The organism is Calothrix anomala FACHB-343, assembly GCF_014696435.1.
GTDB classification, from domain to species: domain Bacteria; phylum Cyanobacteriota; class Cyanobacteriia; order Cyanobacteriales; family Nostocaceae; genus Aulosira; species Aulosira anomala_A.
The window spans coordinates 57,672-115,342 of sequence record NZ_JACJQG010000017.1 but is presented as its reverse complement, the minus strand read 5'-3'; the positions used below and the strand labels follow the sequence as shown (position 1 = coordinate 115,342).

Sequence of the window (57,671 nt, the reverse complement as noted above, 5' to 3'; positions counted from 1 at the left end):
CTTCCAATCCTTGAAAGAAAATTACAGGCGAGGCTAGACGTTCGGTAAAATTAATTGGCGATCGCTCTTGATAAATCTGCTGCTGTTCGGGATACTTACCAATTAAGCGGTCTAAATATCTCGATTCAAATTTGTGGGTATCTCGCGCTAAAGCTTCCAAATCGCTGACGCCGTAGTGACTCGCACCTGCTTTAAACGTATCGCGGAAAGTTAAAGCACACAGCGTTGTATAACCACCCGCACTCCCACCAGAAATTGCTAGGCGATTACCGTCTACTGCTCCTTTTTCTACCAAATAACGCGCCCCATCAACGCAATCATCAACATCGACAATTCCCCATTGTCCATCTAATCTTTGACGGTATTCTCTGCCATAACCGGTACTACCACCATAATTAACATCTAAAACTGCAATACCGCGACTCGTCCAATATTGAATGCTCAAGTCTAAACTAGTCCCAGCTGCGGCTGTAGGGCCACCGTGGCTATTCACAATTAACGGTGGTTTTTCACCCACAGGTGCGGTGTAATCTTGATTTTGTGGTGGATAAAATAAGGCGTAAGCTGTCTTACCATCGCTTGTAGGGTAGGCAATAGCTTGGGGTAAGGAAAGATAACCAGCCTCTATTTTCACTTCACTGGCGCGGCGTAGCACTTCCAGCTGTTTACTAGCCAAGTCTAACTGCACAATAGCTGTTTGCTCAGTCGGAGAACCACCGATAAAAATGACTTTACCAGGGGTTGTATGTAGTGAAGAAATTTCTGTGTCAGGATTTGGTAGTGGTTCTAGTTGCTTGGTTTTGGTATCGAGACTTGCTAAATGCCAAATACCTTCTTGAGTATAAGTGCAAATAATGCGATCGCTTGACTCAAAATCATAGGTGCGCATCCCTAACACCCACAGAGGTTTACCAAACTCTGCTGTTATCTCGGTTAAGGCTTCCACAGTCTGATTTTGCCAGCGATAAAGATTCCACCAGCCTGTGCGGTCAGAAATAAAGTATAGCGTACCGTCTGGCGACCATTGAGGTTGAAATATAGATTCTTCTCTACCCCCGGCAATTTTTTCGGCTTTGCCTAAAAATCCATCTGCTTGAACTTCTGCTATCCAAAGTTCCGTACCATCCCAAGGCATATTTGGATGGTTCCAACTTAGCCAAGCCAAGCGCGAACCATCAGGACTCAGGCGCGGTGCGGCGTAAAAATCGTTACCTGCGACTAATTGCTGCGGCGTACTATCTGCTGTCAATCCAATACTTACCACAGTATTGACAGCTTCTTGCCCAGTAACGCTATGATCCTCGCACACGCAAATAATCCGTTGGCGTTGATGGTCAAAGATAGCGTCTGCATAGCGTTTTGCTACTTCTGGTGTGATAGCTTGTGGTGCGCTATCAGCAGATTGACGATAAAGGCGCTGGTCGGCAAAGTTAACAAAGTACACTGTGCCATTTACTACTAAAAAAGAAGCACCGCCATATTCATGAACACGGGTACGGACGTTATAGCCAGCCGGGGTTACGTCGCTAACTTCACCATCTTTTAACCGAACAATTACGTTCCTTCCTTTTTCTGATGGTCGTAATTCGCTCCAGTATATATCCTCGCCATCAAGCCAAATTTGTCCTAAGCCGATGGTTTGGGAGGTAATTAAATCTGTAGTAATCGGCGATCGCCAAGCTCCATAAGCTGCTATCTCTGGTGTAGTCATGGTTTAGCTATCTTTTTGTCTAAAAAACATTACCACACCAAACACCACAAAAAACCTTTCCTGAGACACAATCTTCCTTGTGCATCAGCTTATTATTCTGTCACACGGAGAAAATAGCTAAGAACAAAGCAAATTGTAAGGATGGATACGATTTCTTAGTAAAAGTCAAGGTAAATTTGGTCAGTGCAATGGAGTGTCAAGGGTGCATTTACCAAAACTAAACATCCACAATTGTCAGAACAGTTAACTTCCGCACCTAAAACGACCACTCTGCATCTTAATTACGAATTACGAATTAGTAATTATTTTGTCATCATATCGGGGTTCTCAGAAAGAATTAGGTAGATGTCCTGAAGAGAATGACGATAAATACCCCGATTGCAGCAATTTTTAATCTGAAAATTTAAAACGCGATCGTAAATACTGGTAATTTAACTAAAGAATGCACCCCGAAATAGAAAAATCAATGATACACCTGATGATTTTCTAATTCGTGAAGGAGCCAAATTGTTAATTTAAGCTTGTTCCAACACCCCTGGAGGTATGGGTACTAGTTGAGGACTTGCCAAGCTGATTCCCTGTCTGTACCATATACCATCCACCTCAAAAGCCTCAAACTGCGTGGTGAGAATTGCCCAAGCTCTCTCATTCAATCCCGCAGAATAAGTCCAAGTAAATTGCCTATCATTGTGTAATCTGCGTTCTAGTTCGGCTAAATCCTCAGGTAGCCAAAACTGAGTCATGATCCTTTGAGTAGCAATTTCTGGTGGTGTCTGTAGCATTTCTGCCATTGGCTGGTTAACAATAATTTGCTTGCGAGTATCTTGTCTAACGATGCTCACCGGACGCTCATTTTCTGCAGCCGCAACCATACGGTACAACAATTGTGATGGTACGCGCAATTGGCTGCAAAATACTGCACCCTCATTTTGCAGAATTCCTTCGGCTGTTTCCGACGCTGTAGGCGGTTGTTCGCTAGCCATCCACCCAAAAAATTCAATTGGTTGCTTACAGCCTCGCCACTGAATTTTTACTTTGCCATTAAGTTTACATGCGGTTTCGCTAAAAGCCTCACCGTAACTGCGAGCTATATAAGTGGCATCACGCTTAGTTGGGGCAAAAATAGAGACCCCATCGTAAGACATTTTAAAGTTCCACCCTGGTAAGTTGAGGATTCTAAGAATACTCACACTCATCTTCTTTGACACCTCCAGAATTTCTATATACTTTTACACCCGGATAATCTTGATACACGGAAATTTTAAAAGTTTCTTGCCAAATTTTTTGTCTGTCTTCCTCAGAAATATCTAAAGCCGATGTAATAATTGCAAAGTCTCCTGGTGTTGGTAGCACTTCACCTTTGGCTAAGGCTGGCAAATTTTTTAACCCACAGCACTTAAGTTTTGCCATGTTAGCCCTTACTACATCGGCAATTGTCAGTGGAGCAGCTTTTCCAGATTTGAGAAAATGAGAACCTGTCTTTTTGGCTACCCACTCTTGCGCCATTTCTTCCATCGCGTCGCTTTGGGAAATGCCTAAGCGGGCACAAATGCTTTTAAACTCCAGGGCTAAATCCAGGGGAATGTAGCCACTGATTTGCTTGTAGTCATCAGAGCGTCTTTTATCAGTCATATGCTGAAATCCTCAAATATCATGCTTGTCTTATTTTCTCTCATGAAGTCTGAAATGCAAGACATTTTTTTATGTCATTTTTAAATGACAGCTTGACAAAAAAAAATGACAAGCTTAGTATGGGAAATGGAGCAGTAAACGGCTGAAGACAAAGACACGGTAGATTACGCCAGAAGCTAGCTGCTTTTTTGGTAGTTAGCTTCTCCCCTTTATTCAGAACTTTGAAAGTTTTTTTAACCCTCTTTTATTCAGTATATCTGCTTGTAAAAATTTTGCAACACCTTGCCCTGATTCCCTCAGATATTAAGCAATGATTAATATTCTGTATTGATTTTTCTGGAATCAGGTCATGTAATAATGTAGATTATTCCTTGTAGTATGTCGGGAGGAAGCAAGATGACTGAGTTTGTAACAGTCCGGGTGATATTAACCACTTCAACTCAACGGACACAAGGTACAGGGATTCTTGTTCAATCCTCTAACTTCCAGGAATGAAATCTAGAATTGACAGACACTTATCTAATTCGTAATTCGTAATTTGGGAAATTGAGAAGCGGCTCATCTCCCATAAATTAGGTAGTGTCTCCTCTGTGAGCCTTGTGCAGCGCAAGTAGCACACATTGAGGAAATATCAGTGAATTTAAATGATTTAGGCTGGAGTAGCTTTTTTGCTCGCAGCTTTGAACCATATCGCCAACAAGGATTTACTGTTGGTAGAGTTGCTGTTGAATACAAACATACCTACACTCTGATCGGCGAACAGGGTGAACTAACAGCTAAAATTGCAGGTAAACTCAGACATCAGGCGATTCAACCCCAAGACTTTCCTGCTGTGGGAGATTGGGTAATTATTCGGGTACAAGAGTCACAAAAACAAGCAACTATCCAGGGAATATTACCCAGGAAAAGTAAATTTTCTCGCAAGACTGTAGGTAATAAAACAGAGGAGCAAATTGTTGCCGCCAATGTTGATACAGTATTTCTGGTATCGGGTTTAGATGGTGACTTTAACCCCAGACGAATTGAGCGCTATTTGATTCTGGCTTGGGAAAGCGGTGCTAATCCAGTGATTGTGTTAAATAAGGCTGACTTGTGTGATTCTCTGGAATCTTGCTTGGCGGAAGTAGAAGCTGTTGCGATTGGTGTACCAATAGTAGTGTTAAGTGCTGCCAATAATCAAGGCTTGGATGCTTTAACATCTTACTTACAACCAGGACAGACAGTAGCTTTGTTAGGTTCATCTGGTGTGGGTAAATCTACCATTACCAATCAACTTAAAGGTGAAGCCCTACAAGCTGTACAATCAGTACGCCAAGGTGACGACCGAGGGAGACATACAACAACCCAGCGTCAGTTGATATTACTCCCCAATGGGGGCTTAATTATTGACACCCCTGGTATGAGAGAAATTCAAATTTGGGCGGGCGATGAAAGTTTGCAAGAAACTTTTGCAGACATTGAAACTTTAGCCCAAAATTGTCGCTTCCGCGATTGTCAGCATCAACAAGAACCTGGTTGTGCTGTACAACAGGCTTTGTCAGAACAGCTACTCGATTATTCTCGATTCCTCAGTTACCAAAAGTTACAAAAGGAACTAGAATACTCAGCCCGTAAACAAGACCAAAGGGCACAATTAGCTGAGAAAGAACGATGGAAGAAAATCCATAAGGCTATGCGACATCACCACAAACATTGAGTTGAATTAGTAGGTGCAGAGGTGTTTGTTCTGGGAATTAACTTGAGAACATCACCAAACTGCTACCATATTTGGCGCGGTTAATCTGCGCCTTAATTCTTTTTAATATCGCGAGCCATGTTGAGGTAATAGTCCATTTTGGCATTAGCGCGGCGCTTGCTGGCAGGGGTGAGAGTTGGGGTATCTTGTTTAGGTTCAGTTAACTGTGGAGTTTCGCTTCGCTTAATGGTTTGTGCTTGATCTGATTCTAAAAAATAACCAGATTCACTAAATCCAAACAGTTTGGCAAAAAAACCAAAGAAGCTTTGAAAAAAATTACCTACACTTCGGAAAATTACAGAAAAAACACCTTCTAGCCGAAGGTAGAAGTTCCGCATAATTTGAGTTAGACGAAACATAGCATCACCCTAATCGATTGCTGATGATTATTTTCGCTTACTAGACTGCTTTAAAGTCTCTGTCAGGAGATATGTTTTTGAGAATTTTCTTTTGATTATGTACCCTTGTGGAGATGAATTTTCCTGTTCTAGCACGTATGTATATTCAGTCGGGGATGCTGGAATAGGAAGAAATGCATGGATAAAATGCCGAAAATAGACCGTCAACGGGAGCATCAAGCAAATGAGCGTACTTTTTTGGCTTGGCTGCGGACTTCGATTGCTTTGATTGGCTTTGGTTTTGCGATCGCAAGATTCGGTCTATTTTTACATCAGCTTAATGCTGCAATATCACAAAAAGAGCCACAAGTCCATCCTCTATTTAATTCGCAGAATTTAGGAATTTTTTTAGTGATTATTGGCATTTTGACCATTGCCTTAGCCGCTTGGCAATACAATCAGGTATTCTGGCAAATTGAACGCGGTAATTATCAACCAAATCGCTTGTCAGTGTGGATAATTACGGCATTAGTGATGATTTTAGGCTTTCTCAGCATTCCTTTACTGCTGCTGCGCAATTCAGTATCACCTCGCCCATCTTCTATCATCACTCAACCCCAATCGCGGAATTTGCAGCATTATCTTGTTTCTCGCAAGAAAATAGGGGCTAGGAGCTAGGGATTAGGGACTTCCAACTAAAAAAATATACTATCACTGTGTAGGCAGAGGGGCAGGGGGCAGGGAGCAGGGGGAAAATCAAAATATCTTCTCTCGGAAATTGGATAATTTATTTTCTGGAAGTCCCTTAGGGATTAGTTAACGCCTAATTAGAAGATTCTGGGAATCTGGGATAATGGGGACGACAGGGACTACCCATACAAACTTGTCCCGATGGCATTGTACTGAAAACACTACTACGAGCGCCAATCACAGCATTTGCGCCAATTTCTACCCCCGGTGCAACAAAACAATCTGCTGCTACCCAGACGCCATTACCGATGGTAATAGTAGCTGTTTTTAACCCAAATGCAGGGTCATGAATATCATGGCTACCAGTACAAAGGTAAGATTTATGGGAAATTACGCAGTGTTGACCGATATAAATATAATCCAGGCTATATAAAACTACATCATCACCAATCCAGCTATAGTCGCCTATAGAAACCTTCCAAGGATAGGTGAAACGTGCTGTAGGGCGGATAAATACGCCTTTACCAATCTTTGCCCCAAACAGCCGCAGCAATGCACAACGGAGGTTATTCAACGGTTGGGGAGTCAGAGGAAATGCGATCGCTTGTACAAACCACCATAGCAAAATATACCAACCAGGACGACCGCGATCGAACCATGATTGGTCATACTTGCGTAAATCTACAAAAGGCTGGGCATTGGGCATTGGGTATTTGTCATTTGTCATTTGTCATTTGTCATTTGTCATTTGTCATTTGTCCTCCTTGTCTTCCTTGTCCTCCTTGTCTTCCTTGTCCCCCTTCTAGCCCCTAGCTCCTAGCCCTAAAGATGATGGTAATGGCGGAGATTTTTCGGTATTTAACGTACCGCCACAGTTGCGTAATTCGTAGAGTTTTACGCCAATTTGATATTCATATTGACTTAATAGTCGTCCATAAATATAGCCAGCTTTGCCATCTAAAAAACCAAGCTGAATAATATAGAATAATATGAATCTTAGTAATGGTTTAAATGGTAAATGTACCCATAATTTTTTTAAAAAGCGTTTGCGTTGTACAGCATCACCAAATAAATTTGCGCCAATAGTTCCACCTTCATCTCTATTCGTCAGCAGATTGTAATATACACGCGCTTCCCAATTAGAATAACGGTTATGTCTTTCTAACCAGTGATAAAGGTCGCGGAAATCTTCATGCAACATATCGTTTTTGAGATAACCGACTTTTCCATTTAAAACTACATGTTCGTGAACTTCATTATCGCCAGTGTTGGGAATATCTTCTGTATGGAGATTTTCGTAGCGACCTTGTTTATGCTTAAATAAACGCAGATTCCAATCGGGATATTTACCACCGTGACGAATCCATTTACCTAAGAAAAATACCCGACGGTTAAGATAATAACCTGCATATTCATTATTATTAATTACTTGGGCAATTTCTTGCCATAATTCTGGCGTAATTCTTTCGTCGCAATCAACAATTAATACCCATTCATTGCGAAATGGTAGATTATCTAAAGACCAATTTTTCTTTTTTGGCCAGCTACCATTAAATTTAAATTGCACAATTTTAGTACCGAAACTCTCTGCAATAGCGATGCTATTATCCTGACTTTGAGAATCTACTAAGAAAATTTCATCAGCCATCTGCAGGCTAGTTAGACAGGCTGGTAAATTTGCTTCTTCGTTTTTAGCGGGAATTAATACAGAAACGGGTATTTTAAATGGCATATAAAATTTTATATAGGCTACTCGTTATTGAAGAGTAGGTAGTTTAAATTCAAGAATTAATTAAATATCAGTAATCTTCCTTATTTCTTCTGCCTCCTGCCTTCTGCGTTATTCAATGAATTTAGAAAAAATTCCCTGAATCGCAGCATTTAAATAACCAATTTGACCGTAAGCGTAAACAAGTTTGTCAAAGCGTTCTGCTGGATCGCGGAAATGTTGTAATGCTTTATATAAACCCCTAAGAAATCGTTCGCCGCCCCGTTGCAATTGGCTGATACCTGCTTTACCAGTAAGCTGTTCGCGATAACATTCACTAATACCTTGCCACCAACCTCGGTTTAAAAACCAGGAACGATTTAAGCGTTCTGGTGCAACATTATGAGCTACTAGCGCCTCTGGTAGATAAGCAACTTGCCATCCTTTTTTGAGGGCGCATTCTGTCATTTGTAGTTCTTCATTTGATAATAAATTTTTCCCCACTCTGCCAAGATGGGTATCGAAACCGCCAATTTCTATCAAGAAGGAACGACGGATAGAATAGTTTAGTCCTCTAGGGGTTAAACCTGGTTGATGAATATAAATGATGTTCTCACCCAAATCGTATGCACCCAAGTTAGCAGCTAATCCAGGAGATAGCCATTTTGGTTGAGAAACATTTTGCGGCCAGATAAGGGTAACTTTACCACCCGCGATCGCTAATTTGGGATTATTTTGGTAGGCATGATATAACACTTGCAACCAGCGATCGCTCGCCACTGCATCATCATCTAGATAGGCGAGAATTTCACTACTAGCGACTTTTGCGCCGGTATTCCGAGCTACAGATAACCCTAAAATTGGTTCAAAGATATATTTAAGACGGGGATTGCTGGCTCTTTTGGCGACAACTTCACAAGTGCGATCGCTCGATCCATTGTCTACTACCACAACTTCAAACTCAGCCGGAAAATCCTGCGCCAATAGACTATCAATCGCTGCACCTAAATAGGTGTCTCGATTGTGAGTGCAAATAATGGCAGAGATTTGAGTATCTGGCATAGGTAGCGGTGGTTGTGATTTTTATTGCCCTTAACTTGTCAATTATCAGCGACGCAATTAATTACGTCTGTACAGTCGTTTTGCAGAAAGTTGAATAACTCTGTCTTGTTAAGGACAGATGAAAACCGCCTTTACTACTGACTACTGTACGGGCGGGTTCACAGATATCTTCGCCGATTAGAAATAATACAAATAAACCCGCCCCTACTGACAACATTAAATATTTACCTAGTGCCTGCCAATCTATCCCAAAAATTACAGACTCACCAACCGAGTTTTTTCGGAAATAATATGACGAACTTTACGCTTGTTGTATATGACTGTGCAAAATCACCAAAGTCTCAGCTAATTGACTGAGGCGGGTTTCCAAGTACTGCTTGCGCCCTAATAGTTGGCGTAATTTTTGGTAACGCGCGATCGCCATACTCACAGAAGCCACTTGATCGGGGGGACAGGGACGTGTCCAAACTTTACCCGTATCATCTACACCGCACAGACGGTAACCTGTGCGCCCAGATTGCGATAACTTGGCATTGGTAGCACAAATCTCTTCCACATAGTCCATCAGGCGATCGACTTCTGCATGGCGTAAGGTGGCTTTTCCTCCCTGTTCTGTTTCCTGGGGATTGGATTCTAGCCAACCATTAACAATCGGCCCTTCTAAATAAACATCTTGAATTTGCTTAAGAATATTTTTGAGTTCTTTCTCCCAACCTACAACCTGTTCTTCAATCTCCTTCAGCAGATTCATTGCCAATCCTGGATTAGCACCGTGGCGATGATTACTAAAAGTAGGGGTTTTAAATTTAGGTAGGCTAGGTGCTTTACCACCTGTTTCTTGTGTCGAAAAAGCCTGTACTGGGTTATGTTGAGAAAAGCCATTTTCGGCGTCAGAAAAATTACCCTGGGGATCTGCACTTAAATCGATTGTTGCTCCTTGTGTATTTAGCTCCTGGGATGATGAAGTGACATCACCATCTTTAGATTCAGTTGCCCCAACGCTGATTCTAAAAGAGAAAGGCCGCTTTGGCGAAGCCCCTGCTTCAGCATTGTCTGCGGCAGTTTTCGTCCCTAAATCGTGTAGAGTTGCCTCAATACGTTTCCAGCCTGCTTTCATAAAAATATCCTGAAATTTGCTGTCCCCAGTAGTGTTAAATAATTCAGAATGGGGTTGTTGGGATTTTTGGCTTATGCCAATTTTGCATCAATGATGCTGGTGCTAATTTTATCTCTTAAAAGATATTTAAAACCAACAATCTCATCCCTCAAGGTAAAAATTAAGTTTAGACATTGTAACCCAAATCAATTAAACAGAGTAAGGATAAGGCTTTGGGTAAAGTTATCTTAGTTACAGGGCCAGCTAGATCTGGTAAAAGTGAATGGGCAGAAAATCTGGCGATGCATTCACAAAAGGTGGTTGTGTATGTAGCCACAGCAGCAGAATATCCTGGCGATGAAGAATGGCAAAAACGCATTCAAGCACACCAAAATCGGCGTCCCCAAGATTGGTTAACTCTGAGTGTACCTATGGAATTATCTGCGACTTTAGCCGCAGCCACGCCAAACACCTGCCTTCTAGTTGATTCTTTGGGCACTTGGGTAGCTAATTTTTTAGAGGAAGACAAAATTAGTTGGGACAACAAGATAGCAGAATTGTTAGAAACTGTACAGCTCGTTGCGGCAGATATGATATTTGTTGCCGAGGAAGTTGGATGGGGTTTAGTTCCGGCTTATCCTAGCGGACGGCTATTCCGCGATCGCCTGGGTTCTTTGGTACGTCAATTAGCTATTCTTTGCGATACCGTATATCTAGTTACTGGGGGTCATGTTTTGAATCTCAGCACTCTTGGCACACCATTACCACCTCCCAGGGAATAAAGGAAGAGGTGTAAGGAAGAAAAAGGATACAAATGACCAATGACTAATGACTAATGACTAATGACTAATAACTAATGACCGATGTATCTCGCTTCTTAATAGTTTATTCAAGATTTAATGACCTAAAGTTCCCAGCTTAAATTTAGAATTAAAGGTATGGCAACTGAAAAAGACGTTAAAAGATATTTAGCCTACTGGTTTCAGCTAGGTAAAAAGGTAGTTGTAGGCAATGGTATGGCATCTTTGTTGCCGCAACCAGTGCTGAAAGGTGATAGCTATAGTTCAGAATTTGAAAACTGTTGGCAAGAAATTCGCGATCGCGCGGATGAATCGTATTTAGAAGGAACTAGTGAAACAATTGGCGAACTCCTGACACCTACATGGGAAATGTTACCCTGTAGTCGTTGCAATATGCCAGTAGCAATGCGCAATTTGGGGATGCCAGCCTTAAGTTGTCCCTGTCATAATTTACCAAGTTGGCCGAATACAGACTTACCATCGCCCCGTAGTCCTGTTAGTACTCAAGAGCAATTACAATTAATTCGCGATCGCCTTTGGCAAAAGCAATCATCATCAAATGTCAACTCTTAAGAAATAATTAGCAAGAGTTTTCAAGCTGAATTTTGTGATAAAGACAACTTGAAAATTACACGTTCTATTTTTACATAAGCCTGAGGGGCGAGGTAAATGATTGTTTATATCTCTCAACCCGCTCCTACTGCTGATGAAAAGTTTGTGCTGTCTAAATTAAAGCTGATAATCACAAAAAAATATTAACTTTTAATTCGTCACTGCGATCGCATTTCTTGCCTCTACACGAAAGAATGCGATCGCTGCTTTAGTTAAAAGAGGTCTTTTATCCTTTAAACTAATTTAAAGGCTGTAATTTTCATGCTTTCGTTAAGCGATCGCACCTCAAATTTTTTAACTGACAAGTACTCAAATTTAGATTTCGTAAAGATTAGACACATTTGTTGCATTCCATCTGCTGTAGTGAATGCAAAGTATAAGCATGTAAAAACGGCAATATTATTGGTTAAGCGAAATATTTCCAGATAAGTTTTTAATTACAAGTTTGAGGTTGAATGCGATTGTAGGGATTCTATGATTTAGCAAGAGGAACTCTTATGACCATCAAAAATGCCTTAAGAGCAACAGCATATCAATCCAGGCTAGGATTGGAAGTTCTGCCGGGATGTAACTTACTTAATCTCACAGATGCACAAAAACATGAGTTGAAACAATCTCTATGGAAACATGGTGTAGTTGTTGTCAAAAATCAAAACTTGACTGCATCTGAGTTAGAAGAATTTGCCAGAAAAACTTTTGGTAGCTTAATGTTTGGGCGTAATTCTTTTACTTTAGACCCCGATATCACTCCCGATATTCAGAGCCAATATACAGCAATTTTGGGTAATCCTAAAGGATTTGATCAAGAACCTGCGGAAAAGATTTATGGAGCTAGAGTGTGGCATCAGGATAAAGATGGCGTACCCAGAATAGAAGAATTGGATATGAATGCGCTGTATGTTGTCATGCTCTACAGTATAAAAGTTCCGGAAGAGGGAGAAAATGGGCAACCTCACACTACAGAGTATTTAGATTTAGTCGAAGCTTATAACAATCTCGATTCTAGCCAGCAACAAGAATTAGCAGAAATCTCAATGTACCAAATGTCCCCCATATTTGCGCGGCCAAATATTGCATGGGATGATGCTCCAAAAAAAGTTCATCCTATCGTTTCTACTCACAAGGTTACCGGACAAAAAGGGTTATATTTAGGTTCTTGGAATACAGCAATTCCTCTGGGAATGGAAAATCAGCGAGAAGCCGCACAAAAATATTGGCAAGATTTATTTGAGACGGTTTTAAAACGCACTCCTGTATATTCCCATGTTTGGGAACCAGGAGATGTGACTTTATGGGATAACTCACAAGTAATGCACAGAGGAACTTTTTATGACTCCACCCAATACCAGCGAATTGCATTGAGATTGGGAGTTGTGGATTGTTAATAAATTGGCAATCTTCTGAATAGAATTCAGGAGATTCTCAGTTCACAAATTCACCAAAAAAATTTAGGGACGCGCCCATATTTCGCCTATCAATTATTAATTGATTTTTCCTAGCTACCAGATTTAACCGCCGTCCCTAAAGAAATTACAGCGTTGGGAAACTGGCGCTTTAACGCCGGAAATACCGGACAAGGTGCTTGTTCTTGTAAATTCTCTGGTTTACTCCAAGTAAAAGGTGCTTTTTGCGCTGCTGACATCCACAATAAGCGCTTGGCGCGTGTCATCGCTACGTAGAGTAAACGGTATTCTTCAGCCGTTTTCAGGTGTTTGGCAATTTCCCACGCTTGGTTGACTTCTGGTATACGTGATTCATTGTGTAAAGCAGCACGCACTTGGGCGCGAGCTACTTCTGATAAGGTAAAGTCACCTAAAAACTGGCTTTGAGGTGGAACCCAAAACCTACCAGGTATTAAGTTTTCGTGGAGAAAGGGAAGAAAAACATAATCCCAATCTAGCCCTTTGGCTTTGTGCATGGTAATAATTGTCAGTTGACCATTACGGGTGTAACGCGCTTCTAAGTCTTCTGTTTCTACAGCTTCAAATCGTTCAGAACTGACAATTTCACTTAAAGCTGACAGCATCGATCCCATCGAACTATTACCAGCAGTTTGCTGATTTACTCGTTCTGCTAATTTGTCTGCCGTTGCTAGTTCGGCTTGGTCGTAATTTAAAGTTAAAGCCAAAAAGGAAATTAATTGGTATATGGGTAATTCTAACCGGGCACGCAGTAAACTCCGACACAAATGCGAGGCTTTGTGGACGTTTTCCGTTTGCGGTGCTGTTAAGGGGCCGGGGTATAAAAACTCTTCTGGTAAACTAGCAAGGGCGTTGAGGTCTTGGGTGGGAATTAGCTGACGTTCTACAAGTACTTCCAGGGCAGCTTTGAGATAATCTGGAGAATGGGGGCGATCGCAAAATTGCAATAAAGCTAAAATTTCTTGGGGAATCTGGGAACGGCGATCGCGTTCGCCCACATCATAAAGTGTAATTTTATGCTCTTTACATATCGGTTCTAAAGCCTCAGCTAACCAGCGTCCTTGGCGATTCTCCCGCACTAAAATTGCTGCACTTACCTTTGAGGGGTCTTCCGCAAATAATTCAATCACCCGCCCAGACAGTAATTCTACGGTGTGATGAATATCGCGAGGCGTGTAAAGTTCTAAGCCCATTCCTACTGCTGCGGGGTTAGCATCTTTTTGAGGATCGCCAGTATCAACAGAGCGTATTCTCTGGGGACGGAAGGGAAGAGACGCAATCGAGTCATGGGATGATTGCTGCATCTTAACGCCGTAAAAACTATTAATCCATTCCAAGGTAAAATTCGCCGCTTCCAGAATAATTCGCGTACTCCGCCCAGCTTGATCCATTGTCGCCAATCTCTGCAAGCGATCGCACTCTTCGCAAAATTGGCGAAAATAAATCGGATCGGCTGGGGTAAAAGTCGAGTTAATAGCTTGGTTCGGATCGCCAACTCGCACTAAATTAATCAACGATTGCTGATTACCATTATAAAAACCATCCCCCCTGTCTCCCTTGTCCCCCTTGTCCCCCATATTCCCCACATCACTCGCCAAAATCTCCAGTAACTTTGTCTGTAAAGGGCTAGAATCTTGAGCTTCGTCTTCAAAAACTGCGAAAACTTGATTTTGCTCAATGCGGCGGGCGCTATCGTTATCTAACACCCGCAATGCAGCTAAAATCATATCGTCGTAATCGATAAAATCACGCGATCGCATTAAATTCTCATATTCAGCATACAAACCAGCAGCTACATTTAAAATTGCGTATGGGTCTGTGGTTTGTTGACTCCAATTGCGTAAATCATCGGCTGATAAACCAGAACTTTTGGCTTCATGAATAACTGTAGTGGCTAAGTCTGGTAAAACTTCTGTTCTTAATACCGATTGACGCCGTAATCTTTCTGTCTCCTCCCCGTCAAATTGGCTACCTTCTAATAAACGCAAATAAGTACTTTGATTCTTGGTAATCCACTGCTCAACTGCGGTGCGGATGAAGCGGTGACTTTGATTTGGTGTAATTAAAGTGACATTTTCTAACTGTAAACCAGATAAATCGGGATGACGGCTAGCGATATTTAAAGCTAGACCGTGTAAAGTATAAACAACAAATCCCGTTTGCGGTAAAGATAAATCATCCCGTAAATATTTGCGGATTTTAGCTTTAATATTAGCAGCAGCAGAGCGGGTAAAAGTCACTACTACCAATTGACGACGGTAAGATTGACGCGCTTGGGCTGCAAGTTCATACTGACGCGCGATCGCGATCGCTGCCGCCGCCGCCATCCCCGTAGATTTACCAGCACCAGGAACGGCAGAAACAGCCAAAGGCCCCGTATACCAATCAGCCATTTGTTGTTGTCCGGGACGCAGACTATTGCGAATGCGGGCGATCGCTTCTTGACGCAAAGTAAAAACAGGCGATTGCTCCGATAATTCTGAGTAAACAGATTCTTGTGTCACTGTATCAATAAAATTAGCGTCTGACATTAGAGAATTTTCGGCTGGAGATGCAGACTTAACAATTTAATATAGTCAACAACTCTATCATGACGGAAAATTAATACAATTGTCCTACATTAGGATATTTGTTCATCCCAGTTTCAACCAAGATGCAAAAACTGACAAATGACCAATGACTAATGACAAATGACAGCCCTTGCCAATATTTTCATTACACCAACCTACTTATCTGTAGCGATCGCAATTTTTGTCACAAGAAAAGTTAAATTTTAGACTAGTTAAAGCTATCGTGGTATCGAACATTTCAAAAATACCCGTTGTCCAAAACTAGTAATTATGAGGCCATGTCACTCCTCAATCCCTATCTTGGCTTGTTTTCTCTACCTGGGTTTGTACCAAACACCCGCGAATCCAGCGATACGTAATTTACCACAACAAATTTTGATACTGCCTCAAATCAGTACCACAGAAGCTGTCCTCGCAACTATTCTCAGACCCGATAGTACAGGATCGGATGTAGAAACTTTGCAAACTCAATTAAAAGAGTTGGGATATTACAAAGATGTGGTAGATGGAAAGTACAAAGAAACTACAAAAACTGCTGTAGCTGAATTTCAGAAAGCACAGGGTTTAGAAGCAGACGGTATTTTTGGCAACACGACGAAGAAAAGTATCCAATCAGCAATTGCTGCCAAAAAATCATTTACCGCCTCACCTGTACCTACTTCCAAACCCAGTGAGCAAAATTCGCCTAAGCATAATGTCATTCGCTGGTCGTTACTCGGCTTAGGAATTCTCGGAAGTATTGGCGCAATTGTTTACTTTGTGAGAAAGTTCACACCATCTAAGCAATTGCTACATTTAGAAACTTCTGATACTCAAACAAGAACTGAAACTAATAACTCAACAATACCACTGTTACCAGAGTCAAAAGCTAGCCCAGAGGAACAGCAGGATGATGCAGCTATTGCTGATTCCCCAGACGCAGCATCGATGACGCCAAAACTTTTACCTCCAGCTAATACTTCCCGTTTAGCCAAAGTCAATATAGTTGATGAATTAATTAACGATTTATATAATCCCGATCCAGCGAAGCGACACAAAGCAATTTGGGATTTAGGGCAGCAAGGAGACTCAAGAGCGATTCAACCGTTGCTAGACTTGATGCTAGATGCAGATTCCCAACAACACAGCCTAATTTTGGCAGCTTTAAGCGAAATCGGCATTCGCACACTCAAACCCATGAATCGTGCATTAGCCATCTCCATCCAAAACGAAAGCCCACAAGTACGACAAAATGCCATTCGCGATTTAACCCGCGTTTATGACATGATGTCTCAAGTCAGCCAGATGCTACGCCATGCAGTAGAAGATCCCGATTTAGAAGTACAGTCAACAGCAAGGTATGCATTAAACCAGATTAATCGCATCCGTGTTGTATGCGATCGCGAAACTCTGCCAGAACATGAGGAGAATGATAATTAGCGTATGGGGAAGGGAGACAAGGGGGACAATTGTAGAGACGCGATTAATCGCGTCTCTACCCAATGCCCAATGCCCAATGCCCCATACCCAATGCCCCATGCCCTTATAAATATTTCAAATGCACTTGAATATTAGTATTTGGCCCTGCTAATAAAATAGCGGCTTCGCTGAATTTGGGTGCGCTCGTGCGAACTTCTGGATTTTTGGAAAATCCAAAGCCTTCTGTGGGCATACCTAAGCTATTACGATTGAGTTTTGAATCTTCATTTTTATCATGCATCACAGCCACGGCATAGCTACCGGCTGATAAATTCTCAAAAGTCAGCTTTACAGAACTGTCGGTTATCTTGGTACACTGCCTTTGAATGACGCGATCGCGATTATTAGGAAAACCTTGACTCTTGGCAAAGACACTGGCGCAGACTTGCCCTTGTTTATTTTTAAATCCATCAATTTCTACCGTCAGGTTGCCTTTAAAATTTGCCTTGGCACTATAGCACCATGTCAAATTTCCTAAAAATGCTAGCAGTGCTAGACTCACTTTCATTCCTTGGCGCATAAAATTTCTACTGAAATAAAAAAATAAATCACAGCTAAATCTTTACATTACATTGTTAACACGATCAATGTAGTATTTTTTCCTACTAGTAATTAATTTATGCCAGCAAAAATCTTACCCCCACCTCTCAAACCCGGCGATTTACTGCGAGTCATTGCCCCTAGTGGTGCTTTGCGAGAATTTGACAGCTTTTATCAGAGTATAGAAATTTGGCGATCGCGCGGTTATCAAATCGAAGTTCCCCCAGAAATTACAGACAAATGGGGCTATTTAGCAGGAAACGACCAAAACCGTCGCCAGCAGCTTGCAGCAGCCTGGAAAGACCCAAATTGCCGGGGTATTCTCTGCGCTAGAGGTGGTTTCGGTAGTACCCGCATCCTCGAAAATTGGCATTGGCAACCAGAATCATCGACAAGCGAAAATCCCAAATGGTTAATAGGTTTTTCTGATATTACCGCTTTATTGTGGAGCCTTTACAATGTCGGGATTTCCAGCGTTCACGGCCCTGTATTAACCACACTTGCTAATGAGCCAGATTGGTCATGTGAGCGATTATTTAATTTAGTCGAAGGTCGTACCCTTGAGCCACTGCAAGGTAAAGGTTGGGGTAATGGTGTCGCCACAGGAATTTTGCTCCCAGGTAACTTGACAGTAGCCACCCATCTGTTAGCCACACCATTTCAACCAGATTTTGCAGGTGTAATTTTAGCCTTTGAGGATGTATCAGAAGCACCCTATAGAATAGACAGAATGCTCACCCAGTGGCGATTAAGCGGTAATTTAGCCCAAATTAAGGGAATCGCTTTAGGTGGTTTTACTGCCTGTGAACCACCAGCCAATGTGCCCAGCTTTACAGTTGACGAAGTTTTGCGCGATCGCTTAGGCGACTTAGGTATTCCCGTTGTTGCTGACTTACCCTTTGGTCACGATAAATGTAATGCAGCATTACCAGTAGGTCAAGAAGTAACTTTAGATGGGGATAAAGGAACATTAATAATTCGTAATTCGTAATTCGTAATTCGTAATTAAAGAAAATAATACAGAGACACCTGTAGGGGTGGGGTCTCCCCACCCTTACCGATTTAATTAATACATGCCCAATGCCCAATGCCCAATGCCCAATGCCCAATTACATCCTCACGCTTCCTGCCTGACAATCCCGCAACCAAATATTAATCGCTTGAGCGATCGCGCTACGGCTACTATCTCGTGGCGGCGATAGCGGTTGTTGTCCCCCCGACGATCCAGTTGATGACCCACTTTGGGTAAACATCATCACCAAACGCCACCCGCTTTCAGTTTTCGTCAATAACAGCCAGTGGAATTCCTGTAATTCCACCACTTTTCCCCCTATATACTGCCTTTCTAAAGTAGTAAAGAAAACCTGCTCCACACCTGATGCCGCACTTTTGTCACTATCTACGCCGTTAATTCCAGGATTCAGAGGTAGGGGTGTAAACTCTGGTCTACCTGCTAATAGAAAGTAGCTATAAACTTCACTCTTCCGGCTGAGACGGCGGGCGCGTTGGGTCACGCGATTTGTGTAACTAGGTAAATCCCGCAACAAATAGGTAGTTAAACTGTCTATTTTTTGCTCAACACAAGTCAACCCCGCTTTATCCTTTGACACGGGGAGGCTTTGCGAAAATACGGGATTACCAATAGTACTAACTACCACAAAGTAGCCACAAACCATCAGCCACAAATTCCGAGGTAGTCCCAACGAAAAAGTTTTCATCACCATGTATCACAGAGGGCGTAGGAGAGCAGATTAGGCTAGAGGGTGACAAGGGGGACAAGGAGGACAAGGAGGACAAATGACAATTGTACAGACGCGATTCATCGCGTCTCTGACCATTGACTATTGACTATTTTCTGCTAATTCCTCACAAATTCTCTTCCAAGCTAACTCAGGTTCCGCCGCACTGGTAATCGGACGACCAATTACTAGGTAATCTGCGCCTGCTTGAATGGCTTGGGAGGGAGTTAGCGATCGCTTTTGATCGCCTTTATCTGCCCAAGTCGGGCGCACGCCAGGACAAACTAACAGAAAATTATCCCCGCAAGTTTGTCGTAGCTGTGCCACTTCTTGAGGCGAACAAACTGCCCCATCTAATCCGGTTTCTTGGGCGAGGAGTGCCATTGACAGGGCGTATTCTGGCAATTCTAAAGGAATTTTCAAATCAAACGCCAACTGTCGGGCAGAAATGCTTGTTAACAGGGTAATAGCAATTAATTTGGGCGGTTTAACACTTGTTTGTGCTGCCCCTGTTTGAATTGCCTCAGTTGCCGCTTTTAGGGCATCTTTGCCGGTTGTAGAGTGAATTGTCAATAAATCTACCCCGTAACGCGCCGCAGCCTGACAAGCACCAGCTACGGTATTCGGGATATCGTGAAATTTTAAATCGAGAAAAATCTGCTTTTGGCGAGATTTGAGAATTTCCAGAATACTTGGCCCGGTGCTGGTAAACAACTCCAAGCCAACTTTCCAGAAAGTAACTTGTGGTAGCCGCTCAACAAGAGCGATCGCGCTGGCGATATCTGGGACATCTAAAGGTACTATAATTCGCTGCTCAGGATTCATCGCTGGTTTCTATCCCAAATTAAGGTACTAAGCGCACAAACTTGTTTTTACCCACTTGCAGCACTTTGTCGGTTAATTCATCAGCTTGGGCAAAACTGGTATCTACATTAGTAATGCGATCGCCATCTATATACACCCCACCTTCTTGAATTTTCCGCTTACCTTCGCCGCTGCTTTTACACAAGCCGCTAGCATTGAGTAAATAAGCCAACTTGACGGGAAACTGCTCTATTCCAGCCACAGAAAATTCCGGAATCGCGCCTTTTTTCCCACCACTATCAGCAGCTTCCTTCGCTTGATTCGCTGCTTGTTCGCCATGATACTGCCTAACAATTTCCCATGCCAGAAGTAATTGGCGATCGCGGGGATTTTCCGGTAATTTATCCAAAGCGAAATCCGTCAACAGTTCAAAATACTGCTCTAGTAGTTGATCGGGAACGCCCTGCAATTTTTGGTATTTCTCCGATGGGTGTGCCGACAAGCCCACATAATTACCTAGAGATTTCGACATTTTTTGTACCCCATCTGTACCAATTAAAATTGGCAGCAGTAAGCCAAACTGGGGCTTTTGCCCAAACCTACGCTGTAAATCTCGCCCCACAGCAATGTTAAATTTTTGGTCAGTTCCGCCTAATTCCACATCCGCCTCCACAGCCACCGAATCATAGCCCTGCATCAACGGATAAAGGAACTCATGCAGGAAAATTGGATTCTCCTTCTTATAACGTTCGGCAAATCCTTCCTTGGCTAGCATCTGCCCCACAGTCATCGTTGAGAGTAACTCTAAAATTTTGCCTAAATCCAGGCGGGAGAGCCATTCCGAGTTGTAGCGTACCTCTAACCTGCCTGGTGTGTCAAAATCCAATATAGGACGTACTTGCTCAAGATAAGTCTGGGCGTTTTGCGCCACATCTGCTTCTGTCAGCTGGCGACGCACCTCAGATTTACCAGTCGGATCGCCAATCCGTGCCGTAAAATCACCAATAATTAGTACTGCGGTATGACCAGCATCTTGAAAAGCTCGCAGTTTTCTTACCGGTATGCTATGACCAAGATGAATATCAGCACCAGTTGGATCGATGCCCAATTTGACCCTTAAAGGTCGATTTGTACTTGCCAAACGCTGTTCTAAACTTTCAATTTCGCTGTCAGCATCAGTTGGTTGTGGGAAAATTTCTACTACACCACGACGCAACCAATTCATATCTTGCGCCATACTAGGAGATTCGCTATTAATTAAATTTTGACTGGGAGAAGTTAAGTTGGTTGTATTCACTGGCAATTTGTCCGTTGTCTTACCTGCCAAACTACTATAATTGCAAAAAATTAACCGCCTTGCTTCGCCAAATCAATTACATTTATATTTACCAGTGAGGAAGTGAAATCGCCGTGTCGTCTAGGACTTTTGAAGACAAGGAAGCCCAAAATAAGGCTTCATCCGGTTTTGAGTTTTTGAAAGGAGTAGGTCAGGTAGCTGGCGGAACTCTATTATCAATCACAATGCTTACAAGCTCAATTGTAGCGGGGGGATTGGTGGGTTTGGCTATTAGTTTTCGTAATTTGCCAGATGTCAGGCAATTGCGTAACTTCTTTCCTTCAGAAACGACTTATATTTACGATATAAAAGGAAAACTCTTAACCAGCGTTCATGGAGAAGCTAACCGAGAAGTTGTCCCTCTAGATAGAATTTCTCCCAATCTCAAACGCGCAGTATTAGCCAGTGAAGATGGACATTTCTACAACCATCACGGTATCAATCCTACAGGTGTAGGTCGGGCGATTATTGTCAACTCAGTAGCTGGTGGTGTCAAAGAAGGTGGTTCCACCATCACCATGCAGCTGGTGAAAAACTTATTTTTGTCTCATAAGCGAGCCTTTACCCGGAAGCTAGCAGAAGGAGTGCTAGCAATTCGCTTAGAACAAATTCTCACTAAAGACCAAATTTTAGAAATGTACCTCAATCAAGTTTATTGGGGTCATAATAACTATGGCGTGCAAACAGCAGCACGGAGTTACTTTAACAAATCATCAGAATATTTAACTTTGGGCGAATCAGCAATGATGGCTGGTTTGATTCAAGCACCAGAAGAATTCAGCCCCTTTGCCAGCATGAAATTGGCAAAGCAGAAGCAAAAAGAAGTTTTAGGGCGGATGCTGGATTTGAATTGGATCACCCAGAAAGAGTATGATGACGCTCTCAAGCAAGAAATTAAACTCGGTAAAATTCGCTCTTTCCAAGGTAGTGCCTTACCTTATGTAACTAATACAGTTGCCCAAGAATTAGCGAAAAAATTCGGGCGCGATGCTCTACTCAAAGGCGGTATGCGCGTCCAAACCACAGTTGATGCCGAATTCCAAAAAATGGCAGAGCAAACTGTTGTCAAATGGCATGAGAGACTAAAAGGTCAAGGCTTATCTAAGAATCAAATGGCCTTGGTAGCGATTGATCCCCGCACGCATTTTGTCAAAGCTTTGGTAGGTGGTGTTGATCCCAAAACTAGCGAATTTAACCGCGCCACCCAAGCCCAGCGTCAGCCAGGATCTTCTTTTAAGCCGTTTGTTTATTACGCGGGCTTTGCTTCTGGCAAATTTGCACCTGATAGTACAGTCATAGATGCTCCTGTCAGCTATCGCGATGGTGATGGTTGGTATTATCCGCGAAACTATGATGGTGGTTTTTCTGGTGCGATGTCGATTCGTACTGCTCTAGCACAGTCGCGCAACATTCCTGTAATTAAGGTGGGTAAAACTGTAGGGATGAATAAAGTTATTGAAATTTGCCGGACTTTGGGCATTATGAGTCCAATGGAACCGGTGACTTCTTTACCTTTAGGTGCTATTGGCGTGACACCATTGGAAATGGCTAGCGCTTATGCTACCTTTGCTAATTATGGCTGGCAGTCACCAGCAACGGTAATTGCCCGGATTACAGATAGTAGCGGTAACGTTTTACTGGATAACACACCAAAACCCCAATTGGTTCTCGATCCTTGGGCGTCGGCAGCAATTATTAACGTTATGCAATCCGTAATTACCGAGGGTACTGGTAAAAATGCAGCAATTGGCCGACCTGCTGCTGGTAAGACGGGGACGACATCTTCAGAAAAAGATATTTGGTTTGTCGGTACTGTACCCCAGTTAACAACTGCTGTTTGGGTAGGTAGAGACGATAACAGACAATTAGCCAGTGGTGCTACTGGTGGTGTGATGGTAGCTCCTATTTGGCGCGACTTTATGCAACAGGCGCTAAAAAACGTCCCTGTAGAAAGCTTTAAATCGCCCTCTCAGTTTCCTCGCCCCAAAGCGAATGAGAAGGATTAGAAGCTAGGGATTAGGGATTTAGAGACTAGAGACTGAGGTGACGAAAATTGAAAAAGCATTTGGTTAGTGCATAAATTACTAGCCCTTAACCTCTAGCCTCTGGCTCTTGATCCTAAGTTTGTTTTTCCAAATCAGTTTTCATCCTCTGTAGGGTGAGGTGCATTTGATCAAACATTTGTTGAGGAGTTACCCCAAACTGGCCTAGTTGCGTTTTCATCTGTTCCATAGTCATTTGCGCCATGAAATCTTCAGAAAGCTCGAAACGCTTCATAAAGATACGGTAACGATCCATCATGGCTTCCATTTGCTCAATGAACAGCTTTTTGCCTTCACGGTCAAATTTACCGTAATTATTACCAAGCTTGATTAGCGCTTGATAATCATCAAATAGCTGCTTTGCCTCTTGCTGAACTATTTCAGAATCAAAGAATCCCATTTTGTTTAACATTCCACTGAGTGTTAAAACTCAGTAAATTATGGTTTTGCTTATATTTTCATTCTAGTCTAGGGCAATCATCTAAGGAACAAGCTACGGTTGGATTACGGTTAGTTAGGGAAATTTCACCACTTGACTCAAGAACCTTGACGAGATGAAAACCTGCTTAAGACATTGGCGATGTTGAGAGACATGGGTACAGATTTAGGATTCGCGTTTTGAGACGAGCCATTCAGACCTAACTTCTCAGCGTATTTCAAAGCTAAAGAATGTTGAGGATTTAATTTTAATGCTTGGCGAATATAAACTGTTGCCATTCCCTGAAAATTTTGTTGAGCATAAGCAACGCCAAGTAATGCATGATAGTCACTATTTTTCGGTTCTAGCTTGATGGCTTCTCGTAGTTCTTGTACGCAACTAGGCCAATTTTTTTGGTTGGCGTACTGCGTAGCCCTCTGGTAGTGACGATCAGCGTATTGTTGTATGTTGGCTTGAGAATTATTTTCCTCTAGTCTCTGTTCCACTTGTTTAGCTCTTAGTTTTAGCATTATTTAGTCCCAGTGCGTTTAGCAACAATAGGTAAAGGTAGTGCAACAATTCAGATAACTCAAAACCGAGAAATTGATTTTTTGGCTAAAACTAGCTTGATTGAGAATCTTGACTGAAGTATTGTTGCTATGTGAAGAGTTCTCTGAAATAAGAGTAATGTAATGTATTGTATTACATAGTTCTTTTGAGTGAATACTAGTAAATCAAGGGTACTTGGACGTTTTCTTTGTGTATAAGTTCTTTGAATATAGCCTACTTATTTCCCATTGATAGCCCGTACTAGAAATCAATACAATAGATTCATATTCAGTAGGTTACTAGCCCTACAAATTTTAAAAAAGTTGTTTATCTGGATTAATTTATAGTTTGGGTTTGAGATGTTGTAGGATACATGAATTTGCCTGGTTGAGAACCTTGATTTTCAGAATATGTCTAAAAAGTGAGGAAATTCTGAGGATTGTTGCAATTATTACTGGCATAAACAGACTTAATTTGATTTTTTGTCGGTGTAGATCATGTAAAGTCTTGTAATTCAGTAATTTATAGCCAATGTTAGTATTAGCGCCATATTTAATTACAGTGAATATATGTAATTTGTCGGCAATATTTATCACAGGTATCGATAAAAATGAGCAAGCGACCAATATTTAAGCTAATCTCAATGACAATCGATCGTTGACTATTGAGAATCGACAACTAACAAATGACAAATGCTCAATTGGGGAATATGTTGACTAAGCGAAAAAGCCGCAGCGTAGCCGCTATTTTAGCTTTTTCTGGCACGCTGACTGTTTCAGGATTACATAAGTTTTATTTAGGACAGCCTTTCTGGGGCTTGTTGTATGTTTTGCTGTCTTGGACGCCTATCCCTAAAGTGGCTAGTGCGATTGAGGGGGTTTGGTATTTGGCGCAAGATGAAGAAGCGTTCGATCGCAATTTTAATTTTGGTAAGTCAGCAATTAAGAACTCACAGCAAGTAAGCAATAATGTAGGCGCAATGGCTGAAGCTTTGCGGGAGTTAGATGCTTTGCGTCAAGATGGACTGATTTCTGAGTACGAATTTGAACAAAAGCGTCGCCAGCTACTAGACCAGATTTCTTAACCCCTGCAACAATTATGAAAAACTGGCTACCTTTAAATCTGAGGTTGCAAAAACTCCGTACTAAGCTGCTCAACGATCCTTACTACAGATTACAATCTGGGGAAGAAGTGCAGCTAGCGATACAGTTGGGTATTCAGATTGATGCTAATCAAGCCACTGTCGATGATTGGTTACGTTTACCTGGTTTATCGATTCACCAGGCGCGATCGCTTGTAGAATTATCCCGTTCTGGTGTTAAATTCTACTGTATTGAAGATATTGCGGCGGCGTTAGCTATTCCTGTGCAGCGTTTACAACCAATCAAGCTGTTGCTGAATTTTGTTTACTATGACGAAGAATCTCTCGATTGTCTTGTGCCTTTAGTTAATCCTAATACAGCCACAGTTGAGAACCTAACAAAAATACCTTTTATTGATTTATCTCTCGCGCAAGCTGTGGTGCAAAATCGCCTATCTGCTGGGCCATACCGCAATTTGGTTGATTTTCAGCGACGTTTGGAGTTACCAGCAGATGCGATCGCGCAGTTAATGTATTATTTAAGATTTTGAATATAGGGGTTAGGGGTTAGGGAAGAGAGATTTTTATTTTTGGTTGTGGTTTTCCTATGAGGGATTAGCTGGATTATTTTCTAATGCCATCATTATCAATAGCGCTGTAGCTTTCACTACTCATTAACCCTAGCCACGGGTCAGCATTAGGGGTGAGAAATAATTCGCTGTAAACTTTATCATTCAATGCTTTGACATTATTTGTGGCGTTTTCTTGCATAAACCACTGGTGAATTTGGCTGTGCAAAGTATACTCATTTCTCACCGTATCTAATGCCATTGCTGCTTGAAAATTGCTGACAACGCGCTGTAAATTATCGCTTTTGCTGTCTTGAAAGCGCTTAGTCTGAATTAATGCCACACTATTATTATCTAATTTGGCATCTGCTGCGTAGCGTTGGGCTATTTTTTCCCATGTGGCTGCGTCAGTAATTTCTCTTAGGGCTTTTTGATTGTTATTGGCTGCGTTGATGTTGCGCAGTATCGGTGATTCTACGCGCATTTTGCTGACAGCAATTGTACCTGCGACGCTGGCGCTAGGTGCTTCGTTATTGTTGGGTGTAAATTCTACTAGACGGGGTGGGTTTTTGATGCCAAGATTGGCTAAATCTGCAAGCCATTGACGTTGAATTGATGCTAATTGTTGGCGGTGGTAATCGCGTAAAAAGTTGTAGCGGGCGATACCTTGGGATTTATTATATTCTTTGACTGCTTTTTCTCCAGCTACTAGCTGACGTAAAAAGGCTTGCGGCCCGTATAAACCGGGAATAGCATCTATAGGTACGCCGGAACTGTCTAAAATATAGTGAATGCTGTTACCTGTGAGGGTGCGTTCTAGTTTGCGTCCATCGCCAAAATCTACGGTAACTTTTGGTACTGGGCGTACAGATTCCCAGTGTAGTATATAGCGATCGCGCAGGAATTGAGAAATTTCGGCATTGGGATATAAAGCTACGCGGAAAAAGCGACTGTTAGCACAACTTAAATCTTGATCGAGATTTCCTAATAAACGTAATGAAAGAATGGGTTTATTACTAGCTTTAGCCGCAGCTTTAGCTTGTTCTATATCGGTGTACCAATAAAGTTTAGAAGCGTAGCAGTCTCGCTGTTGACAAAGTTTATCTAATGCTTGGCGTATTTCTGGGTTAGGGTTTTTGAGTTGTGAAGCATGATTATTTAAAAATTTTTCTAAACCACTAGGCCCCTGTGGGCGGAGTTGTGCTACTTCTTGATTTAATCGTGCTTGTTGGGCGGTGGGAGTTTGAGTATAAGCTATATGGGAAATTCCAATGCTGATCAGAGATAATGCGATCGCAGTTGGAATAGATTTAAGTTTCATATTAATAAGTAGAGTGGTGTAATTAAAGATAGTTGGAAAGGGCTGTCATTAGTCATTAGTCATTAGTCATTGGTAAGGGTTTCCAGCCTGTTTACCTTTTGTAACAGAGTTTGGTTTATTTTAATCAACTTACCTACAGGATATTTCAGGTAAATTAGGTACGCGCTTCAGGGCATGGCAGTGCCAATGCCCCTACAATCAATGATTATCTCTACCTCATCAACTTGCAATTCGCTGTCTTAACTAGGTAATTGATAAAGCATATCTTTATCTCAGTATGACTTTGTACTTGGTTATCAGTTCCATTTGTTAAGTAAAATTATCAAACTTTATTCAGACAACTTGATATTTGCTTGCAAGTTTTGATAATCATTAGGAGTATCGATATCAATTGCGCCTAAGGGGAAATTCACAGCTAATACTAAATCGCGATATTTCTTAATTAAATATTTTGCACCAGTATCTTCATTGAGAGTGAGTAATTCTGGAAAAAATTGGCGACTAAATAAAGCGGGTACGCCTAAAGTTTCTGCATATTGAGAGGCTATTATCGGTTTTTTTGTGGCAGAGTAGGCAGAGATTAAGTTATTAATAATTTCTGCGGAAATATATGGTTGATCGCAAACGGTAATTACTGCTGCTTCTATATTTTGGGAGTCATGATTGAGTGCAGAAATACCGCTACGAATTGACGTACTCATGCCTAAATTCCAGTGCGGATTTTCAACTATTTGCACTAAATCTTGATTAAATTGGGAACGGATTTGTTGTGCGTTAGCGCCTAAAACGACGATTACAGGGTTGCAGAATGAAGCGATCGCACTTTCAACTGTATGCTGAATTAGGCTGCGTCCTTGATAGGATAACAGTTGTTTTGGCTTACCCATACGGGTTGATGCACCGGCGGCGAGGATAATTAGGGGAATGGTCATTTGTCATTTGTCAATAGTCATTGGTCATTGGTCATTGGTCATTTGTCATTAGGATTTATTTAGGGCTTTTGTTTAATTATACCTAGTTGAAAAAAGAATGCGATAGATGGTAGGGGCATGGCAATGCCATGCCCTATAGAATAGATTGATGTGTCGCCAACATTATTTAAATTGGTATTAATACCAATTTTTTATGAAGCTGCATAGAATTCGATCCCCCCTAGCCCCCCTTGAAAAAGGGGGGAAATAGAATCAAAGTCCACGGCAGTTGCTTCAAGTCGGGAAACCCGCCCAACGCACTGCCTCCCCTTTTTAAGGGGGATTTAGGGGGATCTAGATATATGCAACTTCATATTAAATGGGTATAAGGTTATTCCACATTTAACTTGCATATATTGGGTGGGCGTCTCGCCCGCCCACAAGAAATCTACAATTTCAGATTATGCAAAATAGATGTGGTTTAGCTTAAATCATGAATTATAGTTGGATGAAATTAGGGGTTTAGCAATGCTAAACCCCTACAAAAATGTATTTTATTTTTCCTGGCATTCAAATGAAGAATTACAAATTTGATATCAAGATAAACCTGGATTATCGGAATCTTTGATTTTTTGCAAAATTTGTTCTACTTGATAAGCTTTTTCGGTTCTATTTTGCGATTTGAAGATATCTAAAGCTTTTGTCAAAGAAGCAATAGCCTCATCTTTTTTATTTATTTGCCAAAGTGCTAGTGCTAAATTAGTCAGACCATCTCCATAAGTTGGATTGATTTCTAAAGCTTTGCGATATTGACTAATAGCATCATCCCAGTGAGCTTGACTGGCGTGAACAATCCCGATTCCATTGTAGGCTAAGGCATATTTTGGTTTGAGACGAATGGCTTCTTGATATGCAGTTATAGCTTCATCAGATCTATTTTGGCGAAATAGGACATTTCCTAGTTGATAATATCCAAAGGCGTCATCGGGAAATCTTTTGAGGAATTTACGCAAGCTTTCCTCTGCACCTGTAAAATCGCCTTGACTCAATAAATTATTAGCTTGCTGAATAAATTGCGATCGCTCGCGAACAATGGTGTCTTCCTGAACCTGTGCTATTTTTAACTCTTGGCTATTAAACTTTGGCTGTGTGGTTAATTTGTCAGCCGCGAATTTCGGATTATGTAAAGAATCTTGTGCAGTTACAGCAAATACTGATGGTGAAATAGAAATTGCAGTTATGATGCTCAGTGTTATGTAACTAAGAGGTTGAACAAATACTGATTTAGATTGGTTGTTCAGCTTCATTGCCCTCAATTCCTCAACAGTGTTCTAATTCTCATAATAAATTGAGGTGCGTTAGCTCATCACAAACGCACCTCAATTAAAATTGACTGGGGATCGCGTATTAAATGTTCCACGGTCAGTAGTACAGACGCGATTAATCGCGTCTGTACAATTGTCAGTTGATGGTTGACGGTTGACTGTTGACTATTGACCGAGACAATTTTGGATTTTAGATTTTGGATTTTGGATTAAATCTAAATCTAGAATCCAAAAAATGGTTTCAAGCCTCTCCGTTTACGGAGAAAAACCAAAAAATTCAATATTTAAGCCTCTCCATTAATGGAGAGGTTAATCCAAAATCGTAAATCCAAAATCTAAAATTGATTGACTATTGACTATTGACTATTAAATTATGCTCCTTCGCGTAATTTATCTAGGACGCTGCGATCTTCTAGGGTTGAGGTGTCGCCGGATACTTCTTGACCGGCGGCGAGGTTTCGGAGTAAGCGGCGCATGATTTTACCCGATCGCGTTTTGGGTAAGGCGTCTGTAAAGCGGATTTCACCGGGACGGGCGATCGCCCCAATTTCTTGGACAACGTGGCGCTTGAGTTCTTTGCTTAAATCTTCACTGGCTTGATAAGTACCTTCTAAGGTGACGAAAGCTACAACTTCCTCTCCTTTAAGTTCGTCAGGTTTACCTACTACTGCTGCTTCGGCAACGGCGGGGTGAGATACTAAGGCTGATTCTACTTCCATTGTCCCCAGGCGGTGTCCGGATACGTTGAGTACGTCGTCTACTCTTCCCATTACCCAGAAGTAACCGTCTTCATCTTTTCTGGCTCCATCACCAGCAAAATATGTATAGTTACCATCTTTCGGGGGTATGTGTTCCCAGTAGGTACGGCGGAAGCGTTCTGGATCGCCGTAGACTGTACGCATCATTCCCGGCCAAGGATGGCGTATTGCTAAGTAACCGCCTTGGTTGTCGGCGACAGAATTACCATCTAAATCTACGATGTCTGCAAGAATTCCAGGGAAGGGAAGTGTGGCTGAACCGGGTTTTGTGGAAATTGCGCCTGGTAGGGGTGTAATCATAATCCCGCCTGTTTCTGTTTGCCACCATGTATCGACAATTGGGCAGCGTTCTCCACCAATAACTTTATGATACCACATCCAAGCTTCTGGGTTAATCGGTTCGCCTACGGTTCCCAATAAACGCAAGGATGATAAGTTGCGGGTGTTGGGATGTTGATCGCCCATTTTAATAAATGCCCGAATTGCTGTAGGTGCAGTATAAAAAATATTGACGCCATATTTTTCAATTACATCCCAGAAACAGCCGGGATTAGATGCACGGGGCGCACCTTCGTACATTAGGGTTGTAGCACCGTTGGAAAGAGGGCCGTAAACTATGTAGCTATGTCCCGTAATCCAACCGACATCGGCAGTACACCAATATACATCTGTGTCTTGTAAATCGAAGATCCATTTTGTGGTCATGTGAGTATATAAGTTATACCCAGCCGTTGTATGCACCACTCCCTTCGGTTTGCCTGTGCTGCCAGAAGTGTAGAGAATAAATAGTAAATCTTCGCTGTCCATTGGTTCGGCGGGACAATCAGCAGATATACCTTTTTGTAAATCGTGCCACCAATGGTCACGCCCAGCTTCCATGTGTGTTTCTTGCTTGGTACGCTGTACTACTAGGACGTTTTTGACGTTGGGGACAGCGTTATTTGCTAAAGCTTTGTCTACCTGTTCTTTAAGGGGAACGATCGCATCTTTACGCCAACCACCATCAGCTGTAATTACTAGCTTGGCTTCCGCATCAACTAAGCGATCGCGCAAAGCTTCTGCACTGAAACCACCAAATACGACACTGTGAGGCGCACCAATTCTAGCACAGGCTAACATAGCGATCGCGGCTTCGGGTATCATCGGCATATAAATACCGACGCGATCGCCTTTTTGAATTCCCAGTTGTTTTAAAGCATTGGCGAACTGACAAACTTCCCGATGTAATTGCGCGTAAGTCAACGTGCGAGAATCTCCCGGTTCACCTTCCCAAATTAGCGCGGCTTTATTTTTGCGCCAGGTGTTGAGGTGTCTATCTAAGCAGTTGTAAGAAATGTTAATTTTACCGCCGACAAACCATTTAGCAAAAGGTGGTTGCCAATCTAGCACCTTGTCCCATTTTTGGAACCAGTGCAACTCAGTTTCCGCTAATTCTGCCCAAAACGCTTGCGGATCTGCTTTAGCTTTATCGTAAAGGCGTTGGTAATCTTCCAGGCTTTTAATCTGCGCGTTTTGCGAGAATTCCGCAGATGGGGGAAATAAACGTGTTTCTTGTAGGATTGATTCTATGGTGGGTTGAGACATGATTTGTATTAAATTACTGCCTGAAAACTATTCTGTACTGCAAGTTACTCAGAAATGTTTTGCTTTTCGTTAAGAAATCAGAAGTTGGGCATGGGGCATTGGGCATGGGGCATAGGAGTATCTACATCATGGGTAATTTGCGCTAGTTTGCTATTTTTATGTATAAATTCTGAAAAAAAGTTGTTAATTTTACGGTCATATTAGCTAGATGTAGGTTGGGTTGAGGCTTTGCGAAACCCAACATTTACAAGTTTTTGTTGGGTTTACATCCGGTAAGCCCAAGCTTGTATCTGAGAAATAACTGATATATAGTCATTTTTAGATGAATTTGGCTATTAGCAAGGAAATTTGGTTCTTTGCGGGGCAAAATGCGCCAGCTTTATCATTTACATATATTCAGTAGTCATTTGTATATTTTGAGTAAACAAAAAAGGCGATCGCTTTCTCATTTATCTCAATCAAGTACCCATTTTCCTGTTTTAAGTAAGCAAAAAGCCATTTCACCTACTCATTAAGCCTTAACGCCTTCTCATTTTGGTGTTTTCCGCAAGCAAAATACCATTTCACCTACTCATTAAGCCTTAACGCTTTCTCATTTTGGTAAATCGCGCACAGGTTTTAGTGTTTTCCGCAGGTAAAAAGCCATATCACTTACCCATTTCGGTAAATCGCGCACTCATTTTGGTATTTTCTGCAGGTGAAAAAGTATATTGCTGGCTCAAAAATTTCCATGTTGAACAATAAGCAGCTGTGTAGCTATGCTTTGTTGTTTTTGGCGATGCCGAAGGCGGGCTACGCCTACGCACTTATTCTTAAGGGACATCCAATTTTTTAAATACCCAAAAAATTTGTAGTGCGAGCATCTTGCTCGCTGGTATTCAAAAGCGAGCAAGATGCTCGCACTACGAAATATGGGTAATTGAATGTAGACACCTAAAAGGTAGTGACACCCAAGTTTTTGCGGATTTGTTTAGGTTCTTAGGGACTTAGGGACTTCCAAGAAATAAATTATCCAATCTTGTGGGGTGGGCAGCGTTCGACTGAGCGCTCACGCCGAAGTCTTGCCCGCCTTTGACTATGGGCGGGCGAGACGCCCACCCCACAATAAATAGTTGTATATTTTTTTATTTGGAAGTCCCTTATTTCATTTAAATCAAAACATCGCTTATCCCGAAATCCCGCCGTCACCCTCAAGGGTGCGGCTAATCGTACAAAGTCCACCTACGTGGACTGAATTCTTTAGCCCACCTTTGTGGGCTTTGTAATGAGAGCCAGTGGCTTCCAGCCTGCGGGCGCTACATCGGGTAAGCGAGAGAATCTTGTTTCAAATTGAAATGACCTAGTGTTACCCATGCCCAATGCCCAATTTTGTATAAATTCTGAAAAAATAGCTGATAATTTTACTTAAAACTCAGATTAATCATAAAATCTAGTTTAAACACTCAGTAAGTCAGCCTCATAACCCAATTATGTAACAAAAAGACTTAAAACTCTCTCTCATTCTGCCCTCTGCCCTCTGCCATCTGCCTTATGAAACTAGATTTACAAAGATTTTTTGACAGTTGCAACCCCAGTAAAACTTTAGTCTTAGAAAATCCTGAGGAACGGCAATATTATATTGATTTTGCCTCGGTGCGGGGTGGAAAGGTGATTGAAGCACTGGGGCGCACGATTACCCGCCTTGCACCTAATAAGCCGACTTGTCAGTTGTTTACCGGACATATTGGTTGCGGAAAGTCTACGGAATTGCGGCGACTGGAAGCGGAGTTAAAGCAGCAAAACTTTCATGTGGTGTATTTTGAGTCTACCCAAGACTTAGATATGGCTGATGTGGATGTGACAGATATTATGCTGGCGATCGCGCGTCAGGTAACTGAAAGTTTAGAAGCTGTAAATATCAAAATTCGCCCTGGTTATTTTAATAATCTGCTGAATGAAGTTATCGATTTTTTGCAAACGCCGATAGAGTTAAAAGCTGAAGCAGAAATTTCTCTGCCGTTGAAAATTGCTAAAATTACGGCGAAAACGAAAGATAGCCCCAAATTACGCAGCCGCTTAAGGCAATACTTGGAACCGCGCACCAATAATATTTTAGAGTCGATTAATCAAGAAGTTCTCGAACGTGCCAAGCAGGAACTCAAAGCTAAGGGTAAAAATGGGCTGGTAGTAATTATTGATAACTTGGATCGGATAGATCCACGGGCGAAAACCAGCGAGCGATCGCAACCAGAATATTTGTTTGTCGATCGGGGCGAACAGTTACGCAAACTCAATTGTCATGTGGTTTACACGATTCCTTTGGTGTTGATGTTCTCTAATGAAATTGAGGCGCTGAAAAATCGCTTGGGGGGTGGGATGGCTCCTAAAATTTTACCAATGGTACCCGTACAGCTACGGGATGGGGGAGACTATGAGGAAGGTTTAGCACTGTTGCGTCAGATGGTGTTAGCCAGAGCTTTTCCAGAAGTAAACCCTGATGACAGGTTAGCTTTAATTACGGAAATATTTGATACACCAGAAACTTTAGATAGACTGTGCCGCATTAGTGGCGGTCACGTGCGCAACTTGTTAGGCATTCTCTATAGCTGCCTTCAGGTAGAAGACCCACCTTTATCGCGGGAATGTTTAGAAAATGCTATCCGCGAATACCGCGAAGGTTTGGTATTAGCGATTACTGATGATGAATGGGAAGTACTGCGGTTAGTAGTGCAAAAACAAAGCGTCAGTGGTGAAGGAGACTATCAACTTTTACTGCGCAGTTTGTTTGTTTTTGAATATCAGGATCGACAAGGGCGTTGGTTTGGGATAAATCCGGTATTAGCGGAAGCAAAGCAGTTTTGATGGGGCATGGGGCATGGGGCATTGGGCATGGGGACAAGGGAAGGAGGACAATTGTACAGACGCGATGAATCGCGTCTCTGACAAATGACAAATGACAAATGACAAACCCAGATGATATTAATGCTCAAAATGAGCGATCGCTCTCTACTTTAATTCGAGCTATTGCCAATGCTCAAGGGCGATTTTCGTTAATTTTATTGCGCTGCAATTATGCAGGGATTCAAGAACAGATATTAGCTCAAGTCCGAGAGCGTTCTCAGTTGGATATATTGGCAATTAATCTGCCAAAGTCTGCTAATAATCTTTATTCTGTGATGACAGCAGAAGTTGGTACGGCACAACCAAATGCTGTCATGGTATTTGGGATTGAGTCAGTACATAAGTTAGATGATTTTCTGGTTTGTATTAATCGGTTGCGCAATGATTTTTTGCATGACTTTCCTTTTCCCTTGGTGTTGTGGATTAATGATTTAGTGCTGCAAAAATTGATCAGATTAGCGCCTGATTTTTATACTTATGCTGCTGTACCGATTCGATTAGCGATCGCTACTGAAGAATTATTCAATTTTCTCCACCAAGAAGCAGAGGAAGCTTTCACAAAAATCTTAGCAGCCGGAGCGGATCAATTTCTCGATAATTCAGCGCTGCATTTAGAAATGGGAGCAGGGAAACGCTTTGAAATTGAATCTGCATTAGAGGAATTAAAAAAGCGTGGGTGCGAACAACCAGAAATAGCCGCCAGCCAGCATTTTATTTTAGGGCGTGATGCTTATGGCAAAAATGAGATGGAGCGATCGCGCCAACTTTATAAACAGAGTTTAGCATTTTGGTGGCAGCAATATATTGATGAAGTTCACAACCAGGAAGCAGCAGAGTTAATTCAAAGCAATTTAGAAAAGCAAGCCTGTATACTCTTTCATCTTGGGTTGTGGTGGCGTAGATATGCAGTTTTACATCGTGCAGAATATGACAAAGCTTGTCGCTGCGCCCGCAATTATTATCAGCGATGTATTAAAAGATTGCAAAAAGCCAATCGTCCCGATTTAGCAGCTAATTTTATCAATTCCTTGGGGGAAGTTCTGCAACAATTGGGAGAGTGGGATAGGCTAGAAAAACTGGCTAAGGATGCTATTGTCTTACACAGCAAATATTACCAACCGATTAGATTAGCTAATGCTTATGCTGTTTTGTCTGAGGTAGCGCTGGCTAAATTCCAATGGAAACAAGCCCAAGAATATGCAGAAATAGCTATTAATAAAATTGCCCAAGCTTCTCAACTAGAGAATAATTGGGCGAGTCAATATTATAGAAGTTGGCATTTATTATTATTAGCTCAAAGTAAACGCCATCTGGGACAAGTGCAAGCAGCACTCAATGATTTAGAAGTTGCGAAAAGTCAATGTAAGCCTGAGTATAATCCTAAATTATATATTCGCATATTAGAAGAAGTAAGAAAATTATATTTTGAACAACATCAATATTTAGCAGCATTTCATCTCAAACAAGAACAAAGTTCTATTGAACAGCAATATGGTTTACGGGCTTTTATTGGTGCGGGTAGATTGCAGTCTCAAAAACAAGTAATTCATCCGGCTTTAGTGAGCGCAGATGAATTAAATAACTCTGTTTTAGGGATAGAGTCTGAAGCCGGAACTATAGCCCAAGAAATAGTTGCTTCTGGGCGCAAATATGATGTTGATAAATTAATTGAACGCATTAGCCGCGATGACCAAAAATTGATTGTGATTCATGGACAATCTGGCGTTGGTAAAAGTTCTTTATTAACGGCGGGATTATTACCAGCATTGCATCAAATTACTGTATTTGATGGGCGGAATATTTTGCCTGTGGTGGTGCAGGTTTATACGGATTGGGTGGGAGAGTTGGGGAGGTTGTTGTACCCCACCCCCAGCCCCTCCCCGCAAGCAGGGAGGGGGGTAAGAGAAGGGGGACAGGGGGGGATTATTGAGGAATTGCGGGGAAATGTTGAGCGTAATTTGGTGACTGTTTTAATTTTTGACCAGTTTGAAGAATTTTTCTTTAATTGTCCTAACCCTGTTGAGCGCAAAAAGTTTTGGGATTTTTTACATTCTTGTTTAGATGATTTTCATTTACCTTATGTGAAGGTAATATTATCACTGCGGGAAGATTATTTACATTATTTATTAGAGTGCGATCGCCTGACGAACCTGGGAGTTACGGAACAGGATATTCTTAATAAAAAATTTCGCTATGCTTTTGGTAATTTCACACCCTCAGCAGCTAAAGTAGTTATTCAAGATTTAACAGAAAGGTCTTTTTATTTAGAGCCAGTACTAATAGATGAATTAGTTAGGGATTTAGCAGGGGAATTGCAGGAAGTCCGCCCAATTGAGTTGCAAGTTGTTGGGGCACAATTGCAAGCAGAAAATATCATAACATTGGAGAAATATCAGCAAAGTGGCCCGAAAGATAAATTAGTTGAGCGATTTTTAGATGCAATAGTTAAAGACTGTGGTGCAGAAAATGAACGTGCAGCCCAGTTAGTTTTGTATTTGCTGACAGATGAAAACAATACGCGCCCTTTAAAAACTAAAGCTGAATTAGCGGCAGCTTTAGCAGCCGAAGCAGATAAATTAGATTTAGTATTAGAGATTTTAGTTACATCAGGGGTAGTATTTTTAATTCCCCAATCGCCTGCTGACCGCTATCAGCTAGTTCATGATTATCTTGTGGCTTTTATTCGCCAACAAAGGGATGCTGAATTACTGGCAGAATTTGAAAGCTTATTAAAAAGTCTAAACGAACAGAACAAATTAGTAGAAGCGAAACTCAACCAAGTTTTAAAACGGCGATTGCGCGAAGCTTATATAGGAGGTTTGGGCTTGACAACATTAACAATTTTAACAGGGATATTCGGCTTGCAATCATTTATTGCTAATATCAATTCCCAAATTAACGTTCTCAGTACCTCTAGTGAAGCATTGTTTGCTTCAGAACAAGATACAGACGCTTTAATTGCAAGTTTAAAAGCAGCAGGGAAACTGCAACAAACACCAAAATTTTTACTACCACCAGATACCAAAACTCAAGTTATAGTGGCATTGCAGCAAGCAGTATATGGGGTAAGAGGTATAGGAATCAAAACCTTTAAAGGTCATAGGGCTGATGTTTATAGCGTCAGCTTCTCCCCCGATGGTAAAACCATTGCTTCTGCTAGTGGTGACGGGACTATCAAACTCTGGAGTTTGGAAGGCAAAGAACTCAAAACATTCAAAGGGCATAGCGCTTCTGTTTATAGCGTCAGCTTCTCCCCCGATGGCAAAACCATTGCTTCTGCTAGTGGTGACAAGACTATCAAACTCTGGAATTTGGAAGGCAAAGAACTCAAAACATTCAAAGGGCATAGCGATTCAGTTTTTAGCGTCAGCTTCTCCCCAGACGGTAAGGCCATCGCTTCCGCCAGCCGTGACAACACGGTTATTCTCTGGAATTTGGTAGGCAAAGAACTTAAAACTTTTAGAGGGCATAGCGATTGGGTTTCTAGCGTAAAATTCTCTCCTGACAGCAAGACTATTGTTTCTGCTAGTGGTGACAACACCATCAAACTCTGGAATTTGGAAGGCAAAGAACTCAAAACCTTCAAAGGGCATAGCACTTCTGTTTATAGCGTCAGCTTTTCTCCCGACGGCAAGACTATTGTTTCTGCTAGTGGTGACAACACCATCAAACTCTGGAATTTGGAAGGCAAAGAACTCAAAACCTTCAAAGGTCATAGGCGTGGGGTTGATAGCGTCAACTTCTCTCCCGACGGCAAAACTATTGTTTCCTCCAGTGGTGACAACACCATCAAACTCTGGAATTTGGAAGGCAAAGAACTCAAAACCTTCAAAGGTCATAGTGATAGGGTTAATAGCATCAGCTACCGCAAGACTATTATTTCCTCCAGTGGTGACAACACCATCAAACTCTGGAATTTGGAAGGCAAAGAACTCAAAACCTTTAAAGGTCATAGTGATAGGGTTAATAGCGTCAGCTTCTCCCCCGACGGTAAAACCATCGCTTCTGCTAGTGCTGACAAAACGATAATTCTGTGGGATTTGGATTTAGATAATCTTGTGGTTTTGGGGTGCAATTGGTTGCAAGATAATCTAACTAATCATTCTGAGACTTTAGCAGAATTACAACTATGCCGAAATAAATCTATACCTAATGGCAGCAGCACCAACTTTAGTTACCCAAGGTGAGAAGTTAGCCAGCGTCAGTAAATTTGATAAAGCAGTTGCCAAATTCAAACAGGCTAAGGAATGGAACCTTCAATTAGACATTAATCCAGAGGCAAAAGCAAAAGAATATTTTGTGAAGCAGAATAACTAGCCAGCATAGTAGTTATAAAGCAATATGGTTCAGTTAGCCTCAAAAAACTGATTTGGTGTAGGTTGGGTTGAGGGACGAAACCCAACATTTTCGGCGCTTTGTTGGGTTGAACGAAGTGAAACCCAACCTATAGGAATCCTTAACTGAACCGTATTGAGTTATAAAGAGCTATTTCAGCCTATAGATGTTTTAGGTAAAAGACAAGGCTGATTGCTTAGTCAAAAAGCGCCAGCTTTATCATTTACACATATTCAGTAGTCATTTTTATATTTTGTGTAAACAAAAAAGGCGATCGCTTTCTCATTTATCTCAATCAAGTACCCATTTTCCTATTTTAAGTAAGCAAAAAGCCATTTCACCTACTCATTAAGCCTTTTCGCTTTCTCATTATTGTGTTTTCCGCAAGTAAAATACCATTTCACCTACTCATTAAGCCATATCGCTTACTCATTTCGGTAAATCGCGCACTCATTTTAGTGTTTTCCGCAAGTAAAAAGCCATATCACTTACTCATTTCGGTAAATCACGCACTCATTTTGGTGTTTTCCGCAAGTGAAAAAGTATATTGCTGGCGCAAAAATTGCCATGTCTGACAATCAACTGCTATGTAACTACGCTTTTTCGTTTTTTGCGATCGCCCAATCTCGCGAAGCAGAAAGCGTAACAGCAAAGCAGCTTGTCGTTAGACATCGCCTTTATGTAACAGCCTATTCTGAAAACAACGTCTCTAAATCACGGTAGCCACTTACTACCCGCACAACTTCAATTCCTTCTGGAATCTGACGATAAAATATCAAATAATCATCAACAGGAAAACTGCGCAGAGAAGGGAAAAGTTCATCTCTTTTACGCCCCATACTGGGAAAATTTGCTAAATTTTTACACTTATCATTTATTTTTTTGAGAAAGCGCTCTGCTGCATCGAAACTACTGTTATCAGCAATTAAGTCAATAATACTCTCAATATCTCGACTCCCTGGAGCCGTAAACTTGCAAATATTACTCATTCACCTGCCTGTTGACGACGCTGCTGTAGCTTTTCGCTAATATGCCTAAAAACTGTTTCTCCATCAACAACCTCTCCACGCTCAGAGGCTTCAATCCCAATCATAATTTCTCTTTGCAGTTCCTCAAACCGACCTTTGTAAATGCGTTCTCGTTCTTCTAAAAGTCTGATACCAGCAAGAATCACTTCCTCAGATGAGGCGTATTTACCAGTTGCAACCTGACTTTGAATGAACTGCTCAAGCTCGGTTGTTAAGGAAATATTCATAGACTATTACCATATTTTCGGCTCATTTTCCCATTTTAAAAGCAATCTGTAACGCTAAAGAAAGAATAGCGATCGCTCTCATTACCCAAAATTTTCAAAACCCATCAAAGCCTATTTGTCAAGAGACTTGAGATACATTTAGGTATTTTTCTCCTTGATTTATGAGGAGTTTTTTTAAGAAAATGTTAAGACTGCTAATGTGTCATGCTACACTCAACAGACCCTACCTGACCTGTAATGGCGTCAATGCTAGAGTCTTTTGAATCGACTACAGCCAAGTTAAGCTGAATATAAGGTAGCAAATTGTTGCGCTTTTGAAGATGAAATTCGCACTTTGCTGTTAATTTTTAATTTTCCCTGCTTGAGATACTTGGAATGCTAGACAAAATTTTTGATTATCTTCATTTTCACTTTAGCGTTGAAGCTCCCATAGTTTTGCTAATCCTGGTTTTTCTAGAAGCGGTGCTATCTGCTGATAATGCGATCGCCCTCGCTGCGATCGCCCAAGGATTAGAAGATAAAAAGCTTGAGCGTCAAGCCCTAAATTTTGGTTTGGTAGTTGCCTATGTGCTACGGATTACATTAATCCTCACCGCTACTTGGGTACAAGATTTCTGGCAATTTGAACTACTGGGTGCGGCTTACCTACTGTGGCTAGTATTCCAACATTTCACATCCCAAGAAACAGATGAAGAAAATCACCATCACGGGCCGCGGTTTAATTCCTTGTGGCAAGCAATACCAGTAATTGCCTTTACAGATTTAGCATTTTCTTTAGATAGCGTTACAACTGCGATCGCCGTTTCCCAAGAAAGATGGTTAGTCCTCACCGGCGCAACTATAGGCATTATTACCCTGCGCTTCATGGCCGAGTTATTCATTCGCTGGTTAGATGAATTTGCAAACTTAGAAGACGCAGGCTATATTACAGTCGCCTTTGTCGGTTTGCGTCTCTTATTAAAAGTAGTGAACGATAGCCTAGTCCCACCAGAATGGTTAATGATTACCGCGATCGGTCTTATCTTAGCTTGGGGATTTTCCAAACGTACAGAAATTGAAGCACCCCAAGAACTAACAGAAAAAAGTGAAGTAAGGAAATAGGGAATGGGGCATTGGGCATTGGGCATTGGGCATTGGGCAGAGACGCGATTAATCGCGTCTCTACAATTGTCATTTCTTTCCCCCTGCTCCCTGCTCCCTGCCCCCTGCCCCTAACTACTCGTGCAACCAGGGAGTTACAGTAGGTTGCCAGTTGACTAATTCTTCATCCTTAAACCACAGAGCAACTTCTTTTTGCGCTGTTTCCGGAGCATCGGAACCGTGAATGATGTTACGCCCGATATTGATCCCCAAATCGCCGCGAATTGTTCCGGGTTCGGCGTTGAGGGGGTTGGTAGCACCAATCAATTTTCTTGCCGAAGCAATGACACCTTCACCTTCCCAAACCATCGCTACAACGGGGCCGGAGGTAATAAAATCTACTAAGCCGGCAAAGAAAGGTCTTTCGCGGTGAACGTCGTAATGTTGTTCAGCTAATTCTCGACTGGGTTGTAGTAGCTTCAAACCCACCAGGGTAAAACCTTTTTTCTCAAAGCGACCGATAATTTCGCTTACCAGTCCGCGCTGTACACCATCGGGTTTAATTGCCAAAAATGTGCGTTCCAAAGCTATCTCCGAAAACTTAATAAATTTTTCCAGATCAATTGTCCTCTGTCTGCTCTCCTTTATCCTTAACCTTTTGTTGATACTCTCAATAGTTAATGAATAATGATGAGTCACAGATAACCCTTGACCAATCAGAGTTTATCTCAGAAATTATCACTGGGTGCATATGCGATCGCAAATGAATGCGTTAAATTGAAAATTCGTGGGTGAAACACAGAGGTCAGGAATCAATGGGTCTTGAGTCAACTGCTACATCAGAAGAGATAGTTAAGCTGCCGTCTAATGGACACAAACTAGAAGTGAAACACCAGAAGCCGAAAAAGCTGTTAGCCCCTAGTACTAGTACAGATGATTCGCCGCGCTCTTGGAAAATTGAAGACAGCGAAGCCCTGTATAGAATTGAAGGTTGGGGACAGCCTTATTTTTCCATCAATGCGGCTGGTCATGTCACTGTTTCTCCCAAAGGCGATCGCGGCGGTTCTTTAGATTTGTTTGAATTGGTTAACGCTTTGAAGCAGCGCAATTTAGGGCTGCCAATGTTGATTCGTTTTTCAGACATTTTAGAAGACCGGATTGAGCGATTAAATGCTTGTTTTGCGAAAGCGATCGCTCGCTATAACTATCCTGGTGTTTACCGAGGTGTATTTCCCGTCAAGTGCAACCAGCAACGCCATTTAATTGAAGATTTAGTCAGGTTTGGCAAGCCCCATCAATTTGGTTTAGAAGCTGGTTCCAAGCCGGAATTAATGATTGCTTTGGCGATATTGGATACCCCAGGCGCATTGTTAATTTGCAACGGCTACAAAGACCAAGAATACATCGAAACAGCAATGTTGGCTCAAAGACTCGGACAAACACCAATTATTGTCTTAGAGCAAATTGAAGAGGTTGATTTAGTCATTGCCGCTAACCGCCAATTGGGTATTAAACCTATCTTGGGAGTACGGGCGAAACTCAGTACCCAAGGTATGGGACGCTGGGGAACTTCCAGCGGCGATCGCGCTAAATTTGGTCTAACTATGCCTGAGGTAATTGAGGCAGTTGACAAGTTACGGGAAGCTGATTTGCTCGATTCCTTACAGTTAATGCATTTTCATATCGGCTCGCAAATCTCAGCCATTAATGTAATTAAAGATGCCATCCAAGAAGCCAGCCGCATTTACGTTGAGTTGGCAATGCTGGGTGCTGACATGAAATACCTCGATGTCGGCGGTGGCTTGGGTGTAGATTACGACGGTTCCCAAACCAACTTCTACGCCTCGAAAAATTACAACATGCAAAACTATGCTAACGACATCGTAGCCGAGTTAAAAGATACCTGTAGCGAACGGCAAATTCCCGTACCAACACTGATTAGTGAAAGCGGCAGAGCGATCGCTTCCCATCAATCCGTGCTAATTTTTGACATTCTCAGCACTAGCGATGTCCCCCTCGATCCCCCAGAACCACCCGAAGAAGGTGAATCCCCCATCATTAATTACCTCTGGGAAACTTACCAATCAATTAACAAAGAAAATTATCAAGAGTTTTACCACGACGCCGCCCAATTCAAAGAAGAAGCCATCAGCCGCTTCAACTTAGGCATTTTGCGTCTCAGAGAACGCGCTAAAGCCGAACGCCTTTACTGGGCTTGTTGTCATAAAATTCTTAACATCACCAGACAGCAAGAATACGTACCCGACGAACTGGAAGACCTAGAAAAAATCATGGCTTCCATTTACTATGCGAATTTATCTGTGTTTCAATCAGCACCCGATTGTTGGGCAATAGACCAACTATTCCCGATCATGCCCATACACCGTTTAGACGAAGAACCACTTCGTCGGGGAATCTTAGCAGACTTAACCTGCGACAGTGACGGCAAAATCGACCGCTTTATTGATTTACGTGATGTCAAATCTGTTTTAGAACTGCACACCTTTAAACCAGGGGAACCCTATTATTTAGGCATGTTCCTCAGTGGCGCTTACCAAGAAATCATGGGTAACTTACACAACCTATTTGGCGACACTAACGCAGTTCACATTCAATTGACCCCCAAAGGGTACCAAATTGAGCATGTCGTCAAAGGCGATACCATGAGTGAAGTGGTGAGTTACGTACAGTACGACTCTGAAGACATGGTAGAAAACATCCGCCAACGTTGCGAAAAAGCCCTAGAGGAAAAGCGCATCACTCTCGCCGAATCTCAACGACTCCTACAAACCTACGAACAAAGTCTCAGAAGATACACATATTTGAATAGCTAGTCAAAAAGTCCAAAGTCAATAGTCAAATGACTTTGGACTATTGACTATTGACTATTGACTATTGACTATTGACTAACTAGCAGATGTATTCAACAATTCCGCTATAGCTTGTCGTTCCACCGGCGTATGGGATGGTGGAGACTGACGCGCATCGGTAATTAACCAGTCTAAAGCCGCAGCTTGTACGTCAATGGTTGCGCCAGTTTTATCGACGCAGTAACGTCCAAACACCAGCTTATCAACCAACCGTACTCCCGGCCCCAGACGCGACCATTCAAAGATGACGCTGTTTTCCACAGTTGCACCGCTACAAATCCAGCAATTAGGGCCAATCATCGCCGGGCCGACAATTTTCGCGCCATCTTCAATTCTGGTCATTCCCCCAATGTAAACCGGGCCTGTGATATCAACTTTGTCCCAATTCACAGCCACGTTTAAGCCAGTGTAAATTCCTGGCGCAACTTCATGACCGGGAATTTGCACGTTTTTAATTTCACCTAGCAAGACACCGCGAATCGCCCGCCAGTAGTCTGGTACTTTACCAATATCTACCCATTCAAAGTCCATAGGAATAGCGTAGAACGGCGCGCCAATTTCCACTAATTTGGGGAATAATTCGCTACCGATATCATACTCCATTCCTGAGGGAATATACTTAAATACTTCAGGCTCAAAAATATAAATACCTGTGTTAATGTTGGTGCTGAGGGCTTCTTCCACAGAGGGTTTTTCTTGGAAAGCCTTCACTCGTCCCTCTTCATCAGTCACCACCACACCGTAGCTAGAAACTTCTTCCAAAGGAACTGATTTAGAAATAATCGTCGCAATAGAACCTTTTTCTCTATGCCACTTGACAGCTGCTGTCAAATCCAAGTCAATCAAAGCATCACCGCACAATACCACAAAGGTATCGTCGAAAAACGGCGAGAAGTCTTGGATACGGCGCATCCCGCCAGCAGAACCAACGGCTTCCCCCATCAGTTCACCCTCAACGATTTGCCCTTCAAAAGAATAGGCTATCTGCACGCCAAACCTTTGACCATCACGGAAATAGTTTTCGATTTCTGCTGCCAAATGGCTGACGTTGACCATAATTTGGTCGAAGCCATGTTGGCGTAATAGTTCTAATAAAAATTCCATCACTGGCTTTTGCAGGATAGGAATCATGGGTTTGGGGATTGTATAGGTAATGGGACGTACACGAGTACCCTTACCCGCCGCAAGAATCATCGCCTTCATAAAGATTATTCCTCAACCACAAGCCAGGTTACTTTCAACAAGTTATAATTCATCATAATCCTTGCGCCGTTGAGACCCCTAAATTCCATTTATAGGGTTTAGGCGCGTTTGCGTATTTATTCGCCGTTACATTATCTCCTTGGGGTTGTTGCATTCGGTGTACCTTTGTTTTGTACTTTCAACGGGACAGTTACCGTTTCAAATTTGACAACCCTGTAAGCATAATGTTTTGCTCTCAAGAGCCTCCCAAAAGGGGTAATGTTAGCTGACGCTCGTGCCTCGCTAACGCTGCGCTAACGACAATGTTAGAGGTCGGTACTATCCAAACGACACTGGTTTAACCCCGTTAAGCCTGTTTAATCGTTTGGTTCTAGAGCAGGGGACTAGCTTCGCATCCCCTGGTAGGTCTTTAACTCTTGCCTCTAACGTAGTTCAGTTAAGAACTTAGTCTGGTCAGATGTAGGCTTTTTCAAGCCCCGTCCTTTAGGACTGGGGTTTCTGACTGTGTTTATGCTATTTTTGCTCATCATCGCCGATCGCACAAATTCAGCGAGTTGTTGCTTGTAGCAACCAGGGGTAATAGCAAAATCATAAGCGATCGCTTATCTTTTCAATTTACCCAGATTTTGAGAGTCGCTGAACCAACACTTGATAATTTATGTCTAGCGATGGATTTCAGTTACCAAAAACCTGGGTCTAAAGCCCCGTCTTTAAAGGATGGCTTTTTGATAGAATTGTGGAAACAGGCAGGGCATTGTCTGTCGGGCGAGATAGTGTAAGACGGGCTATGCCTGCAACTGTTGTTTGAACCCAGAATCTCCACTCCTTTAGGCTGGGGAGTATGTCAATCAGTTCATAGATTGCTCCATAGGTTGATAGGTGTTAGCTGAATTTATCAGTAAGCGGATTTTCACCTCTTTGTAAAACTCCTCTTGCCACAGTTCTACCTTAGATTGTGCTGATAGCAGTAGTAGTGCCCAAAATACACTAACTAAATGGCTATGTGCCGAACCGTGGTGAGAACTGTTTGCCTGTGGCTGTTTACTCTGAGTCCATAAATCCACTAATTCCTCTAAATTCAACCAATTTTGCTCTAAATCGAGCTTTGCTGCCGAAACATGCAAAACTTGTTCCAGTTCCCCAGCTACTTCCGTCAGGTTTTCTTGGTGAGCCAACTCTAGCGCTGCTCGCATCGCTTGGACGGTAGGCTGACGTCGAGGACGTACAGGTTTGCTTGTCTTCTGTACCAGTTTGAGCTGGTTTGCCATAATCTGCAATTGCTCGATTAACTCTTGCAGAGTCACGCGCCGCTTCGGTGGTGGCATAGCCGCCGGACGCCGCCGTAAATGATGCTCTAACGGCAGGCGAGGGGTTAAATGTAATACATTATTATCAGTTTCTAGCAGTTCTTCATCTAAGTTTGCTGCTTGCTCATCTGCTGCTGATTGTAATTGCATTAAGGTATTAGCCTTATATAACACCAGCATTGATGCTGATAAAAAAGCCTGGCCAGATTGGGATAAGTCAGCTTCATAACCCCTAACTGTAGACTCCGGTGCCATTAGTTCTAAGTAACGGTCAATCACCTCAATTACCTGTACATCCCAAGGATCAATTTCTCCTCTCTCAGCCTGCTGAATCAGGAGTGTAATTGTTTCTAATAGCTCGGAAGCATCCATTAATGATTTTTTGTGATTAAGTTAAAACTAGGTCGATTAAACATTTAGGCTTGTGAAGTAAATCAGAATGTTTGATTTGTCAAAGCTTCATTGCCGACTGTTGAGCTAAAAATTAGCACAAACCTCACCTGTTTCATGGATAACTAAATTTTATGTATTAAATACTACAAATTTTTAATAATGATTTAGGATTCACTACTATTGTGAATCTTGATTTGAGATTGTGCAAGTTTTATTTGTATATAATTCGAGATATTCATTATTTTTACCCTGAGTGCATAAGTGTATAATTATCGTCATACAGACCAAAGTATAACATGATATTTTTATACTGGAAATTTATCAGAAATTAGTAATTTATAATACCCTATCATCAGAAAATTTTCAGTATATTTATTTACTTAGAAATATTTAGCCTCTCAAGAGTCAACGCTTAACAGTTAAGAATCCATGCTCATAAGTGATGCGACAGGGGAATCTGAATTTGGGACTTTGAACTATTGACGGAGAATTTTTAACTCTAAAATTTTTGATGATTAGTTCAAGTTTTATGGTCTTCATCACAATCAGATTCATAAGTAATAGTAAAAGGTGAGACAAATTCGCCAGATTGACCAGTCTTCAGAGCATCAAAAGTGCCTTTGATAGTACCGGCAATTGGTACAGCAACCAATGTTCCTAGCAAGCCAGCAATTTCAAATCCCATCAAAATAGCCACAAAAATCCAGATGGGGTTAAGTCCAATAAAATCACCGAGTAATTTTGGTGCTAAGAGATTATCTTTTACCTGTTGTAAGAGAATGGCCGTGACAGCAACTTGAACTGCTAACCACCAATTTTGCAGCAGTACCAATATAGTCACTAAACCAATAGCTAGAGTTGCACCTACAAAGGGGATGAGTTCGCCTATGCCGATGACTATGGCAAATAATAGGGCAAATGGCACTCTCAGGACTAAAAAGATGGGAGTCAGGGTAACTACCATGAATAACCCTAACAATAACTGACTGAGGAAAAAATTCTGAAAATTTAAGCGTAAGGATGTAGTTAAAGGCTTTCTGATATTCGCTGGTAATAAACTGACTAAACCCAACCAAACGCGATCGCCATACAATAGCATATAAAACGCCAGCACTACTACCAACACCAAATTTAGCAATCCCGACAACAACGTACCCGCCACGCCTACCGCACCAGAAGCGAGTTGTTGCACTAAATTTTGGATATTGGCATTAATTTGCGTACTTACCACGCTTAAATCTAAAGGTAAACGCCGTTGTCTTGCCAAAGCTTCCACTTGTTCTAAGTTTCTTTGGCTACTAGTTAACCAATCAGGAATCTTATTTAAAAGTTGAATTGTTTGGTCAATTAGCATTGGCACTAATGTGACACCCAGAACTACCACTAATGTTAAAGTGACAAGTAAAACCACAATCACAGCTTGAGCTTGAGTGATGCGTGCCCGTTGAAAAAACTTAACTGGATAATTGAGTAAAAAGGCGAGAATTGCCGCCACACTTAAAATAGTAATGGGATGCTGAAAATAATTAAATACTACAGAGAGTAGCCAAACATTAAGAGCGATAATCGGGCCGCTCAGACCATAAATTAATAAACTTTGCAGGGAGGCTGAACGGCGCATCATACTAATTGGAGATTTTTAGATGAGAAATTAGGGATGACAAATCTTAAATATCAGGCTGCTCAATTACTCTCAAACAATAATAATTATCCGAATTTGGTAACAGATGCAATCTTTTTTCTCGACTACGGGAAAAAATTACCTTAACTGCTAGCTTTGGCATCCATCACATAGGAGAGTTTTGCATAAAGATATATATACGCATCTCTGAATCGCAAGGAAGTAAATGACCATGCATCCTACCATTGCCGACCTTCGCAAAGACTACACATTAGAAGATTTAACTGAAACTGAGGTTGACCCTAATCCTTTTATACAATTTAAACAATGGTTCGAGCAGGCATTAGCTGCCCAACTTCCTGAACCCAATGCCATGACTATAGCAACCGCCACCCCAGACGGTAAACCCTCAGCCAGAATGGTATTACTGAAAGATTTTGATGAGCGGGGCTTTGTTTTTTTCACCAACTATAACAGTCGTAAAGGACAAGAACTAGCAGAAAATCCCCAAGCTGCACTAGTTTTTTGGTGGGCGGAATTGGAACGCCAAGTCAGAATTATCGGCCATGTAGAACAAGTTTCCGCAGCCGAGTCTGATAAATATTTTTACAGCCGTCCTGAAAACAGTCGCCTGGGTGCATGGGCTTCTCGTCAAAGTGAGGCGATCGCTAATCGAGAAGTCTTAGAGCAAAACTTGCAGCAATTGCAGCATCAGTATGAAAATCAGGAGATTCCTCGCCCCTCTCACTGGGGAGGTTTGCGAGTCATTCCCACAGAAATTGAGTTTTGGCAAGGAAGACCCAGCCGCTTGCACGATCGCTTGCTATATACTCGTTTAGATACTCAAACCTGGAAAATTCAACGCCTATCGCCTTAGGTACTTCCAATTACAAAAATAACCAATCGCTATGCAGACAGGGAGATAAATGACTCTTGTACAGACGCGATTCATCGCGTCTCTATCTCCAACCACTAACCAATAAAAAATTGTAGGCTGGACAATGCCCAGCCTACATAATTAATCAAAATTCAAAACTCAAAATTCAAAACTCAGTAGTTAGTACTTAGTAGGTTTCTACGTGCCAACGACCAGCTTTTTTGATTTCTTTTTGGTAAGTACTCCAGGTGACACCTTCTTTCGCAGCCGCAGCAGTTAAAGCAGCATCAATACCATCTTCCATACCGCGCAAACCACAGATGTAGGTGTGGGTTTTTTCTTCTTTAATCAATTGCCACAATTCATCTGCGTATTGTGCAACTCGGTCTTGGATGTACATTCTGCCACCTTGGGGATTCTGTTGTTCCCGGCTGATGGCGTAGGTGAGACGGAAGTTATCAGGATACTTAGCCTGCATTTCTTCCAACTCTTCCTTATAAAGGATGTTAGGAGTTGTGGGTACACCAAAGATTAACCAGGCAAATCCTTTGAATTGGTAATCTGGGTTAGCAGCTCTTTCTGCATCCTTGAACATCCGCCACAGATAAGCACGCATGGGCGCAATACCTGTACCGGTTGCCATCATAATGACTTTGGCATCGGGGTCGCTGGGTAATAACATTTCTTTACCCACGGGCCCGGTAATTTTCACATCTGCACCTGGTTCTAAGAAACACAGGTGAGTTGAGCATACACCGTAAACTGTTTCGCCTGTTTCTGGGTGTTTATACTCTAATTGACGCACGCACAGGGATACTGTTTTGTCATCTACATCATCACCATGACGAGTTGAGGCGATGGAATAAAGTCTGAGTTTTTCAGGCTTGCCGTTTTTGTCTACCCCTGGTGGGATAATACCAATACTTTGACCTTCTATATACTTCAAATTACTACCAGAAAGGTCAAATTTGATGTGCTGAACAATACCAATGCCACCTTCTTTAACTAGAGGCTCATTGGAGATACACTTCCCAATAAAAGGTGCATTGGGACGATAAGTGTTTACCGGAACATCAGCATGGGCGTCTTTTTTGCCTTTCGCTTGAGTCATGGTGTTGCCTTTTTGATCCTTATTCTTGAGCTGTTCTTCAGCTGGTGCATTCACAGGTGTGGCTTGACCATTCCCCCCAATGTTAGCAGTCCCGAATGAGCTTGTGCCGTTGAATTGCTGTAGAGCACTTGCGGGTTGAATACTAACAATTTTGCCGCCAAGGCGAGTGATACGTCGCATTTCTTGATTCATGCGGTTGTAAGGCACTCTGATGAACACACTGCCACTGCTACGAATTTTATAATTCGTTTGATCAGTTTCTTCGTTCTGACGCAGACCCACCACTTCGTAAACGAAGACGCGGCTACCTGATTCTGTGTTGGCAGCACTTTCAAAAGCACCTTGTTTGTTCATTCGTTCTACCACTCCGATGTTGACTTAACCGTTTTTCAAAAAAAAACTTTTCCTATCACAAGCCAGCTGTAGTTTACCGGATTTTTGCTGCACAAAACTGGCATTCTAGGAAAATGGCATCACTTGATAATGCCTTGCTAAGTACACTCACCAAAGACATGCAGGCGGCGCAAAAACACACCTGTTCACCTTCTAAGTTAGAGGATAAGTCTGATGGAGAATGTTAATAATGAGTCAATTTAATGTTTTTTTCGTTTACTAACTTACCGATACCTTCTTGCTAATGTTTCCTAACAAATGCATAAATTGAGTTTTATGTCAAATCAGAGAGATTGGCTAATGCATAGACAACAAGTTCTCAGCATTTGAGTTATTGGTAGATTTAGCGATCGCACTTTATAGCCACTTGATAACCAAGTAGTTTTTAATATAGTTGCGACCTCTTTTTTCGTTTATTGACGCTTATCCCATACACTTAAAAAGTGTTTGTGAATTATTGGTTAGAAATGCCCTAACTCATCACTAACTCTTTCCCTGCACCTGACAGCAGAATTATTTTTGCCAGACATCCAAAATATTTTTAGATGCAGCTATTACCTAATCACGATTAATTTCATGAATAGGTTCAGTGAATCTGTATAACCGCATGATACAGGAATAGGGGATATAAGCAATTATAATCAGTTTCACTTGATGCGATCCATCTGTCAACCTCTATCCAAAACCTGTTAAACATACTGAGCTTCAATGGACTATGTGACCAACTTTTAGCTGCTCTGTGGTTAAATTTGGCTGTTTGTGGTTAGCCCTGCATCTTTGACTGCAATCCAGACCAAAAGCGGTTATTAAAGTCTGTCACTTAGTCTCAAGGTTGTAAACAATACCAGGAAGTTTGTCTTTTGTGCTTTGTCAACATTAATCTCTCATGGCAAATCACAAGCTGCTACCTTGGACATCACAACTACGAAGCAAAATTTTTTTGCTCTTTACTTACTCGCTCATTCTTGAGATAGATATTGGCACATGAATTTATGGAATATTACTGAATCGCAAATTAAAATGCCAAACTTGCAAAAAATTTGTGGCCAGAGAAAACTATACAATATAAACTTGATTAAGAGGGTCACAATCATCAGGCAGTCGTTACCTGACTGTTTGGGGTAGTGAAGATAGATGTTTTCAAATCAACAAGTAAATCATCAACAGGATCGATGAACCACTAGATTCTTATTGACAGTAAACTTGTATAGAATAACCCCTTCTGTTAAAATCAAATATACCACTAGGATTAAATACTTACCAGCAACAAACTCAGGCTAGGCAGGCGAGTAACAACATATTTTATTGTTGGCTACCCGTCTGAACTTCTTTATGGCGCTGTGGGTAACAAGAACGCCGGAAAAACCGATGGGGTAAACTCCTGGCTTCAAAATCTGCTGTGTGAAAAATTTTTGATTGACACATGTTTTAGTATCTAGAGGAGATTTATGACGAGTAAGCCGGAACGCGTGGTACTAATTGGAGTAGCTGGAGACTCTGGGTGCGGTAAATCTACATTTTTGCGTCGTTTAATCGATTTGTTTGGCGAAGATTTAATGACAGTGATCTGTTTAGATGACTATCATTCTTTAGATCGCAAACAACGCAAAGAAACAGGGATTACTGCTCTCGATCCTAGGGCGAACAACTTTGACCTAATGTATGAGCAAATTAACGCGCTCAAAAATGGTCAAGCAATTGATAAGCCGATTTACAACCACGAAACCGGCATGATCGATCCACCAGAGCGAATTGAGCCGAACCACATTATAGTTGTGGAAGGGCTGCATCCTTTGTATGATGAGCGGGTGCGATCGCTAATTGATTTCAGTGTTTACTTTGATATCAGCGACGAAGTTAAAATTGCTTGGAAGATTCAGCGCGACATGGCCGAAAGGGGTCACCGCTATGAAGATGTCTTAGCGCAAATCAATTCCCGTAAACCTGACTTTGAAAAGTTTATTGAACCACAAAGAGAATTTGCTGATATAGTTCTCCAAGTATTACCAACTAATTTAATTAAAAACGACACAGAACGCAAAGTCCTACGGGTACGGATGCTCCAAAGAGAAGGTAAAGACGGCTTTGAGCCAACCTACCTCTTTGATGAAGGCTCAACAATTAATTGGACACCTTGCGGACGCAAGCTGACTTGCTCCTACCCTGGTATGCAACTGCACTATGGTTCAGATGTTTACTACGGTCGTTACGTCTCAGTATTGGAAGTAGATGGTCAATTCGACAATTTAGAAGAAGTGATTTACATCGAAACCCATCTGAGCAAAACATCCACCAAATACCAAGGTGAGATGACCCACTTGTTACTCCAACACCGCGAATATCCAGGTTCTAACAATGGAACTGGTTTGTTCCAAGTGCTTACCGGCTTGAAAATGCGCGAAGCTTACGAGCGTTTAACAGCAAAGGAAGCCAAACTAGCAGTTCAAGTTTAAAGCAGCAGTATTTGTGTCAAAGCTTAGGGAGATGCTTGAGGGTATCTCCCTTTTTTTTGTGTTGCTAAAAACATTTTTGCTCAAAAATATATATTTTTTTGAAAAAATTATTCAATATCAGTAATAACTTTGAGGAAAGTTAAGAACAGACTAACTATTTAATGTGTAAATATTGTTATGATTTCAGAAATTAGAGTAACTGAACTAAATAATTACTCAGCAGGGTGAAGTATCAGCCTTTATTTTTGAGATGAGGGAAGAAAATCAAGCCCAGTTTATCAGTAGTCAGTTGTGATTTGTGAGTAGCAAAAACAACAGACAATCAATTCTTTAGGAATTGATTTGATGATGAGTGTAATTATCTAGTCAGTGAAACACTCTTAAATAAAGGAGGAATACCTTTGTCTCGTCGATATCTTTTTACCTCCGAGTCAGTTACCGAAGGTCATCCAGATAAAATCTGCGATCAGATTTCTGATACGATTCTGGATGCTTTACTGACACAAGACCCCACTAGTCGAGTTGCGGCTGAGGTAGTGGTTAATACTGGTTTAGTGTTAATTACAGGTGAAATTACCACTAAAGCCAATGTCAATTTTGTGAATCTGGCCCGGAAGAAAATTGCTGAAATTGGCTATACCAATGCTGATAACGGCTTTTCTGCCAACAGTACCAGCGTGTTAGTAGCCTTAGATGAGCAATCACCTGATATTGCTCAAGGCGTGAACACAGCGCAAGAAACCCGTGAAGCAGATAGTGATGAACTATTTGATTCGATTGGTGCGGGTGACCAAGGGATTATGTTTGGTTTTGCTAGCAACGAAACCCCAGAATTAATTCCCTTACCCATTAGTTTGGCTCACCGCATTGCGCGCAGATTAGCAGCAGTACGCAAAACCGGCGATTTGTCTTACTTGCGTCCCGACGGTAAAACCCAAGTTACCGTAATTTATGAAGATGGACGACCAGTAGGGATTGATACAATCCTGATTTCTACCCAACATACCGCTACTATTGGGGAAATTACCGATGAAGCGGCAGTCCAAGCGAAAATCAAAGAAGATTTGTGGACGGCTGTAGTTGAGCCTGTATTTGGCGATATTGCCATCAAGCCTGACGCACAGACACGCTTTTTGGTCAACCCCACCGGCAAATTTGTCATTGGCGGCCCTCAAGGCGACTCTGGTTTAACTGGTAGGAAAATTATTGTTGACACCTACGGTGGTTATTCCCGACATGGTGGCGGCGCTTTTTCCGGTAAAGATCCCACAAAAGTAGACCGTTCGGCGGCTTACGCAGCTCGCTATGTAGCGAAAAATATTGTTGCGGCTGGGTTAGCAGAAAAATGTGAAGTACAGCTCAGTTACGCTATTGGCGTGGCGCGTCCTGTGAGCATTTTTCTCGATACCTTTGGCACTGGTAAAGTCGATGATGAAATTCTGTTGGAATTAGTCAAAAAGCATTTTGAACTGCGTCCAGCAGGAATTATTCATGCTTTCAATTTACGCAACTTACCAAATGAACGAGGCGGACGTTTTTATCAGGACGTCGCGGCTTACGGTCATTTTGGACGGAATGATTTAGATTTGCCCTGGGAACGTACCGATAAGGCTGATTTGCTCAAACAAGCCGTTAGCGAGTCAGTTTCTGCGCCGATCGCTTCCGCACTCAAGTAATATTGTCATTACTGGCGGCGATCGCTAAATCTGAGGGTATGAGTAAGTAATGACTTATACTCTATTCTAGATAACATTAATCTCGAACAACTATATCCTCTGGAATTATGGTAGTAAAACTACTGGCAACCAGAGGATTTTTTATAGCTTTATTTGCCCTACTCAAAAACACCACTCTTGATGGGAATTTTTGATTATTGGTGAATCAAAGGGATTGGTGATAAAATTATGAAACAGTTATTTTGTCAATATACAGCAGTGATTTTGAGATTCTTTGCTGTAGTCAACTGAACAAATCTGCTATTTACGGTTTGATAGTAGCTGCTGTAAAGCTAAAAGAGGTTAGATTAGCTGCTTACCCATTAAGTTAATATAGCTGCAATCAACTGTATATGGAAGTAAATTGACGAAAAAGATATACTGGTAGGGGTGTATTTGGTTTAGGGAACAGCTTTTTTATAAAAAGCAATTTATATTGACAGTTATAAAGGAAATTAAAGATTATAACTAATTAATTTAAAGATAAAAAAGCTCATGGCAATTTTCTCGTGATATATAATTTACTCTTGTCACAAAAAAAGATAATTTAGATAATAATCGCTAGATAAATTGTTTACCCCAGCCAAACTTCAGTGATGACTTTTATGGGAGGCTAAGGAGATCTGAGGGATGCAAACTCAAAAGCTAATCCCTGTTGACAGCAGTTCAGAAAGCAAAAAAGTGCCAGAGGAAGAGCCATCGACAGACGAACTCCCGACTATTGAATTTCCTTCACGGGGGAAACTCAAAGCAAGTTCATGGCGCATACATCAAAAAATTGGCTATGGATATTTTGTCGCCATTGGTATTGGTTTCTTTGGTTCCCTAACTGGGTTGGTAATTGCTAACTATTACCGAGCCAGGGAAATTAACCAACTAAATCACGCGCACGAGCAAGGACAACTGTTAACTAACTATAAAAATGCCGTAGTAGGAGCGCAATTATATAGCTCTAATTTAGTTGCAGTATTAGAAGATCCGATACAGCGACAAAATAAGAAAAGTGAATTTCTCAAAAATGTTGAGCAAGCAAAGCAATTAGAAGCAGAAATTACAACTTTTATCGCCAGAAATCCCAAAAGATTAGCAGCTACAAGTGCGACTTTAGAAACTTTATTGCTCGATTATGCCAACAATTTAGAGATTTATGTTGAGCAGGTAGAATCGGTTTTAGACAAAATAGAATCTCCGTCAATTGAAGCGCCACAAATTGATGCACAACGAGAGCGATTACTGCAAATTATGCGTGGCGATACAGCGCTGCGCCTAGAGCAGCTATCGCAGACGCTGACGAATATCTTACAAAATGCTGAAGTCCAAGAACAAGAGCGAACCAGAGGTGTAGAGCAGGCTAAAGGCGTTGAAAGATTAATCGTGATTATGAGTATGCTGGTATCAGTGGCGATCGCGGCCATTGTAGCTTGGCGGACGAGTCGCGCGATCGCGGAACCAGTAATCACGGTAACTCAAGTTGCAGAACAGGTAGCGAGAAAATCTAATTTTGATTTGCGCGCACCCATAACTACAGAAGATGAAATAGGCTTATTAGCTAAATCTTTAAATCGGTTAATTGAGCGCGTCTCTGAGCGCACGAAAGAACTACAACAAGCCAAAGAATTAGCGGAAGCTGCTAGCAAAGCTAAAAGTATATTTTTAGCTAATGTCAGCCACGAATTACGCACCCCATTAAATGCAGTAATTGGCTTGAGTCAACTACTACAAGATGATGCTACAGATTTAGGATTGACGGGAGATTTTATTACCGATCTAGAAACAATTAATTCAGCCGGGAGACATTTACTAGAATTAATTAATGACATCCTCGACTTGTCAAAAATTGAAGCCGGGAAAATGACTCTGTACCCAGAGACATTTGAGATTGGGACATTAATTAGTAATGTTGTGCTGACAGTGCGATCGGCTGTAGAGAAAAACGGTAATATTTTAGAAATTGATTGTGATGAAAATTTGGGAACAATGTATGCCGATCAAACAAGAATGCGGCAAGTATTGTTAAATTTATTAAGTAATGCTGCTAAATTCACCACAAATGGCAAAGTTAGCCTCACAGTTAAAATTAGTAAAGATGAGTTAGTCGGAACAGTAGCCAATGGAATCGTGACTTTTACGGTGAGTGACACAGGTATTGGGATGTCACAAAGTCAACAAAAACAGCTATTTCAACCTTTTATCCAAGGAGATACATCGACAACAAAAAAATATGGTGGTACTGGTTTAGGGTTAGCAATTAGTCGCCATTTTTGTCAAATGATGGGTGGCGAAATTGTGGTGAAAAGCCAACTGGGTGTAGGTTCTACTTTTATCGTCCGCTTACCTTTGATTGTGGAAGAATAGTATAGCTGTTGAC

Annotated in this window: 47 protein-coding genes (1 of these 47 only partly in view); 20 read left to right on the top strand and 27 right to left on the bottom strand. The window is 41.7% G+C overall.

Going from position 1 to position 57,671, the window contains the following annotated elements; all coding sequences use genetic code 11:
* The 3 genes from H6G08_RS12245 to H6G08_RS12235 all read right to left on the bottom strand — a co-directional run.
* On the bottom strand, positions 1-1,711 hold the 5' portion of the coding sequence (locus tag H6G08_RS12245) for a S9 family peptidase (RefSeq protein WP_190542389.1). 218 nt of this gene lie to the left of the window's left edge; only the first 1,711 of its 1,929 coding nucleotides appear in the window; the start codon lies at positions 1,709-1,711; the stop codon falls past the left edge of the window.
* A 515-nt stretch (positions 1,712-2,226) separates the two neighbouring features.
* Positions 2,227-2,907 carry a hypothetical protein gene (locus H6G08_RS12240; RefSeq protein ID WP_096642581.1) on the bottom strand — a complete coding sequence of 227 codons (681 nt, stop codon included), beginning with the start codon at positions 2,905-2,907 and terminating at the stop codon, positions 2,227-2,229.
* Entirely contained in the window at positions 2,888-3,343 is a 456-nt protein-coding gene (locus H6G08_RS12235; protein ID WP_190542387.1) for a hypothetical protein, read from the bottom strand. The genes H6G08_RS12240 and H6G08_RS12235 overlap by 20 nt, the downstream gene beginning before the upstream one ends.
* A 634-nt stretch (positions 3,344-3,977) precedes the next feature.
* Between H6G08_RS12235 and rsgA the strand changes: the two genes are divergently transcribed.
* On the top strand, positions 3,978-5,039 hold the full coding sequence (rsgA, locus tag H6G08_RS12230; RefSeq protein ID WP_190542383.1) for a ribosome small subunit-dependent GTPase A: 1,062 nt from the start codon (positions 3,978-3,980) through the stop codon (positions 5,037-5,039).
* A gap of 92 nt (positions 5,040-5,131) precedes the next feature.
* On the opposite strand, the gene H6G08_RS12225 is transcribed toward rsgA, so the two are convergent.
* Positions 5,132-5,437 carry a threonine dehydratase gene (locus H6G08_RS12225; RefSeq protein WP_190542380.1) on the bottom strand — a complete coding sequence of 102 codons (306 nt, stop codon included), beginning with the start codon at positions 5,435-5,437 and terminating at the stop codon, positions 5,132-5,134.
* Positions 5,438-5,614: 177 nt separating this feature from the next.
* On the opposite strand from H6G08_RS12225, the gene H6G08_RS12220 reads away from it, so the two are divergent.
* On the top strand, positions 5,615-6,094 hold the full coding sequence (locus H6G08_RS12220; protein ID WP_190542377.1) for a YidH family protein: 480 nt from the start codon (positions 5,615-5,617) through the stop codon (positions 6,092-6,094).
* Between the two features lie 145 nt (positions 6,095-6,239).
* Here H6G08_RS12220 and hpsU read toward each other — a convergent pair whose 3' ends face one another.
* The 4 genes from hpsU to H6G08_RS12200 all read right to left on the bottom strand — a co-directional run bounded on the left by hpsU (position 6,240) and on the right by H6G08_RS12200 (position 9,993).
* Positions 6,240-6,812, bottom strand: coding sequence for a hormogonium polysaccharide biosynthesis acetyltransferase HpsU (gene hpsU, locus H6G08_RS12215; RefSeq protein ID WP_190542482.1), 573 nt, complete (start codon positions 6,810-6,812; stop codon positions 6,240-6,242).
* Positions 6,813-6,908: 96 nt separating this feature from the next.
* Positions 6,909-7,838, bottom strand: a complete 930-nt coding sequence (locus H6G08_RS12210; RefSeq protein ID WP_190542374.1) for a glycosyltransferase family 2 protein — start codon at positions 7,836-7,838, stop codon at positions 6,909-6,911.
* A 108-nt stretch (positions 7,839-7,946) separates the two neighbouring features.
* On the bottom strand, positions 7,947-8,876 hold the full coding sequence (locus tag H6G08_RS12205) for a glycosyltransferase family 2 protein (protein ID WP_190542371.1): 930 nt from the start codon (positions 8,874-8,876) through the stop codon (positions 7,947-7,949).
* A gap of 301 nt (positions 8,877-9,177) precedes the next feature.
* Positions 9,178-9,993 (bottom strand): hypothetical protein, encoded by an 816-nt coding sequence (locus H6G08_RS12200; RefSeq protein ID WP_190542368.1) that lies wholly within the window; start codon positions 9,991-9,993, stop codon positions 9,178-9,180.
* Between the two features lie 212 nt (positions 9,994-10,205).
* Here H6G08_RS12200 and cobU point away from each other — a divergent pair, with 212 nt between their 5' ends.
* The 3 genes from cobU to H6G08_RS12185 all read left to right on the top strand — a co-directional run bounded on the left by cobU (position 10,206) and on the right by H6G08_RS12185 (position 12,769).
* Complete coding sequence (gene cobU / locus H6G08_RS12195) at positions 10,206-10,754, top strand: bifunctional adenosylcobinamide kinase/adenosylcobinamide-phosphate guanylyltransferase (RefSeq protein WP_190542365.1); 549 nt, start codon at positions 10,206-10,208, stop codon at positions 10,752-10,754.
* 156 nt (positions 10,755-10,910) lie between these two features.
* Complete coding sequence (locus tag H6G08_RS12190) at positions 10,911-11,345, top strand: hypothetical protein (protein WP_190542362.1); 435 nt, start codon at positions 10,911-10,913, stop codon at positions 11,343-11,345.
* Positions 11,346-11,881: 536 nt separating this feature from the next.
* Positions 11,882-12,769, top strand: coding sequence for a TauD/TfdA dioxygenase family protein (locus H6G08_RS12185; protein WP_190542358.1), 888 nt, complete (start codon positions 11,882-11,884; stop codon positions 12,767-12,769).
* Between the two features lie 110 nt (positions 12,770-12,879).
* Here the strand turns inward: H6G08_RS12185 and H6G08_RS12180 are convergent, their stop codons facing one another.
* The gene (locus tag H6G08_RS12180; RefSeq protein WP_190542356.1) at positions 12,880-15,336 is read right to left on the bottom strand and encodes an ATP-dependent helicase; all 2,457 of its coding nucleotides are present in this window, start codon (positions 15,334-15,336) and stop codon (positions 12,880-12,882) included.
* Positions 15,337-15,750: 414 nt separating this feature from the next.
* Between H6G08_RS12180 and H6G08_RS12175 the strand changes: the two genes are divergently transcribed.
* A complete protein-coding gene (locus tag H6G08_RS12175; protein WP_313941848.1) occupies positions 15,751-16,794 on the top strand; it encodes a peptidoglycan-binding protein in 1,044 nt (347 codons plus the stop codon).
* Positions 16,795-16,897: 103 nt separating this feature from the next.
* Here H6G08_RS12175 and H6G08_RS12170 read toward each other — a convergent pair whose 3' ends face one another.
* A complete protein-coding gene (locus tag H6G08_RS12170) occupies positions 16,898-17,353 on the bottom strand; it encodes a DUF2141 domain-containing protein (protein WP_190542351.1) in 456 nt (151 codons plus the stop codon).
* Between the two features lie 99 nt (positions 17,354-17,452).
* Here H6G08_RS12170 and H6G08_RS12165 point away from each other — a divergent pair, with 99 nt between their 5' ends.
* Positions 17,453-18,364: a S66 peptidase family protein gene (locus H6G08_RS12165; RefSeq protein ID WP_190542348.1), complete on the top strand. Its 912-nt coding sequence runs from the start codon at positions 17,453-17,455 to the stop codon at positions 18,362-18,364.
* 118 nt (positions 18,365-18,482) lie between these two features.
* Here H6G08_RS12165 and H6G08_RS12160 read toward each other — a convergent pair whose 3' ends face one another.
* The 3 genes from H6G08_RS12160 to tyrS form a co-directional block, all read right to left on the bottom strand.
* Entirely contained in the window at positions 18,483-19,091 is a 609-nt protein-coding gene (locus H6G08_RS12160) for a hypothetical protein (protein WP_242046138.1), read from the bottom strand.
* A 123-nt stretch (positions 19,092-19,214) separates the two neighbouring features.
* A complete protein-coding gene (gene pyrF / locus H6G08_RS12155; protein ID WP_190542345.1) occupies positions 19,215-19,937 on the bottom strand; it encodes an orotidine-5'-phosphate decarboxylase in 723 nt (240 codons plus the stop codon).
* Between the two features lie 19 nt (positions 19,938-19,956).
* A complete protein-coding gene (tyrS, locus tag H6G08_RS12150) occupies positions 19,957-21,153 on the bottom strand; it encodes a tyrosine--tRNA ligase (protein ID WP_190542476.1) in 1,197 nt (398 codons plus the stop codon).
* Between the two features lie 173 nt (positions 21,154-21,326).
* On the opposite strand from tyrS, the gene H6G08_RS12145 reads away from it, so the two are divergent.
* Entirely contained in the window at positions 21,327-23,258 is a 1,932-nt protein-coding gene (locus tag H6G08_RS12145; RefSeq protein WP_190542342.1) for a transglycosylase domain-containing protein, read from the top strand.
* A 112-nt stretch (positions 23,259-23,370) separates the two neighbouring features.
* Here the strand turns inward: H6G08_RS12145 and H6G08_RS12140 are convergent, their stop codons facing one another.
* The gene (locus tag H6G08_RS12140; RefSeq protein WP_190542473.1) at positions 23,371-23,694 is read right to left on the bottom strand and encodes a DUF1825 family protein; all 324 of its coding nucleotides are present in this window, start codon (positions 23,692-23,694) and stop codon (positions 23,371-23,373) included.
* 137 nt (positions 23,695-23,831) lie between these two features.
* Positions 23,832-24,218: a tetratricopeptide repeat protein gene (locus H6G08_RS12135; RefSeq protein ID WP_190555584.1), complete on the bottom strand. Its 387-nt coding sequence runs from the start codon at positions 24,216-24,218 to the stop codon at positions 23,832-23,834.
* Between the two features lie 752 nt (positions 24,219-24,970).
* On the opposite strand from H6G08_RS12135, the gene H6G08_RS12130 reads away from it, so the two are divergent.
* Entirely contained in the window at positions 24,971-25,345 is a 375-nt protein-coding gene (locus tag H6G08_RS12130; protein WP_190542470.1) for an NINE protein, read from the top strand.
* 14 nt (positions 25,346-25,359) lie between these two features.
* Positions 25,360-25,893 (top strand): ComEA family DNA-binding protein, encoded by a 534-nt coding sequence (locus H6G08_RS12125; protein WP_190542336.1) that lies wholly within the window; start codon positions 25,360-25,362, stop codon positions 25,891-25,893.
* Between the two features lie 73 nt (positions 25,894-25,966).
* On the opposite strand, the gene H6G08_RS12120 is transcribed toward H6G08_RS12125, so the two are convergent.
* From H6G08_RS12120 to acs, 4 genes are all read right to left on the bottom strand, one after another.
* Positions 25,967-27,232: a hypothetical protein gene (locus H6G08_RS12120; protein WP_190542333.1), complete on the bottom strand. Its 1,266-nt coding sequence runs from the start codon at positions 27,230-27,232 to the stop codon at positions 25,967-25,969.
* Between the two features lie 329 nt (positions 27,233-27,561).
* Complete coding sequence (locus H6G08_RS12115) at positions 27,562-28,164, bottom strand: nucleotidyltransferase family protein (protein ID WP_190542329.1); 603 nt, start codon at positions 28,162-28,164, stop codon at positions 27,562-27,564.
* Between the two features lie 575 nt (positions 28,165-28,739).
* Positions 28,740-29,450, bottom strand: coding sequence for a tetratricopeptide repeat protein (locus H6G08_RS12110; RefSeq protein ID WP_190542326.1), 711 nt, complete (start codon positions 29,448-29,450; stop codon positions 28,740-28,742).
* A gap of 389 nt (positions 29,451-29,839) precedes the next feature.
* Positions 29,840-31,810: an acetate--CoA ligase gene (gene acs, locus H6G08_RS12105; RefSeq protein WP_190542323.1), complete on the bottom strand. Its 1,971-nt coding sequence runs from the start codon at positions 31,808-31,810 to the stop codon at positions 29,840-29,842.
* 1,530 nt (positions 31,811-33,340) lie between these two features.
* Between acs and H6G08_RS12100 the strand changes: the two genes are divergently transcribed.
* From H6G08_RS12100 to H6G08_RS12085, 4 genes are all read left to right on the top strand, one after another.
* The gene (locus H6G08_RS12100) at positions 33,341-34,651 is read left to right on the top strand and encodes an AAA family ATPase (RefSeq protein ID WP_190542320.1); all 1,311 of its coding nucleotides are present in this window, start codon (positions 33,341-33,343) and stop codon (positions 34,649-34,651) included.
* A 98-nt stretch (positions 34,652-34,749) separates the two neighbouring features.
* On the top strand, positions 34,750-38,877 hold the full coding sequence (locus H6G08_RS12095; protein ID WP_190542317.1) for an nSTAND1 domain-containing NTPase: 4,128 nt from the start codon (positions 34,750-34,752) through the stop codon (positions 38,875-38,877).
* Complete coding sequence (locus H6G08_RS12090) at positions 38,843-39,007, top strand: hypothetical protein (protein WP_190542314.1); 165 nt, start codon at positions 38,843-38,845, stop codon at positions 39,005-39,007. Before H6G08_RS12095 ends, H6G08_RS12090 begins: the two co-directional genes overlap by 35 nt.
* Before the next feature lie 552 nt (positions 39,008-39,559).
* Entirely contained in the window at positions 39,560-39,748 is a 189-nt protein-coding gene (locus tag H6G08_RS12085; RefSeq protein WP_190542311.1) for a hypothetical protein, read from the top strand.
* Here H6G08_RS12085 and H6G08_RS12080 read toward each other — a convergent pair.
* Positions 39,715-40,014: a type II toxin-antitoxin system RelE/ParE family toxin gene (locus H6G08_RS12080; RefSeq protein ID WP_190542308.1), complete on the bottom strand. Its 300-nt coding sequence runs from the start codon at positions 40,012-40,014 to the stop codon at positions 39,715-39,717. The two genes, H6G08_RS12085 and H6G08_RS12080, sit on opposite strands and share 34 nt — an antisense overlap.
* On the bottom strand, positions 40,011-40,280 hold the full coding sequence (locus tag H6G08_RS12075) for a type II toxin-antitoxin system ParD family antitoxin (protein WP_190542305.1): 270 nt from the start codon (positions 40,278-40,280) through the stop codon (positions 40,011-40,013). Before H6G08_RS12075 ends, H6G08_RS12080 begins: the two co-directional genes overlap by 4 nt.
* Before the next feature lie 375 nt (positions 40,281-40,655).
* Here H6G08_RS12075 and H6G08_RS12070 point away from each other — a divergent pair, with 375 nt between their 5' ends.
* Complete coding sequence (locus H6G08_RS12070) at positions 40,656-41,381, top strand: MeeY/MeeF family manganese export membrane protein (protein WP_190542304.1); 726 nt, start codon at positions 40,656-40,658, stop codon at positions 41,379-41,381.
* A 114-nt stretch (positions 41,382-41,495) separates the two neighbouring features.
* Here H6G08_RS12070 and ndk read toward each other — a convergent pair whose 3' ends face one another.
* On the bottom strand, positions 41,496-41,945 hold the full coding sequence (gene ndk / locus H6G08_RS12065) for a nucleoside-diphosphate kinase (RefSeq protein WP_190542300.1): 450 nt from the start codon (positions 41,943-41,945) through the stop codon (positions 41,496-41,498).
* Between the two features lie 230 nt (positions 41,946-42,175).
* Here ndk and speA point away from each other — a divergent pair, with 230 nt between their 5' ends.
* Positions 42,176-44,194 (top strand): biosynthetic arginine decarboxylase, encoded by a 2,019-nt coding sequence (speA, locus tag H6G08_RS12060; RefSeq protein ID WP_190542298.1) that lies wholly within the window; start codon positions 42,176-42,178, stop codon positions 44,192-44,194.
* Between the two features lie 72 nt (positions 44,195-44,266).
* On the opposite strand, the gene H6G08_RS12055 is transcribed toward speA, so the two are convergent.
* The 3 genes from H6G08_RS12055 to H6G08_RS12045 all read right to left on the bottom strand — a co-directional run bounded on the left by H6G08_RS12055 (position 44,267) and on the right by H6G08_RS12045 (position 48,754).
* Positions 44,267-45,433 carry a nucleotidyltransferase family protein gene (locus tag H6G08_RS12055; protein ID WP_190542295.1) on the bottom strand — a complete coding sequence of 389 codons (1,167 nt, stop codon included), beginning with the start codon at positions 45,431-45,433 and terminating at the stop codon, positions 44,267-44,269.
* A gap of 848 nt (positions 45,434-46,281) precedes the next feature.
* Entirely contained in the window at positions 46,282-47,112 is an 831-nt protein-coding gene (locus tag H6G08_RS12050; protein WP_190542292.1) for a segregation/condensation protein A, read from the bottom strand.
* Positions 47,113-47,653: 541 nt separating this feature from the next.
* On the bottom strand, positions 47,654-48,754 hold the full coding sequence (locus H6G08_RS12045) for an AI-2E family transporter (RefSeq protein ID WP_190542467.1): 1,101 nt from the start codon (positions 48,752-48,754) through the stop codon (positions 47,654-47,656).
* A gap of 232 nt (positions 48,755-48,986) precedes the next feature.
* Here H6G08_RS12045 and pdxH point away from each other — a divergent pair, with 232 nt between their 5' ends.
* Complete coding sequence (gene pdxH, locus H6G08_RS12040) at positions 48,987-49,631, top strand: pyridoxamine 5'-phosphate oxidase (protein ID WP_190542289.1); 645 nt, start codon at positions 48,987-48,989, stop codon at positions 49,629-49,631.
* A 187-nt stretch (positions 49,632-49,818) separates the two neighbouring features.
* On the opposite strand, the gene cpcD/petH is transcribed toward pdxH, so the two are convergent.
* Positions 49,819-51,096 (bottom strand): bifunctional rod-capping linker CpcD/ferredoxin--NADP reductase PetH, encoded by a 1,278-nt coding sequence (gene cpcD/petH / locus H6G08_RS12035; protein ID WP_190542286.1) that lies wholly within the window; start codon positions 51,094-51,096, stop codon positions 49,819-49,821.
* A 1,341-nt stretch (positions 51,097-52,437) separates the two neighbouring features.
* Entirely contained in the window at positions 52,438-52,560 is a 123-nt protein-coding gene (locus H6G08_RS38150) for a hypothetical protein (RefSeq protein WP_277878927.1), read from the bottom strand.
* Between the two features lie 23 nt (positions 52,561-52,583).
* On the opposite strand from H6G08_RS38150, the gene H6G08_RS12030 reads away from it, so the two are divergent.
* The 3 genes from H6G08_RS12030 (at position 52,584) to H6G08_RS12020 (ending at position 57,658) form a co-directional block, all read left to right on the top strand.
* Entirely contained in the window at positions 52,584-53,588 is a 1,005-nt protein-coding gene (locus H6G08_RS12030; protein WP_190542285.1) for a phosphoribulokinase, read from the top strand.
* 401 nt (positions 53,589-53,989) lie between these two features.
* A complete protein-coding gene (gene metK, locus H6G08_RS12025; RefSeq protein ID WP_190542282.1) occupies positions 53,990-55,264 on the top strand; it encodes a methionine adenosyltransferase in 1,275 nt (424 codons plus the stop codon).
* 669 nt (positions 55,265-55,933) lie between these two features.
* A complete protein-coding gene (locus H6G08_RS12020; RefSeq protein WP_190542279.1) occupies positions 55,934-57,658 on the top strand; it encodes a sensor histidine kinase in 1,725 nt (574 codons plus the stop codon).
* Positions 57,659-57,671: the final 13 nt, after the last annotated feature.

Coding starts and splice junctions, on each gene's coding strand:
- H6G08_RS12235 (WP_190542387.1), bottom strand. CDS start 3,343: ATGACTGATAAAAGACGCTCTGATGACTACAAGCAAATCAGTGGCTAC.
- H6G08_RS12070 (WP_190542304.1), top strand. CDS start 40,656: ATGCTAGACAAAATTTTTGATTATCTTCATTTTCACTTTAGCGTTGAA.
- H6G08_RS12090 (WP_190542314.1), top strand. CDS start 38,843: ATGGCAGCAGCACCAACTTTAGTTACCCAAGGTGAGAAGTTAGCCAGC.
- H6G08_RS12205 (WP_190542371.1), bottom strand. CDS start 8,876: ATGCCAGATACTCAAATCTCTGCCATTATTTGCACTCACAATCGAGAC.
- H6G08_RS12180 (WP_190542356.1), bottom strand. CDS start 15,336: ATGTCAGACGCTAATTTTATTGATACAGTGACACAAGAATCTGTTTAC.
- speA (WP_190542298.1), top strand. CDS start 42,176: ATGGGTCTTGAGTCAACTGCTACATCAGAAGAGATAGTTAAGCTGCCG.
- H6G08_RS38150 (WP_277878927.1), bottom strand. CDS start 52,560: ATGTGTCAATCAAAAATTTTTCACACAGCAGATTTTGAAGCCAGGAGT.
- H6G08_RS12225 (WP_190542380.1), bottom strand. CDS start 5,437: ATGTTTCGTCTAACTCAAATTATGCGGAACTTCTACCTTCGGCTAGAA.
- H6G08_RS12170 (WP_190542351.1), bottom strand. CDS start 17,353: ATGCGCCAAGGAATGAAAGTGAGTCTAGCACTGCTAGCATTTTTAGGA.
- H6G08_RS12100 (WP_190542320.1), top strand. CDS start 33,341: ATGAAACTAGATTTACAAAGATTTTTTGACAGTTGCAACCCCAGTAAA.
- H6G08_RS12020 (WP_190542279.1), top strand. CDS start 55,934: ATGCAAACTCAAAAGCTAATCCCTGTTGACAGCAGTTCAGAAAGCAAA.
- H6G08_RS12055 (WP_190542295.1), bottom strand. CDS start 45,433: ATGAAGGCGATGATTCTTGCGGCGGGTAAGGGTACTCGTGTACGTCCC.
- H6G08_RS12115 (WP_190542329.1), bottom strand. CDS start 28,164: ATGACCATTCCCCTAATTATCCTCGCCGCCGGTGCATCAACCCGTATG.
- H6G08_RS12210 (WP_190542374.1), bottom strand. CDS start 7,838: ATGCCATTTAAAATACCCGTTTCTGTATTAATTCCCGCTAAAAACGAA.
- H6G08_RS12220 (WP_190542377.1), top strand. CDS start 5,615: ATGGATAAAATGCCGAAAATAGACCGTCAACGGGAGCATCAAGCAAAT.
- hpsU (WP_190542482.1), bottom strand. CDS start 6,812: ATGCCCAATGCCCAGCCTTTTGTAGATTTACGCAAGTATGACCAATCA.
- H6G08_RS12075 (WP_190542305.1), bottom strand. CDS start 40,280: ATGAATATTTCCTTAACAACCGAGCTTGAGCAGTTCATTCAAAGTCAG.
- pyrF (WP_190542345.1), bottom strand. CDS start 19,937: ATGAATCCTGAGCAGCGAATTATAGTACCTTTAGATGTCCCAGATATC.
- H6G08_RS12165 (WP_190542348.1), top strand. CDS start 17,453: ATGCCAGCAAAAATCTTACCCCCACCTCTCAAACCCGGCGATTTACTG.
- H6G08_RS12050 (WP_190542292.1), bottom strand. CDS start 47,112: ATGGATGCTTCCGAGCTATTAGAAACAATTACACTCCTGATTCAGCAG.
- H6G08_RS12080 (WP_190542308.1), bottom strand. CDS start 40,014: ATGAGTAATATTTGCAAGTTTACGGCTCCAGGGAGTCGAGATATTGAG.
- H6G08_RS12045 (WP_190542467.1), bottom strand. CDS start 48,754: ATGCGCCGTTCAGCCTCCCTGCAAAGTTTATTAATTTATGGTCTGAGC.
- H6G08_RS12140 (WP_190542473.1), bottom strand. CDS start 23,694: ATGGGATTCTTTGATTCTGAAATAGTTCAGCAAGAGGCAAAGCAGCTA.
- H6G08_RS12120 (WP_190542333.1), bottom strand. CDS start 27,232: ATGAAACTTAAATCTATTCCAACTGCGATCGCATTATCTCTGATCAGC.
- H6G08_RS12030 (WP_190542285.1), top strand. CDS start 52,584: ATGACGAGTAAGCCGGAACGCGTGGTACTAATTGGAGTAGCTGGAGAC.
- H6G08_RS12160 (WP_242046138.1), bottom strand. CDS start 19,091: ATGAAAACTTTTTCGTTGGGACTACCTCGGAATTTGTGGCTGATGGTT.
- H6G08_RS12110 (WP_190542326.1), bottom strand. CDS start 29,450: ATGAAGCTGAACAACCAATCTAAATCAGTATTTGTTCAACCTCTTAGT.
- H6G08_RS12125 (WP_190542336.1), top strand. CDS start 25,360: ATGAAAAACTGGCTACCTTTAAATCTGAGGTTGCAAAAACTCCGTACT.
- H6G08_RS12130 (WP_190542470.1), top strand. CDS start 24,971: ATGTTGACTAAGCGAAAAAGCCGCAGCGTAGCCGCTATTTTAGCTTTT.
- H6G08_RS12200 (WP_190542368.1), bottom strand. CDS start 9,993: ATGAAAGCAGGCTGGAAACGTATTGAGGCAACTCTACACGATTTAGGG.
- cpcD/petH (WP_190542286.1), bottom strand. CDS start 51,096: ATGAACAAACAAGGTGCTTTTGAAAGTGCTGCCAACACAGAATCAGGT.
- acs (WP_190542323.1), bottom strand. CDS start 31,810: ATGTCTCAACCCACCATAGAATCAATCCTACAAGAAACACGTTTATTT.
- pdxH (WP_190542289.1), top strand. CDS start 48,987: ATGCATCCTACCATTGCCGACCTTCGCAAAGACTACACATTAGAAGAT.
- H6G08_RS12095 (WP_190542317.1), top strand. CDS start 34,750: ATGACAAACCCAGATGATATTAATGCTCAAAATGAGCGATCGCTCTCT.
- H6G08_RS12185 (WP_190542358.1), top strand. CDS start 11,882: ATGACCATCAAAAATGCCTTAAGAGCAACAGCATATCAATCCAGGCTA.
- tyrS (WP_190542476.1), bottom strand. CDS start 21,153: ATGGCGCAAGATATGAATTGGTTGCGTCGTGGTGTAGTAGAAATTTTC.
- H6G08_RS12240 (WP_096642581.1), bottom strand. CDS start 2,907: ATGAGTGTGAGTATTCTTAGAATCCTCAACTTACCAGGGTGGAACTTT.
- H6G08_RS12190 (WP_190542362.1), top strand. CDS start 10,911: ATGGCAACTGAAAAAGACGTTAAAAGATATTTAGCCTACTGGTTTCAG.